The sequence below is a fragment of the Rhizobium sp. ZK1 genome (assembly GCF_047782645.1).
Taxonomy (GTDB): Bacteria; Pseudomonadota; Alphaproteobacteria; order Rhizobiales; family Rhizobiaceae; genus Rhizobium.
The window spans coordinates 3,165,096-3,221,075 of the sequence record NZ_CP180586.1; the positions used below are offsets into that span (position 1 = coordinate 3,165,096).

General features: G+C 61.0%; 56 protein-coding genes (2 of these 56 running past the window's edge). 25 read left to right on the top strand and 31 right to left on the bottom strand.

What is annotated here, in order from left to right:
• The 10 genes from ACK9YZ_RS16245 to ACK9YZ_RS16290 all read right to left on the bottom strand — a co-directional run.
• On the bottom strand, positions 1 to 790 hold the 5' portion of the coding sequence (locus ACK9YZ_RS16245; protein ID WP_216755660.1) for a mandelate racemase/muconate lactonizing enzyme family protein. 428 nt of this gene lie to the left of the window's left edge; only the first 790 of its 1,218 coding nucleotides appear in the window; the start codon lies at positions 788 to 790; the stop codon falls past the left edge of the window.
• An 11-nt stretch (positions 791 to 801) separates the two neighbouring features.
• Positions 802 to 2,220: an aldehyde dehydrogenase family protein gene (locus ACK9YZ_RS16250; protein WP_416064501.1), complete on the bottom strand. Its 1,419-nt coding sequence runs from the start codon at positions 2,218 to 2,220 to the stop codon at positions 802 to 804.
• Between the two features lie 96 nt (positions 2,221 to 2,316).
• Positions 2,317 to 3,906, bottom strand: coding sequence for a dipeptide ABC transporter ATP-binding protein (locus ACK9YZ_RS16255; RefSeq protein WP_416064502.1), 1,590 nt, complete (start codon positions 3,904 to 3,906; stop codon positions 2,317 to 2,319).
• Entirely contained in the window at positions 3,903 to 4,748 is an 846-nt protein-coding gene (locus ACK9YZ_RS16260; protein ID WP_216755663.1) for an ABC transporter permease, read from the bottom strand. Before ACK9YZ_RS16260 ends, ACK9YZ_RS16255 begins: the two co-directional genes overlap by 4 nt.
• 7 nt (positions 4,749 to 4,755) lie before the next feature.
• Entirely contained in the window at positions 4,756 to 5,715 is a 960-nt protein-coding gene (locus ACK9YZ_RS16265) for an ABC transporter permease (RefSeq protein ID WP_416064503.1), read from the bottom strand.
• A 50-nt stretch (positions 5,716 to 5,765) separates the two neighbouring features.
• Entirely contained in the window at positions 5,766 to 7,391 is a 1,626-nt protein-coding gene (locus tag ACK9YZ_RS16270) for an ABC transporter substrate-binding protein (protein WP_416064504.1), read from the bottom strand.
• A 37-nt stretch (positions 7,392 to 7,428) separates the two neighbouring features.
• Positions 7,429 to 8,424 carry a LysR family transcriptional regulator gene (locus ACK9YZ_RS16275; protein ID WP_416064505.1) on the bottom strand — a complete coding sequence of 332 codons (996 nt, stop codon included), beginning with the start codon at positions 8,422 to 8,424 and terminating at the stop codon, positions 7,429 to 7,431.
• Positions 8,424 to 9,869: an NAD-dependent succinate-semialdehyde dehydrogenase gene (locus tag ACK9YZ_RS16280; protein WP_416064506.1), complete on the bottom strand. Its 1,446-nt coding sequence runs from the start codon at positions 9,867 to 9,869 to the stop codon at positions 8,424 to 8,426. The genes ACK9YZ_RS16275 and ACK9YZ_RS16280 overlap by 1 nt, the downstream gene beginning before the upstream one ends.
• A gap of 1 nt (position 9,870) precedes the next feature.
• Positions 9,871 to 10,380, bottom strand: a complete 510-nt coding sequence (gene fae, locus ACK9YZ_RS16285; RefSeq protein WP_416064507.1) for a formaldehyde-activating enzyme — start codon at positions 10,378 to 10,380, stop codon at positions 9,871 to 9,873.
• 33 nt (positions 10,381 to 10,413) lie between these two features.
• Positions 10,414 to 11,409 carry an aldo/keto reductase gene (locus ACK9YZ_RS16290; protein WP_416064508.1) on the bottom strand — a complete coding sequence of 332 codons (996 nt, stop codon included), beginning with the start codon at positions 11,407 to 11,409 and terminating at the stop codon, positions 10,414 to 10,416.
• A 616-nt stretch (positions 11,410 to 12,025) separates the two neighbouring features.
• On the opposite strand from ACK9YZ_RS16290, the gene ACK9YZ_RS16295 reads away from it, so the two are divergent.
• The 4 genes from ACK9YZ_RS16295 (at position 12,026) to ACK9YZ_RS16310 (ending at position 15,065) form a co-directional block, all read left to right on the top strand.
• Positions 12,026 to 13,615 (top strand): ATP-binding protein, encoded by a 1,590-nt coding sequence (locus ACK9YZ_RS16295; protein WP_216755670.1) that lies wholly within the window; start codon positions 12,026 to 12,028, stop codon positions 13,613 to 13,615.
• Positions 13,602 to 14,249 carry a response regulator transcription factor gene (locus tag ACK9YZ_RS16300; protein ID WP_216755671.1) on the top strand — a complete coding sequence of 216 codons (648 nt, stop codon included), beginning with the start codon at positions 13,602 to 13,604 and terminating at the stop codon, positions 14,247 to 14,249. Before ACK9YZ_RS16295 ends, ACK9YZ_RS16300 begins: the two co-directional genes overlap by 14 nt.
• A 92-nt stretch (positions 14,250 to 14,341) precedes the next feature.
• A complete protein-coding gene (locus ACK9YZ_RS16305; protein WP_216755672.1) occupies positions 14,342 to 14,710 on the top strand; it encodes a response regulator transcription factor in 369 nt (122 codons plus the stop codon).
• Positions 14,711 to 14,858: 148 nt separating this feature from the next.
• The gene (locus ACK9YZ_RS16310; protein WP_216755673.1) at positions 14,859 to 15,065 is read left to right on the top strand and encodes a hypothetical protein; all 207 of its coding nucleotides are present in this window, start codon (positions 14,859 to 14,861) and stop codon (positions 15,063 to 15,065) included.
• A 135-nt stretch (positions 15,066 to 15,200) separates the two neighbouring features.
• On the opposite strand, the gene ACK9YZ_RS16315 is transcribed toward ACK9YZ_RS16310, so the two are convergent.
• From ACK9YZ_RS16315 to ACK9YZ_RS16325, 3 genes are read right to left on the bottom strand one after another with little or no spacing between them, the layout of a single operon-like run.
• Positions 15,201 to 15,653 carry a GFA family protein gene (locus ACK9YZ_RS16315; RefSeq protein WP_416064509.1) on the bottom strand — a complete coding sequence of 151 codons (453 nt, stop codon included), beginning with the start codon at positions 15,651 to 15,653 and terminating at the stop codon, positions 15,201 to 15,203.
• 18 nt (positions 15,654 to 15,671) lie between these two features.
• Positions 15,672 to 16,859 (bottom strand): mannonate dehydratase, encoded by a 1,188-nt coding sequence (uxuA, locus tag ACK9YZ_RS16320; RefSeq protein ID WP_416064510.1) that lies wholly within the window; start codon positions 16,857 to 16,859, stop codon positions 15,672 to 15,674.
• Positions 16,860 to 16,893: 34 nt separating this feature from the next.
• Positions 16,894 to 17,616, bottom strand: a complete 723-nt coding sequence (locus ACK9YZ_RS16325; protein ID WP_416064511.1) for a GntR family transcriptional regulator — start codon at positions 17,614 to 17,616, stop codon at positions 16,894 to 16,896.
• 238 nt (positions 17,617 to 17,854) lie between these two features.
• On the opposite strand from ACK9YZ_RS16325, the gene ACK9YZ_RS16330 reads away from it, so the two are divergent.
• From ACK9YZ_RS16330 to ACK9YZ_RS16345, 4 genes are all read left to right on the top strand, one after another.
• The gene (locus tag ACK9YZ_RS16330) at positions 17,855 to 19,030 is read left to right on the top strand and encodes an ABC transporter substrate-binding protein (protein ID WP_416064512.1); all 1,176 of its coding nucleotides are present in this window, start codon (positions 17,855 to 17,857) and stop codon (positions 19,028 to 19,030) included.
• A gap of 68 nt (positions 19,031 to 19,098) precedes the next feature.
• Entirely contained in the window at positions 19,099 to 20,205 is a 1,107-nt protein-coding gene (locus tag ACK9YZ_RS16335) for an ABC transporter ATP-binding protein (RefSeq protein ID WP_416064513.1), read from the top strand.
• On the top strand, positions 20,202 to 21,083 hold the full coding sequence (locus tag ACK9YZ_RS16340; RefSeq protein WP_216755679.1) for an ABC transporter permease: 882 nt from the start codon (positions 20,202 to 20,204) through the stop codon (positions 21,081 to 21,083). Before ACK9YZ_RS16335 ends, ACK9YZ_RS16340 begins: the two co-directional genes overlap by 4 nt.
• A 3-nt stretch (positions 21,084 to 21,086) precedes the next feature.
• Positions 21,087 to 21,929 (top strand): ABC transporter permease, encoded by an 843-nt coding sequence (locus tag ACK9YZ_RS16345; protein ID WP_216755680.1) that lies wholly within the window; start codon positions 21,087 to 21,089, stop codon positions 21,927 to 21,929.
• Between the two features lie 36 nt (positions 21,930 to 21,965).
• Here the strand turns inward: ACK9YZ_RS16345 and ppk2 are convergent, their stop codons facing one another.
• Positions 21,966 to 22,874 carry a polyphosphate kinase 2 gene (gene ppk2, locus ACK9YZ_RS16350; protein ID WP_216755681.1) on the bottom strand — a complete coding sequence of 303 codons (909 nt, stop codon included), beginning with the start codon at positions 22,872 to 22,874 and terminating at the stop codon, positions 21,966 to 21,968.
• 331 nt (positions 22,875 to 23,205) lie between these two features.
• Here ppk2 and ACK9YZ_RS16355 point away from each other — a divergent pair, with 331 nt between their 5' ends.
• Genes ACK9YZ_RS16355 through ACK9YZ_RS16375 form a run of 5 tightly spaced genes read left to right on the top strand, consistent with a single transcriptional unit; the run spans position 23,206 to position 27,768 of the window.
• Positions 23,206 to 24,381: an ABC transporter substrate-binding protein gene (locus ACK9YZ_RS16355; protein ID WP_416064514.1), complete on the top strand. Its 1,176-nt coding sequence runs from the start codon at positions 23,206 to 23,208 to the stop codon at positions 24,379 to 24,381.
• 54 nt (positions 24,382 to 24,435) lie between these two features.
• Positions 24,436 to 25,296: a branched-chain amino acid ABC transporter permease gene (locus ACK9YZ_RS16360; RefSeq protein WP_216755683.1), complete on the top strand. Its 861-nt coding sequence runs from the start codon at positions 24,436 to 24,438 to the stop codon at positions 25,294 to 25,296.
• On the top strand, positions 25,293 to 26,327 hold the full coding sequence (locus tag ACK9YZ_RS16365; protein WP_416064515.1) for a branched-chain amino acid ABC transporter permease: 1,035 nt from the start codon (positions 25,293 to 25,295) through the stop codon (positions 26,325 to 26,327). The genes ACK9YZ_RS16360 and ACK9YZ_RS16365 overlap by 4 nt, the downstream gene beginning before the upstream one ends.
• Positions 26,324 to 27,070 (top strand): ABC transporter ATP-binding protein, encoded by a 747-nt coding sequence (locus tag ACK9YZ_RS16370; RefSeq protein WP_416064516.1) that lies wholly within the window; start codon positions 26,324 to 26,326, stop codon positions 27,068 to 27,070. Before ACK9YZ_RS16365 ends, ACK9YZ_RS16370 begins: the two co-directional genes overlap by 4 nt.
• Positions 27,070 to 27,768, top strand: coding sequence for an ABC transporter ATP-binding protein (locus ACK9YZ_RS16375; RefSeq protein WP_416064517.1), 699 nt, complete (start codon positions 27,070 to 27,072; stop codon positions 27,766 to 27,768). The genes ACK9YZ_RS16370 and ACK9YZ_RS16375 overlap by 1 nt, the downstream gene beginning before the upstream one ends.
• A 3-nt stretch (positions 27,769 to 27,771) precedes the next feature.
• Here ACK9YZ_RS16375 and murA read toward each other — a convergent pair whose 3' ends face one another.
• From murA to ACK9YZ_RS16390, 3 genes are all read right to left on the bottom strand, one after another.
• Positions 27,772 to 29,085 (bottom strand): UDP-N-acetylglucosamine 1-carboxyvinyltransferase, encoded by a 1,314-nt coding sequence (gene murA / locus ACK9YZ_RS16380; RefSeq protein WP_253958246.1) that lies wholly within the window; start codon positions 29,083 to 29,085, stop codon positions 27,772 to 27,774.
• Positions 29,086 to 29,288: 203 nt separating this feature from the next.
• Positions 29,289 to 30,701 (bottom strand): vanillate/3-O-methylgallate O-demethylase, encoded by a 1,413-nt coding sequence (ligM, locus tag ACK9YZ_RS16385; protein WP_416064518.1) that lies wholly within the window; start codon positions 30,699 to 30,701, stop codon positions 29,289 to 29,291.
• Positions 30,702 to 30,856: 155 nt separating this feature from the next.
• Complete coding sequence (locus ACK9YZ_RS16390; protein ID WP_183732551.1) at positions 30,857 to 31,591, bottom strand: GntR family transcriptional regulator; 735 nt, start codon at positions 31,589 to 31,591, stop codon at positions 30,857 to 30,859.
• Positions 31,592 to 31,791: 200 nt separating this feature from the next.
• Here ACK9YZ_RS16390 and ACK9YZ_RS16395 point away from each other — a divergent pair, with 200 nt between their 5' ends.
• The 4 genes from ACK9YZ_RS16395 to ACK9YZ_RS16410 are packed head-to-tail and all read left to right on the top strand — an operon-like array spanning position 31,792 to position 34,009.
• On the top strand, positions 31,792 to 32,502 hold the full coding sequence (locus ACK9YZ_RS16395; RefSeq protein WP_416064519.1) for an alpha/beta fold hydrolase: 711 nt from the start codon (positions 31,792 to 31,794) through the stop codon (positions 32,500 to 32,502).
• Positions 32,495 to 32,848, top strand: coding sequence for an extradiol ring-cleavage dioxygenase (locus tag ACK9YZ_RS16400; protein WP_216755690.1), 354 nt, complete (start codon positions 32,495 to 32,497; stop codon positions 32,846 to 32,848). The genes ACK9YZ_RS16395 and ACK9YZ_RS16400 overlap by 8 nt, the downstream gene beginning before the upstream one ends.
• Positions 32,841 to 33,683 (top strand): class III extradiol dioxygenase family protein, encoded by an 843-nt coding sequence (locus ACK9YZ_RS16405; RefSeq protein WP_416064520.1) that lies wholly within the window; start codon positions 32,841 to 32,843, stop codon positions 33,681 to 33,683. The genes ACK9YZ_RS16400 and ACK9YZ_RS16405 overlap by 8 nt, the downstream gene beginning before the upstream one ends.
• A complete protein-coding gene (locus ACK9YZ_RS16410) occupies positions 33,683 to 34,009 on the top strand; it encodes a YciI family protein (protein WP_416064521.1) in 327 nt (108 codons plus the stop codon). Before ACK9YZ_RS16405 ends, ACK9YZ_RS16410 begins: the two co-directional genes overlap by 1 nt.
• A 148-nt stretch (positions 34,010 to 34,157) precedes the next feature.
• Here ACK9YZ_RS16410 and ACK9YZ_RS16415 read toward each other — a convergent pair whose 3' ends face one another.
• From ACK9YZ_RS16415 to ACK9YZ_RS16435, 5 genes are read right to left on the bottom strand one after another with little or no spacing between them, the layout of a single operon-like run.
• Complete coding sequence (locus tag ACK9YZ_RS16415) at positions 34,158 to 35,024, bottom strand: DUF1932 domain-containing protein (RefSeq protein ID WP_416064522.1); 867 nt, start codon at positions 35,022 to 35,024, stop codon at positions 34,158 to 34,160.
• A 48-nt stretch (positions 35,025 to 35,072) separates the two neighbouring features.
• Positions 35,073 to 36,119 (bottom strand): 4-oxalomesaconate tautomerase, encoded by a 1,047-nt coding sequence (locus ACK9YZ_RS16420; protein WP_416066754.1) that lies wholly within the window; start codon positions 36,117 to 36,119, stop codon positions 35,073 to 35,075.
• A gap of 4 nt (positions 36,120 to 36,123) precedes the next feature.
• Positions 36,124 to 36,795 carry a 4-carboxy-4-hydroxy-2-oxoadipate aldolase/oxaloacetate decarboxylase gene (locus tag ACK9YZ_RS16425; RefSeq protein ID WP_416064523.1) on the bottom strand — a complete coding sequence of 224 codons (672 nt, stop codon included), beginning with the start codon at positions 36,793 to 36,795 and terminating at the stop codon, positions 36,124 to 36,126.
• Positions 36,795 to 37,523, bottom strand: a complete 729-nt coding sequence (locus tag ACK9YZ_RS16430) for a PIG-L deacetylase family protein (protein ID WP_416064524.1) — start codon at positions 37,521 to 37,523, stop codon at positions 36,795 to 36,797. Before ACK9YZ_RS16430 ends, ACK9YZ_RS16425 begins: the two co-directional genes overlap by 1 nt.
• Before the next feature lie 3 nt (positions 37,524 to 37,526).
• Complete coding sequence (locus ACK9YZ_RS16435) at positions 37,527 to 38,486, bottom strand: VOC family protein (RefSeq protein ID WP_416064525.1); 960 nt, start codon at positions 38,484 to 38,486, stop codon at positions 37,527 to 37,529.
• A gap of 416 nt (positions 38,487 to 38,902) precedes the next feature.
• On the opposite strand from ACK9YZ_RS16435, the gene ACK9YZ_RS16440 reads away from it, so the two are divergent.
• The 3 genes from ACK9YZ_RS16440 (at position 38,903) to ACK9YZ_RS16450 (ending at position 42,108) form a co-directional block, all read left to right on the top strand.
• Entirely contained in the window at positions 38,903 to 39,823 is a 921-nt protein-coding gene (locus tag ACK9YZ_RS16440) for a methylenetetrahydrofolate reductase (protein WP_416064526.1), read from the top strand.
• 32 nt (positions 39,824 to 39,855) lie between these two features.
• On the top strand, positions 39,856 to 41,052 hold the full coding sequence (locus ACK9YZ_RS16445; RefSeq protein WP_416064527.1) for a LysR substrate-binding domain-containing protein: 1,197 nt from the start codon (positions 39,856 to 39,858) through the stop codon (positions 41,050 to 41,052).
• Positions 41,053 to 41,154: 102 nt separating this feature from the next.
• On the top strand, positions 41,155 to 42,108 hold the full coding sequence (locus ACK9YZ_RS16450; RefSeq protein ID WP_416064528.1) for an NAD(P)-dependent oxidoreductase: 954 nt from the start codon (positions 41,155 to 41,157) through the stop codon (positions 42,106 to 42,108).
• A gap of 41 nt (positions 42,109 to 42,149) precedes the next feature.
• Here the strand turns inward: ACK9YZ_RS16450 and ACK9YZ_RS16455 are convergent, their stop codons facing one another.
• The 3 genes from ACK9YZ_RS16455 to ACK9YZ_RS16465 are packed head-to-tail and all read right to left on the bottom strand — an operon-like array spanning position 42,150 to position 44,566.
• Positions 42,150 to 43,076, bottom strand: a complete 927-nt coding sequence (locus ACK9YZ_RS16455; protein ID WP_416064529.1) for a dihydrodipicolinate synthase family protein — start codon at positions 43,074 to 43,076, stop codon at positions 42,150 to 42,152.
• Complete coding sequence (locus ACK9YZ_RS16460; protein WP_416066755.1) at positions 43,073 to 43,777, bottom strand: ribonuclease activity regulator RraA; 705 nt, start codon at positions 43,775 to 43,777, stop codon at positions 43,073 to 43,075. Before ACK9YZ_RS16460 ends, ACK9YZ_RS16455 begins: the two co-directional genes overlap by 4 nt.
• Positions 43,778 to 43,786: 9 nt before the next feature.
• Positions 43,787 to 44,566, bottom strand: a complete 780-nt coding sequence (locus ACK9YZ_RS16465) for an SDR family oxidoreductase (RefSeq protein ID WP_416066756.1) — start codon at positions 44,564 to 44,566, stop codon at positions 43,787 to 43,789.
• 99 nt (positions 44,567 to 44,665) lie between these two features.
• Between ACK9YZ_RS16465 and ACK9YZ_RS16470 the strand changes: the two genes are divergently transcribed.
• Positions 44,666 to 45,547 carry a LysR family transcriptional regulator gene (locus ACK9YZ_RS16470; protein ID WP_416064530.1) on the top strand — a complete coding sequence of 294 codons (882 nt, stop codon included), beginning with the start codon at positions 44,666 to 44,668 and terminating at the stop codon, positions 45,545 to 45,547.
• Here ACK9YZ_RS16470 and ACK9YZ_RS16475 read toward each other — a convergent pair.
• From ACK9YZ_RS16475 to ACK9YZ_RS16495, 5 genes are all read right to left on the bottom strand, one after another.
• Complete coding sequence (locus tag ACK9YZ_RS16475) at positions 45,544 to 46,374, bottom strand: glycoside hydrolase family 16 protein (RefSeq protein ID WP_416064531.1); 831 nt, start codon at positions 46,372 to 46,374, stop codon at positions 45,544 to 45,546. The two genes, ACK9YZ_RS16470 and ACK9YZ_RS16475, sit on opposite strands and share 4 nt — an antisense overlap.
• A gap of 50 nt (positions 46,375 to 46,424) precedes the next feature.
• On the bottom strand, positions 46,425 to 47,906 hold the full coding sequence (locus ACK9YZ_RS16480; RefSeq protein WP_416064532.1) for a lipopolysaccharide biosynthesis protein: 1,482 nt from the start codon (positions 47,904 to 47,906) through the stop codon (positions 46,425 to 46,427).
• 77 nt (positions 47,907 to 47,983) lie between these two features.
• Entirely contained in the window at positions 47,984 to 49,192 is a 1,209-nt protein-coding gene (locus tag ACK9YZ_RS16485) for a glycosyltransferase family 4 protein (protein WP_416066757.1), read from the bottom strand.
• Between the two features lie 32 nt (positions 49,193 to 49,224).
• The gene (locus ACK9YZ_RS16490; protein WP_416064533.1) at positions 49,225 to 50,616 is read right to left on the bottom strand and encodes a glycosyltransferase family 4 protein; all 1,392 of its coding nucleotides are present in this window, start codon (positions 50,614 to 50,616) and stop codon (positions 49,225 to 49,227) included.
• A gap of 121 nt (positions 50,617 to 50,737) precedes the next feature.
• Positions 50,738 to 51,475 carry a Crp/Fnr family transcriptional regulator gene (locus ACK9YZ_RS16495; RefSeq protein ID WP_416066758.1) on the bottom strand — a complete coding sequence of 246 codons (738 nt, stop codon included), beginning with the start codon at positions 51,473 to 51,475 and terminating at the stop codon, positions 50,738 to 50,740.
• A gap of 468 nt (positions 51,476 to 51,943) precedes the next feature.
• Between ACK9YZ_RS16495 and ACK9YZ_RS16500 the strand changes: the two genes are divergently transcribed.
• Entirely contained in the window at positions 51,944 to 52,657 is a 714-nt protein-coding gene (locus ACK9YZ_RS16500) for a sugar transferase (RefSeq protein WP_216755706.1), read from the top strand.
• A 98-nt stretch (positions 52,658 to 52,755) separates the two neighbouring features.
• Here ACK9YZ_RS16500 and ACK9YZ_RS16505 read toward each other — a convergent pair whose 3' ends face one another.
• Positions 52,756 to 52,878 (bottom strand): hypothetical protein, encoded by a 123-nt coding sequence (locus ACK9YZ_RS16505; protein WP_416064534.1) that lies wholly within the window; start codon positions 52,876 to 52,878, stop codon positions 52,756 to 52,758.
• Here ACK9YZ_RS16505 and ACK9YZ_RS16510 point away from each other — a divergent pair.
• The 3 genes in view from ACK9YZ_RS16510 to ACK9YZ_RS16520 are tightly spaced (at most 4 nt apart) and all read left to right on the top strand, a layout consistent with a single transcriptional unit that may run on beyond the window.
• On the top strand, positions 52,868 to 54,496 hold the full coding sequence (locus tag ACK9YZ_RS16510) for a Wzz/FepE/Etk N-terminal domain-containing protein (RefSeq protein WP_416064535.1): 1,629 nt from the start codon (positions 52,868 to 52,870) through the stop codon (positions 54,494 to 54,496). The genes ACK9YZ_RS16505 and ACK9YZ_RS16510 overlap by 11 nt on opposite strands.
• Positions 54,493 to 55,443: a glycosyltransferase family 2 protein gene (locus ACK9YZ_RS16515; RefSeq protein WP_416064536.1), complete on the top strand. Its 951-nt coding sequence runs from the start codon at positions 54,493 to 54,495 to the stop codon at positions 55,441 to 55,443. The genes ACK9YZ_RS16510 and ACK9YZ_RS16515 overlap by 4 nt, the downstream gene beginning before the upstream one ends.
• Before the next feature lie 4 nt (positions 55,444 to 55,447).
• Positions 55,448 to 55,980, top strand: partial view of a polysaccharide biosynthesis/export family protein gene (locus ACK9YZ_RS16520; protein WP_416064537.1) — the start only. It continues 826 nt past the right edge of the window; the window shows 533 of its 1,359 coding nt (coding positions 1–533); it begins with the start codon at positions 55,448 to 55,450; its stop codon lies off the right edge, out of view.

A 55,980-nucleotide genomic window follows, 5' to 3' on the forward strand; every position in this document is an offset into this window, starting at 1 on the left:
TCGTCGTCAGCCGTTCACCTGTTGAAATGGGGATCGAGGTCTTGCGGGCGACTTCCGCCATCGCCTCCTCCTGGCCGGGAGGCACAGGCTCCTCGAACCACAGCGGATCGTATTTCTCCAGCCGCCGCGCTAGCCGGATCGCCGAAGACGGCACCATCTGGCCATGCGCGCCGAACAGCAGATCGGCACTGTTGCCGATAGCCGCGCGGATTTTGGCGCAAAACTCTTCGCAGCGGTCCATCACCCCGAGCGACACCTGATGGCCGGAATAGGCCGTATAGGGGCCTGCCGGATCGAACTTGACGGCGGTAAAGCCCATCTCGACCATCTTCACCGCGCATTCGGCAGCAAGGTCCGGATCGTTATAGTCGTATTCGCCGGCGGCATTCTTCGGATAGAGATAGGTATAGCCGCGCAGCTTCTCATGCACGCGCCCGCCGATCAGTTTATGGACCGGCTTGCCGGCAGCCTTGCCGATAATGTCCCAGCAGGCGATCTCCAGGCCGGAGACGATACCCATCATCGTCGGGTCCGGGCGCTGGGTAAAACCGCTCGAATAGGCAAGCCGCCAGAAGCGCTCGATATCATGCGGATCATGGCCGAGCAGATAGCGCTGGAAGACGTCTTCGATCAGCGGCACGAGCGCCTGCGGATGGAAGGCGGTCGAATAGATCTCCCCGACGCCCTCGATGCCGTCAGCGGTCGTCAGTCGTACGAAGATCCAGTACATGCCGCCGATATGCGGCGGCGGGACGGCGATGACATGGGTGGAAAGCGATGCGATCTGCATGGCCGTAATCCTCAATGCTTGAGTATGACGAGGCGCGTCTGGGTGAATTCGAGCATGCCGTGCTTGCCATCGTCACCGCCGAGACCCGAGCGTTTCCAGCCGGCGTGATAGCCCTGATAGGGATCGGCCGGGAAACGGTTGACGTAGAATTCGCCGGCCTCGATCGCGTCGGAAAAGCGCATGATCGTGCGATGATTGTTGGTGAAGAGCACCGAGCTCAGACCGAACTGGTGGTCATTGGCAAGCGACAGCGCTTCCTCGGCCGTGTCGTAGGCAACAACAGGCAGCACAGGCCCGAAGACCTCTTGGGCGATGATCTCCATGTCCTGACGGCAATTGGATAGCAGCGTTGGTGGATAGAAGAAGCCCGGACCTTCAGGCAGGATGCCGCCGGCCTCGACACGCGCCCCATCCTCTACCGCCTTCAAAACAGCCTTGTGCACATTCGTCTGTGCAGACTTCGTGGCGAGCGGCCCGACGCGTGATGCATCAACCGAGCGGTCCCCGAAGGCGCGTGCGGCAAAGCCGGCCTTCAGCTTGGCAAGCAACGCGTCATGGATGGAGCGATGCACATAGACACGCTCCGGCGCGGTGCAGAGCTGTCCGCAATGATTGGTCTTGGCGGCAACGAGCTGTGCGGCAACGGCATCGAGGTCCGCATCCGGCTCGATGATGACGGGCGTCTTGCCGCCGAGTTCCAGCGACGGCTTGGCAATGTTCGCCTTGCAATAGTCAAGTACCACGTGGCCAGCCTGCAGGCTACCGGTCAGGGTAATCATCCCGACCTTGGGATGGGTGCAGAGCGTCGCCGCGACTTCATGCGACATTGTGAGGATATTGATGAGCCCGGCAGGCAGTCCTGCCTCAGCCACGGCTTCGCCAATCTCGAAAGCCGATGTCGGTGTCGAATTGCTCGGACGCACGACGACTGCATTGCCGGCGATGAGCGCCGGCGCGATCTTGCGCACCAGCGTGTACACCGGGAAATTGAAGGGTATCAGGCAGGCGACGACGCCGATCGCCTCGCGCTTCAGAAGCAGCGTCTCATTGGCATTGTCGCTCGGGATGATTTCGCCCTCGATGCGGCGCGCCCATTCGGCGTGATAGCGCATCAGTTCGGCTCCATAGATGGCCTCGCCCGTCGCGTCGGCAAGGCTCTTGCCGGATTCCAGCGCTAGCGCTGCACCGATCTTCTCCGCCCGCCGCTCAATGACAACCGCGAGCTTGCGCAGTGCGTCGCCACGCGCGATGGCCGGCAGCGCCCGCCATTCCTTCTGCGCCCTCGCCGCTGCCTCGACGGCCTCGACTGCCTCTCCGACACTCGCGGACGGCACCCTGGCGAATTGGGCTTCCGTTGCCGGATTGAGCACCGGCACCAGCGTGCCGGAAGACCGGAATTCTCCGTCGATAAAATTGCGATAATCCGTCATGACGACATCCTCAGGACAATAGCTAACTCCACGCATGCCGGCTCAAGCCGGCCACGCGTTGAAACGGAACAGAGTGCCGACGCCCGAAGGTGGCGGCTAAAACGCGCTGCGGCCCGGCGCCGCATCGAGAAGCGTTTTCGTATAGGGATGCGTCGGCGCCTGCAGTATTTGGGCCGCACTGCCGCGCTCGACGATTTCACCCTTCTGCATCACCACGATCTCATCGCTGATCTGGGCGGCGACACGCAGGTCATGGGTGATGAAGACGATGGCGAGCTGAAGCTTCTCCTGCAGCTCGCGAAGCAATTTCAGAACCTGCGCCTGCACGGAGACGTCGAGCGCCGAAACGCTCTCATCCGCGATCAACACATCCGGCCGCATCGCAAGCGCCCGGGCAATACCGATGCGCTGGCGCTGACCGCCTGAGAAAGCAGACGGCTTGCGCCAATAGGCGCTCTTCTGCAGCCCAACGAGATCAAGCAGCTCTTCCGCACGGCGGCGCGCTTCGCCAGCCTCGACACCGGCAAGCATGGCGGAACGGGCGATCACCGGCCCGACGCGGCGGCGCGGATTGAGCGAGCCGAACGGATCCTGGAAGATCATCTGGATCGACCGGCGCCGCACCCGCAGCGGCGCTGACGAAAGACCGAGAAGATCGGCACCCGCGACTTCCACACGGCCGCTCTTCGGCTCGATCAGGCGGATCATCGCCTTGGCAAGCGTTGACTTGCCGCAACCGGATTCGCCGACGATGGAGACCACACGGCCCGGCAACAGGCTGAGCTCCACGTGCTTCAAGACCTGAACGCTGCCGTAGGAATGCTGCAGATCGTGCACTGCAAGCACTGGCTCCTCCCCCGTCTGCGCCGCCGGACGGCCATGCGGCGTCAGGCTCGGGACGGCAGCGATAAGCTCCTTGGTATAGGGATGATTTGGAGCCGTCAGCACCTGCTTCGCATCACCGATCTCGACGATCTCGCCATGGCGCATGACCGCCACGCGGTCGGCAATATCGGCGACCACACCGAAGTCGTGGGTGATGAAGACGATGCCGTGGCCATGCACGTCGCGCAACTCGCGCACCAGCTTCAGCACCTGTGCCTGGGTCGTCACGTCGAGCGCCGTCGTCGGCTCATCGGCAATCAGCACGCGCGGGTTCATGGCAAGCGCCATGGCGATGACAACGCGCTGGCACTGGCCACCGGAAAGCTCATGCGGATAGGCCTGCAGGATGCGATCAGGGTTCGGCAGATGCATCGACTCGATCAGCGCGCGGGCACGCCTCTTGCGCTCGGCGGCATCGAAATCCGAATGCAGTTCGAAGACTTCCTCGACCTGCGCGGAAACCGTCATCGCCGGATTGAGCGAGGCGATCGGCTCCTGGAAGATCATCGCGATATCGCTGCCTCTGATGGCGCGGAAAGCCCGCTCGGAGATGCCGACGAGATTGGTATCGCCGAGCACCACCTTGCCGTCAACAATCTTCAGCCCCTCGGGCACCGCACCCATCAGCGCACCCGACAGCACCGACTTGCCCGAACCGGACTCGCCGACGATGCAGAGGATTTCACTCGGCCTGAGGTCAAAGCTTGCGGCTTTCACCGCGAAGGGCCGGTCGGCGCCCTTCGGCAGGGCGACGCTCAGATTTTCGACCCGGAGGATCGGCTGTGTTTCGTTGCTGCTCATGCGCGTCTCCCCTGCGCTTCCGAGACTTCCCGCAATCCGTCCGCCAGCAGGCTCAAGCCCAGCATCAGCGACGAGATCGCAAGGCATGGAAAGATAACGAGATGGGGGAAGGCGATCGCCATGGCGCGGCCTTCATTCACCATCGTGCCCCAATCAGGCGTCGGTGGCGGCAGGCCGAGGCCGAGGAAGCCGAGCGTGCCGATGGTGATCGCCGTGTAGCCGAGGCGCAGGCAGAAATCGACTGCGAGCGGCCCGCTCGCATTGGGCAAGATATCGAAGAGCATGATGCGCCAAGTGCTTTCGCCCTGCGTTACTGCTGCCGCCACATAATCGCGGCTGGCGACGTCGATGGTGATCCCGCGCACGATACGGAAGATCGCCGGCGCACTGCCGAAAGTCACAGCAAGCACGATGTTGAAAGGCGAAGAGCCGACCACGACGATGATGACGATATAGAGCACCAGCACCGGGAAGGAGAGCACCACATTGGCGATGTAGGAGAGCACCGCATCGCCCCAGCCGCGCCAGTAGCCGGCGACAAGACCGAGTACCACGCCGACCACATAGGCGGTCACCGTCGCGAGCGTCGAGAAGATCACGACGGTGCGCGCGCCATAGATCAGACGCGAGAGGATATCGCGACCGAGCTTGTCGGTGCCGAGCCAGAACACGCCACCCGTTGGAGCCGCTGTACCCGGCTTTACAAGCGGCAGCAGCGTGCGGATCGGATCGAAAGGCGCGAGCAGCGGCGCGAAGATCGCCACCAGCAGCCAGCCGATCGTCAGGAAACCGCCGATCAGGATGATTGGATTGGAGACGTAGGATCTGACAACTTTCACCATGGCGCCCTCACTTCCGACCATTGGCTGCATCGAGCAGCGAGACGCGGGGGTTCAGCCAACCATAGGCGAGATCGGAAAGGATCTGGGTGGCGACGACGACGACAACGCTTACCATCGCGCAGGCTTCGACGAGGCGGATATCGCTGTTGAGTGCGGCGTCATAGAGAAGCGTGCCAAAGCCCTTATAGGCATAGAAGACCTCCACGACGATGACGCCGGACAGCAGCCACGGAAATTGCAGCATGATGACGGTGACGGGCGTAATCAGCGCATTGCGCAGCGCGTGCCGCCAGACGATGCGCGCGGTGCTCGCCCCCTTCAGCCGCGCCGTGCGGACATAATGCGTGCCCATGACTTCGATCATCGAGGCGCGGGTGACGCGCGCCAGATAGCCGGTCGAATAGAAGCCGAGCACCAGAACCGGCAGAATGATCTGCTGCAACGAGAAGCCGCTAAGCATGGTGCTGGCACCGGGCAACCAATGCAGCCAGAATACGAAGACGGCAGAAAAGAAGACTGCGGACGCGAAATCGGGGATCGACGTCGTGGCGATCGCAACCAAGGAAATGACGCGATCGAGCAACGAACCCGGGCGCATACCGGCAATGACGCCTGCAAACAAACCGACCGGAACGATGATGAGCAGCGCACCACCGGCAAGAATGCCGGAGGCCGCAAGCCGATCGGGGATCAATTGGGCAACCGGCGCACGATAATAGGTGGACATGCCCCAGTCGCCGGTCACGAAGGACCAGAGCCATCGGCCGTACCGGATGATGAAAGGATCGTCGTAACCATTGGCGGTCAGCCACTGGGCGCGCTGTACCGGCGTCGAGAACTGGCCGAGGACTTTGACGGCGACATCGCCGACATTGACCTCCAGTGCCAGGTAAACGAGCAGCGACACGGTGAACATCACCGCGAGCGCGCTTGCCAGTTTACGGAGAATGAAAAGGAAAACGGTCACGAACCACCTCTTTACCGGGTCGGGGCCGCGCCTGGCGGCCCCGCCGAAGATCAAGCCTTGGCGAGCCAGACGCCATCCATGCGGAAATAATCCGCCGGATGGAGCACGAAACCGCGAACGGTGGTGGCTGCGGCGCTGAAGCGGTTCGGCCAGTAGGGTTGAACGATGACGGCGGAATCCTGCAGGATCTGCTGGACATCCTTCATGGCCTCAGGGCGCTTGGCCGGATCGACGACGGCCATCGCCTTATCGAGCGCGGCGTCGAATTCCTTGCTTGCGAAATGGCTCTCGTTCCAGGCGCCGCCGGAGCGGTAGGCGAGATCGAGCGTCATGGCGCCGAGCGGACGGTGTGCCCAGTAGGTGAGACCGAAAGGAACCTTGTCCCAGATCGGCCAGTATTGAGAGGCCGGCAGCACATTGAGCTTCAGCCGGATGCCGGCTTCGGCCAGATTCTGCTGCAGCACCTGCGCGGTATCCTGTTCCCAGGTACCCTGTGTATTGCCGAGCGTCAGCTCAAGGTCCAAACCGTCCTTGTAGCCGGCTTCTGCGAGCAGGGCCTTGGCCTTCTCGACATCGCGGGGCACAGCTGGCAGCGCGTAGTAATCGGGCTGAACCGGGGAGACGTGGAAGTTGGCGCCGACTTCACCTTCACCGCGATAGGCGACGTCGAGCATCTGCTTGTTGTCGGCGGCAAGCTGCACGGCCTTGCGGACGCGAATGTCGTCGAACGGCTTCTGGTCGGACTGCATGCGCATGACGAGCGTGTGCGCCGCCTTGCCAGTCAGGATCTGGATGTTCGGCAGCGACTTCATGAGATCGTATTCGGCGATCGTCGCACGGTAGATGATATCGATCTGGCCGCTCGAAAGTGCCGCCAGATGCGTGGTGATATCGGTACCGAGGTCGATATACTGGATGCCATCGAGATGAACAGGCGTACCCCAGTAATCGGCGCGCTTGGAGAAGACTGCCTGGCGGCCGACTTCATAAGCGTCCAGCTTGAAGGGGCCGGTACCGATTGGGTTGGCCGGCCAGTTGGCGCCACCCTTGACGAAGTCACGATGCAGCATCGGGCAGGTATAGGAATAGAGCTGTTCAGGCAGCGAGGAAACCGCGCGCGACAGCGTGATGCGAACCGCATGGTCGCCGGTCTTCTCGACCTTCTCGACTGCCGAGAAGGCTGTCTTGTTGGAAGACTGCGAGTCAGGCGCGATCCACCGCTGGATGTTGAAGATCACGTCCTCAGGCGTGAAGGCATCGCCGTTCGACCACTTGGCGCGCTCGTCGAGCTCGAAATCCCAGGTCTTGAGATCGGCAGACGGCGTCCAGCTCTTGGCGAGATAGGGATGCGTAACATTGTCGGCATCGACATAGGTCAGGAATTCGAGGCTGTTGCGATAGAGGTTCGAAGCCTCGATCCAGCTCGTCATCATCGGATCGGTCAGTTCCTGGATCTGGCAGCCGAAACGCAGCGTGCCACCGTCCGTGGGCGTTTCCTCAGCGAGTGCCGGCTTGCTTTCGCCAAGGAAGGCACTGGCGGAAGCCGCCGTCACACCGAGCCAGGCGACTGCGCGCAGGAAGCCGCGGCGGTCGATCTTGCCGGCGCGGACCTGTTCGCACAGTTCCGGCACCGAGGGATGCAGCGGTTTGCCGCTATTGGTCTTCAATTCAGTCATGATCTGCCTCCTCCTTGAATGGGCAGTATGGTCGCTATCAGGCACCCTCTGTGCCAGACACGATGCGCAGGGCGGGCTTTTCACTGTCGTTCATCATACGATTGCTGAAGCGGCTGATGATCCAGGATCGAAACCCTGTAATCAGTGGATCCACCAGCCCTTCCGCATCGGTCTTCAGGTAATAGCCGAAGCCTTCGTAATAATGTGCGGTGACCGGGGCAACCAGGCGGCCGCTTTCTATTTCCTCCCGAAACAGTGCCGGATCTGCCAGCACCAAACCCTGCCCCGACAAGGCGTACTGAACCCCGAGGCTGGCGCTGTCGAATGTCACGCCGCGCGCCACGGAAACCCCGCCAAGGCCGTTCTGAACGAGGAAGCGCTGCCAGGTGAGGTAGGGCTCCATGTCGACGATCTTGATGTGGATGATTTCGTTTGCGGCGATGAAAGCCGCGATATCCGAAACCCCTCCCCTGACCAGATCGGGATGGCAAAGGATCGTCGGCCGCTCCTCCCAGAGCAGGTCGGTGATCCATTCATCGACGGCCGGACGCGTGTAGACGACCGCCACATCGAATTCGCTGTCCGGCACCCCGTACGGTGTGGAAATCTCCAGCAGCACATCCGGGAAGCTGCGCCGGAAATCGGTCAACAGCGGTACGGTGAGCTTCATCGCAAAGCTCGGCGGCAGATTGATGCGCAGCTTGCGCTGGCGCTGTTCGTCCGGCGCGCAGACCTCCTTCAGCGCCTGCTCGATACGGTCGAAACCCTTGCCGATACCGGCGGCGAGCGAGCGTCCGTCATCCGTCAGCGTGGTGGCCTTATGGCCGCGTTCGAACAGCTTGCGCCCGATGCTCTCTTCCAGACCGATGACATGCCGCGAAAGCGCGCTTTGCGAAATATTGAGCGCGGCGGCAGCTGCCGTGAAGCTGCCGTGATGCGCCACGGCCTCGAAGGCCCGCAGCGCATTCAGCGGCAACCGGCGGCGATCGACCACCGGCTCCTTCTTCGTCTGAGGAGAGCGATCCTCCGTCATTATCCCGCAAGCCCGCCGAACAGGACATACTTGCTCTCGAGATATTCATCGAGCCCTTCGCTGGCACCTTCGCGGCCGAGACCGGATTGCTTGACGCCGCCGAAGGGCGCGACTTCCGTCGAGATCACGCCTTCGTTGATGCCAACCATGCCCGCTTCCAGCGCTTCGGCAACACGCCAGGCGCGGCCGAGATTCTGCGTGAAGAAATAGGCCGAGAGGCCGGTCTCCGTGTCATTGGCAAGCGCGATCGCCTCTTCCTCGCCCTTGAAGCGGAAAAGCCCGGCGACCGGGCCGAAGGTCTCTTCGGTCGCGAGCGCCATCTCGGTCGTCATGCCGGTCAGCACCGTCGGCTCGTAGAACAGGCCGCCGCGCTCGTGAGGCCTGCCGCCGGTCAAGATCTTGGCGCCCTTTTCGACTGCATCGATCACATGCCGCTCGACCTTGGCCAGCGCCGGCGCATTGATGAGCGGCCCCTGCAACGCGCCATCCTCGACGCCGGGCGCCACCTTCATGGCCGCAACCGCCTTGGCAAGCGCCTCCGCATAACGGTCATAGACGCCGTCCTCGACGAGGATGCGGTTGGCGCAGACGCAGGTCTGCCCGGTATTGCGAAACTTGGAGGCGATCGTACCGCGCACGGCCTGATCGATATCGGCATCGTCGAAAACGATGAGCGGTGCATTACCGCCAAGCTCGAGGCTGATGCGCTTCACCGTATCCGCACTCTGGCGCATGAGCAGCTTGCCGGTTGCCGTCGATCCCGTAAATGAGAGCTTACGAACAACGGGGCTCTTCATCCAGACGCCGACGACATCGGCCGGCGACTTCGTCGTCACCACGCTGACGACACCGGCGGGAACGCCGGCCTGTTCGCCAAGGCGGGCAAGCGCCAGTGCCGAAAGCGGCGTGTCTTCAGCCGGTTTGATGATGATGGTGCAGCCTGCAGCAAGTGCCGGTCCGACCTTGCGGGTAATCATCGCCAGCGGGAAGTTCCATGGCGTGACCGCTGCGACAACACCAACCGGCTCCTTCATGACGACGATGCGGGCATCGGCTTTGTGGGACGGCACGACGCCGCCGTGGGCACGGCGGCCCTCTTCGGCAAACCAGGTCAGGAAACCCGCCGCATAAGCAACCTCGCCGCGCGCCTCCGCAAGGGGCTTGCCCTGCTCGGCCGTCAGAAGCCGCGCAAGGTCTTCCTGATTGGCAAGCATTAGCTCCGCCCAGCGACGCAGCACTGCAGAGCGCTCGGCGGCTATCGTCTTGCGCCAGGTCTTGAAGGCCTTCGCAGCGGCATCGACCGCCTGCTGGGCCTCAGTCGCGCCGCAATCCGGCACGGTCGCAAGCTCGCTGCCGTCGGCTGGGTTGAGCACGGCGAAGCGCCTGCTGTCAGCAGCACTACCCCAGCCTCCGCCGATCAGCGCATTGTCTTCGATGAGTTTCATGTCAGGCGACCTTAGGCGTGAAAAATGGATTGCCGACCGTTGCTACGCCTTCGGCAAGCTCGGCACGCGACGGCCAACCTTTCATCAGTGCACGCTTGGCTGCAAGATGCGTCGCAGCCTTGTTGTTATGATATACTTCTTCGGCATCGTTTGCCGATGGATTGACCCAGACCGCGGCGATCGCCACCCAGTCGTCCTCGGCCTCGGCCGGCAGCGAATCGTCGAGCAGTGCGGCGGTGATGCCGGCAGCGACACCGGCCTGCGCAGGCCCCCAGGTCATCAGCTCATGCGACGAACCGGATTCCATCACTGCCTTTGCGATGAAGAGCGTCACGGGTTTCGCCGGCAGGTTCGGTTTTAACACCGCCTGGAACGGCAGGTGGCCGGGGCCGGGGCTTGCGGCCGCACCGGCGAGCGCTCCAGAGATCGGGCCATTCTTCGGGCCGAGATAGAGATTGATGTGGGCAGCGTTCGGGCCGGAACCCTCGAAGCCTTCACCGATGTAAAGCATTTAAATCTCCAATAGCGATGCGAGTCGAGGCCATTATGCCTTCGAAAGAGCGCGGGGGCGACGGATCGGATTATAGTCGTTGATCATGTCGCGCGGGCGGTAGGGCTCTTCAAGGAAGGTGCGTTCTTCTGCCGTGAGCTCGATCGCAGCAGCTTCGATCGCGGCAACGACATGCTCGGGGCTCTCCGTGCCGACGATCGGAACCGTGCTGTTGCCGGAACCGATGACCCAGGCCTGGGCGATCTGGCTCGCCGTCTTGCCGCGCTTGGCAGCGACTTCGTTGACGCGCTTGGCAATCTCCTGGTCGATCTCGTCGCCGAACCAGTCGAGATAGAGGTCATGGGCGATACGCGGCGCAGAACCGCCACCGGCAAGATAACCGCGGGCGAGCGGCGAGAAGGTGGTAACCGCGATGCCCTCGTCCCTGCAGTAAGGCATCATTTCGCGCTCCTCCTCGCGGTAGAGCAGCGAATACTGGCACTGCATGTTGACGAACCGCGTCCAGCCGTTCTTGTCGGCGACATGATTCATCTTGGCGAACTGCCAGGAATACATGGTGGAGGCGCCGATATAACGTGCCTTGCCTGACTTCACGATATCGTGGAGCGCGCTCATCGTCTCTTCAACACGCGTTTCCGGGTCAAAGGCGTGGATGATGTAGAGATCGACATAGTCAGTCCCCATCTGCTTCAGCGACTTGTCGATCGACGCCATCAGATGCTTGCGCGACAGGCCTTTGTCGTTCGGATCGTCGCTCATCGGGTAGAAGGCCTTGCTGGAGAGCACCAGCCTTTCGCGGTCCGTCAGCGATAAAAGCGTGCGCGCAACGACCTGCTCATTGACGCCGGTCGAATACCAGTCCGCCATGTCGAAGAAATTGATGCCGACATCGAGCGCCTTCTTGAGGATCGGCACCGACTTCTCCTCATCGAGCACCCAACCCTTCCACTTGGATGTGCCGATACCCATGGTACCAAGGCAAAGCGACGAAACCTTCAGGCCGGTCTGGCCAAAGCGCACATATTCCACAGCAATGTCCTAAAAGTGTTTCTCCCTGTTAGGACTATGGCGTGGCGACACTATTGTGACAAATAGGTTTATTCGATGCGATTATCTCAAAATGAGATAATCGCGCCACAGATGCCTGCGCCATGGGCTTCCCTTGCTGCGACGCCTCGGCACGCCATGGAAGTCGTGACAAGGTCCGATGGATTCTCATCCGTTTGCGTGCCATCTGCAGCGTTATTGTTGCGGAAGTCATCAGGACAAGTTTCGAAGCCATTTACACAGAAACGGACCTGCCGCTTCGTATGGCCGGACCAAAACCTAAGTATAGTTATGCGGACAAGCTCTTCGATCTATCTTCAAGTCGTAGCTCGGAACCGACCTGACCATTCACGGTTTCAAGCTGGTGGCATCGCCCCTTGCCACCTCTAGGGCAGGCGTTCCCCTCCGCCAAAGCCCCGCGGATCCTCCCATCCGCCATAGACCGTCCCGCCGCCCGGGACGGTCTTTCCTTTTGGTTCACCGGCCTTATTCGCCCTTTACTTCCAACACTTTTGTATAGCTTTGCGCGGCCAAACACCGCATTAAGCTACGCAGAGTTAACCGGTGTGAATAAAGACCGGAGCCACAGCGAGGGGGCATGGGACCATCTGTATTGCTGAAACTGATCAACCGGCGAGGAAAACCTTCGCATGAAATCACGCTTGGCCTGATCGCACTGGTTCTTGGCGCCGCCGTATTCTACGTCGATACCTTCACCGAGATCCAAAGCGCCATCGCGGTTCTCTATGTGATCGTGCTGCTGCTGGCCGCAGAAATGCTGACGAGGATCGGAACAGCGCTGCTTGCGGTGATCTGCGCCGCTCTAACACTTTTTGCCTATCTCTATTCGCACGGCTTGGTGGAAGATGTTCCGGCGCAGTTGCGCTTTGCGGTTTCTCTGGCCGCGATTACCATCACCTGTGCCCTCATTCTCCGGAACGAAACCGCGCGCGCCGGGCTTATCGAGGCCAACCTGCATCTTCGCGACAGCGAGACCCGCTTCCGCTATATTTTCGAGCATAGCCGCATTGCGCTCTGGGAGCGCGATTATTCCGGAGTGCGCGCCTTCCTGATGTCCTTGAAGGCGGAAGGTGTGAGCGACCTCAAGGACTACTATCGAACGAATCCCGGTATCATCGCCACCTGCACGGGCCTCATCCGCACCATCGCCTTCAACGATGCGGCCCTGGAGCTGCTCGGCCATGTCGCCGACGGCCTGCCATCGCGCACGATGCGCCGTTACATCGCCCCTGACGACGATACTTTTCTGGAGCTGATGAATGCCATCTTTCGCGGAGAGCGGCATTTCGAGGGCAAGGGCAACCTGGTCACTGAAAACGGCGAGACCCGGCTCGTCATCATGAGCATGAGCTTTCCCGAGGATCCCGCCGCCTTCAACCGCGTGGTGGTCGGCATGGTGGATATCACCCAGCGGGAAATGATGCAGAAGGCCCTGCGTGAAGCACAGGACGAGCTTGCCCGCGCTTCACGCGCAGCAACCGTCGGTACGCTTTCCGCCTCCCTCGCCCATGAACTCAACCAGCCGCTTGGCGCCATTGTCGTCAATGCACAGACGCTGCTTCGCTGGTTGAACCGCGAACCGCCAGATCTTGCCGCCGTGCGCCGCTCGGCCGAGCGCATTATCCGCGACAGCCAGCGCGCAAGCGAAATCATCCACAACACCCGCTCCATGCTGTCCCATACCGACCGCACGCCTGAATATGTCGATCTCGAAGCGCTGATCGAGGAAACCCGCGCCTTGATGGAGCACGACTTCCAGCGAGACATGGTGAGCTTCGAGCTCGACCCGGCCGAAAAGCCGCCCGCGGTGAAAGCGATCCGGATCGAGCTGCAGCAGGTGCTGATCAATCTCGTTACCAACGCCATACAGGCCATGCAGGAAACAGCAATCGACCAGCGCAAGATTCTGATCTCGCTCGCCAGGAAGGATGATATATTCGTGACGCTCTCCGTCAGGGATTTCGGCCCCGGCATCAGCGAGGAGGCCATGGCGAAGCTCTTCACCCCCTTCTTCACGACCAAGCCCGCCGGGATGGGCATGGGGCTCTCCATCTGCCGCAGCACGCTGGAAGCCAGAGGCGGCCAGCTCACCGCCGGTAACCATCCTGAGGGCGGCGCCATCTTCGAAATGATCATACCGATTGAGGACGACCATGACCGACACTAATGCCGCATCGAAGGCAGCCGCTCAGTCCGCATTGCCGATCGTCTATGTCGTCGATGATGACGAATCTATCCGCGAGTCGCTGGTCGATCTCTTTCGGTCGATCCAGATGGAAGCCTCCTCCTTCGCCACGACGACAGCTTTTCTCGACAAGGCCGATCTGCACCGGCCCGGTTGTATCCTTCTCGATGTGCGCCTGCCCGGTCTCAGCGGCCTGGATTTTCAGCTTCATCTCGAACGGATCGGCAGCAGGATGCCGATCGTCTTCATGACCGGCTTCGGCGATATTCCGATGAGCGTGCGCGCCATGAAGGCCGGCGCCGTCGACTTCCTGACCAAACCCTTCCGCGATCAGGATATTCTCGACGCCGTTGGCGTCGCGATCGAAAAGGACATGGCTCGCCGGCGAGAGATGGCCGCGAGCGACGCCGTTGCCTCGCTGGTCGATACGCTGACCCCTCGCGAGCGGGAAGTGATGGCTGCCGTCGTCAAGGGCTTGATGAACAAGCAGATCGCTTACGATCTCGGCATCAGCGAGATCACCGTAAAGCTGCATCGCGGCAATGTGATGCGCAAGATGCAGGTCCGCTCAGTAGCCGACCTGGTGCGCAAGTCCGAGATGCTGGAAGGCAGATAGCGGAACCTAGACCCTTGTATGATACCGCGAGACAATCCCGAGCCCCATAATGAAACCCAGGTAATACAAGAATAAGCAAGGCTACCAATCTCGTGTCACATACATCCACAATCGCGGTCGTTGACGACGACCAGGCCATTCGGGAGGCGCTCGATGATCTGATCCACTCCTGCGGCTACCAGAGCAAGCTTTTTGCCTCTGCGGAAGAATTTCTGGCCTTTGACGACAGAGCGGCGATCGACTGCATGCTGGTCGACGTCAAGATGCCGGGCCTCAGCGGCATCGAACTGCAGGAAATCCTCAACGGCGAACCTGAAAAGCCGCCGATGATCTTCATGACATCCTATCGCGACGAACGAACCCGAACGGCCGCCATGGAAGGCGGTGCCCTGGCCTTTCTGGGCAAGCCGGTTGAGTTCGATTCCCTCATCAATTACCTGGAAATGGCTTTGAAGCCGTAAGGCTCCACTGCGTCTCATGCCGGAGTATTATTTCCGTGTCTAGGTTATTTCAAATTATACACCTATGTATAATTCAATGCTAAAATAAAAAAAGTAATATATACCTTGTTAGGTCCAGTTCACTGGATAGAAAAACGAGGTGAACGCCATGATAAAGCTCAAGCGTCCGATATTTATCAGCGTCGGGAAGAACATCCTGATGGATGTGATCTTCTCCAACATCATGACCGGTGCGAATTACAAGTTCCATTGTGCGCTTCTGCGTCTGGAACCGGAAAATCCGATCTATGAATACCTGCCGGTCCGCATTGCCGCGCATCGCCGCCCGGAAGACATAAGCGGGGCGCATTTCTGATCCCCCTCTGGCGCTGACAGCTTTCCGCAAGCCGACAAGCTTGGCTTGCGCACCGACATCATCGCCGGTAACTGGCCGCAGGAACTGATCGACCGCTATGATGAATCCGACCTTTTCCGACGAAGCGGGTAGACGTCATGCGGGTGAAACAGGCATCACCTCGATTAGGACCCATTTGTCACGATTTTCGTCGTATACCGTCTGAGACGGCTCCAATCCCTGTTTGTCGTCGAAGCAACCGAGTGCCACCGTTGTGAGCCCAGGCCGGAATTCGGGTTTCCAGAAAACCGTGGTGCCGCAAGCCGGACAAAAGTAAAATTCCAGCGATCTGCCACTGTCTCCGATCCGGCGATAGACGGCGGCCTTGCCAGTTTCTTCGGTTGCCTCAGCGGCAAAAAAGACCGCGACTCCGAAGCTCGATCCGGTCCGGCGCTGACATGCGTTGCAATGACAGACCGATACCTTTCGAGGGCGGCCATGTGCTATGAGTGCGAGGGCGCCGCATGAACATGAGGCTTTTCTCTTCATCGACGGGGTCTCCTCTTTTTCGCAAGGTCCAGCAAAACTGTACAGCCGTTTTGCTGGCATTGCATAAAAGCAGAGAAATCAGGTCGGCGGCGCGTCAAGCGCATGCAGAATGCCGCGCAGTTCGGCGAGACCGCGAAGACGGCCGATTGCCGGATAGCCGGGTGTGACATTCTTCTGCAGGTCGTCGAGCATGCGGTGGCCATGATCTGAGCGGAACACGATCGACTGATCGGCGCTGCGGCGGCGGTCCTCGGCAACCAGTTCCTTCAGCACGGCAACCATGTTCACATCACCTTCGAGATGCGCGCTTTCATGGAAGGTGCGGCCATCGCCCTCGCGGGTCGTGGCGCGCAGATGGGCGAAATAGATACGCGAGGCAAAGCGACGGGCAATTGCCGGCAGGTCGTTGTCGGCGCGCACGCCGAGACTGCCGGTGCAGTAGCACATGCCGTTGGCCGCAGCCGGCACGGCATCGAAAAGCGCTGCATAATCCTCAGCCGTCGAAGCGATGCGCGGCAGGCCGAACAGCGAGCGCGGCGGATCGTCAGGGTGCAGCGTCAGCTTTACGCCGCGCGCTTCCGCAGCCGGCACGACAGCTTCCAGGAACTCGATGAGATGCTGGCGAAGCTTCTTCGCATCGATGCCCTGGTAGGCGACGAGCTTCTCGCGGAACGCCGGGATGGTCAACGGCTCGGTCGTCGAGCCGGGCAGAGCAGAGGTGATGATGCGGGTGATCTCGGCGATTTCCGCTTCGGTCATGCTTTCATAGACGGTCTTGGCTCGCGCCTTGTCTTCGTCGGAATATTCCTCGGCTGCACCCGGACGCTGGAGGACGAACAACTCGAAGGCGGCAAAGCGCTCATGATCGAAGCGCATGGCGGTTGCGCCGGTCGGCGTGACATAGTCGAGGTCGGTGCGCGTCCAGTCGACCACTGGCATGAAGTTGTAGCAGACGATCGGGATGCCGCAGGCAGCGACAGCTTCGAGGCTGGCGACCCAGGCTTCGATTTCAGCCTTGGCCTGCCCGCCCTTGCGCTTGACGGCATCGGGGATCGGGATGCTTTCGACGACGCTCCAGGTCAGTTGCGAGCGGCCGGCAGGCGTCGTTTCGATCAGCGACTGGCGCTCGCGCACCTCCGCCTCGGTCCATACGCGACCGATCGGCACCTGATGCAACGACGAAACGATATTCGTCGCACCGGTTTGGCGCACCTCGTCCAGCGTGACCGGCGCCTCCGGCCCGAACCATCTCCAACCTTGCCGCATTTCGTTTCTCTCCCTTGGTCTATCGTTCGTTTTCTCAGCAGAAATAGTCGGGGAACTGCGATCGCAGTTCCGCCACGTCGGGTATAACGGCGCTCAAGTGATGAATCATGGCTTCCCGCGCCGCTGCGATATCATGCGCCGCGATGGCGTCGCGGATCTCCATGTGTTCGCGCACGACGTTGTCCATGCGGCCAAGCACTGGCAGCGTCAGGCGCCGCGCTCGGTCGATCTGCACCTTCACCGTCTTCAGAATTGTCCAGATACCAGGATAACCGGCAATCTGCGTGATCGCCTCGTGGAAGGCTTCGTCCTCTTCGTGGAAGCTTGAGGCATTGCCAAGTGCGGCATGGGTCTTCTGCCGGGCGATAATCACATCGAGGCGCGCAATGTCAGCCTCCGTCGCGATACCTGCGGCTGCCTCTACGGTCGCTCCCTCAAGCGCCTTGCGCACGACGACGGCTTCCGGAATGGCCGAAACCGGCACCCGCGAAACCACCGTGCCCGATTGCGGATAGATATCGACGAGGCCGCCTTCGGAGAGCCTCAGCAGCGCTTCACGCACAGGCGTACGGCTGACGCCGAAATCCTCGGCGATGCGCTTTTCCTGCAGCACCGTGCCAGGTGGAATCCTCAGCGACACGATATCGGCATGCAGCCGCTCGTGGATTGCCGCCGCCGTCGTCACGCGCCGAATCTTTCCGCCGACATCGCGCGGTGCCGGGAAGGCGAGGAGTTCAGGGTCGGAAGCCTGCCGCATGCATGATCTCAGGACGTTGACACTTTCGTGCATACTAGTATATCAATTGAATTCTGTTGCCAAGACATGCCGCGGAGGAGAACGCCGGCATGGCATTGCACCCGGAGGAAAAGCTTCGAGCTGCGAACATTTGATGCCGCCGGAAAACCAGCGCATCGAGGCATGGGACGTGCATTGCGATGCAAACGGGCGGCGCTCGGGGTCAAAGGCCGGCACCGCCGTAAAGGAGGAGGATAGGATGAAGATCACACGCAGAACATTCGTCGGCGGAGCTGCCGGCGTCGCCGCGGCCGGGATGTTGCCGTTTCGGACTTTCGCTCAGGCGAAGGCGCCTGCAAGCCCGGTGACCATCACCATCGTCGATGTCGCCGGCAACCTGGCGCTGACGCAGGGCATGTTCGAAAACTACGCCAAAGCGAAGCCGGAATTCGTCTCTAGCTTCTCCTTCACCAAGGCCCCGGCCCCGGAACTGCCGGCCAAGATCCAGGCCCAGCAGGCCGCCGGCAAGGTCGATATCGACCTCGTCCTGACCGGCACGGATGCACTTTCGGCAGGCGTTGACCAGGGCCTCTGGGTCGACCTGTCCAGCCACAAGTCGGCACTTCCCAACCTTGAAAGCATCCTGCTGCCGCAGGCATTCAAGATGCAGGCGCTGGCTAAGGATCAGGGCGTCGTCATCACCTATTACCCGTCCGGCCCGTTGATCGAATACATGCCTGACAAGGTGGCGACCCCGCCGAAGACGGCACAGGAGCTGCTCGACTGGACGAAGCAGAACAAGAACAAGTTCCTCTATGCCCGCCCTGCAAATTCCGGCCCCGGCCGCACGCTGCTGATGGGCCTGCCCTATCTGCTCGGCGACAGCAACCCGCGCGACCCGGTCAATGGCTGGGCCAAGACCTGGGAATATCTGGCTGCGCTCGGCGAGAACATCGAATACTACCCGACCGGCACCACAATCGTTTTCAAGGAACTCGGCGAAGGCACACGCGACATCGTCGCTACGACGACCGGATGGGATATCAACCCGCGCGCACTCGGCATCGTCCCAGAGGAAGCCAAGGTAGGCAAGCTCGAAGGTTTCCACTGGGTCACCGACGCGCACTATGCGGCGATTCCGAAGGGCGTTTCCGACGAGAAGATCGGCGTTCTGCTCGACGTCCTCAACCACATCTACCAGCCACAGCAGCAGGCGATCGCCTATGACGCCGGCTACTTTTATCCCGGCCCGGCGGTCAAGGACGTCACCCTCGAAATGGCCCCCTCAGAAAGCCAGGAAATCATCAAGGAATTCGGCCGGCCGGAATATGCCGACTGGATCGCCGGCAGCCCGCTGGAAGTGCCGCTCGAGCCCAAGCAGCTCGTGCAGGCCTTCCGCATCTGGGACGAAAAGATCGGCGCCAAGAAGGGCTGAGCCCTGATAATCGAATGAGCCGGCGCCGGTTTCCGGCGCCGGATTTCTAGCGGCATGACCGCCGATAAATGGAGATCGCATTGACTTTGCCGGTTCAAAACGCAGCAGCGCTGTCATCGCGGAAGAATGCGCGCCTTGAGCTTGATGGCATCAGGCGATCCTTCGGCGCCTATAACGCCCTCGACGGGATCGACCTCGCGATTGAACCCGGCGAATTTATCGCGCTTCTCGGCCCCTCCGGTTGCGGCAAATCCACGGCGCTGAATTGCATAGCCGGCCTGCTTGGCCTTTCCGGCGGTGAAATCCGCCTCGGCGGCAACCGCATCGACCAACTGGAGCCGGAAAAGCGTGGCTTCGGCATGGTCTTCCAGAGCTACGCCCTCTTCCCGCATATGAGCGTACGCAAGAATGTCGGTTTCGGCCTTGCGATGCAGGGTATTCGCGGCGAGGAAGCTGACAAACGCGTCATCGATGCACTGGCCCTCGTGCGCCTCGAAAACCAGGCGGACAAGCTGCCCGGCCAGCTCTCCGGCGGCCAGCAGCAGCGCGTCGCCATTGCCCGCGCTATCGTCATCCGCCCGCCGATCGTGCTGATGGACGAACCACTCTCCAACCTCGACGCCAAGCTCCGCCTGGAAATGCGCGCCGAAATCCGCGGCATCCACGACCAGATCGGCTCGACCACCATCTATGTCACCCACGACCAGGACGAGGCGCTGTCGCTTGCCGATCGTATCGTCGTCATGAGCCAGGGCCATATACAGCAGATCGGCACACCGCAGGATCTCTACCAGCGCCCGGTCAATATCAATGTCGCCGATTTCATGGGCTTCCGCACCCGCATCCCCGGCCGCGTCGTCTCTGTCTCCGGCAATGAGGCAGAAATCGAAGCCGCCGGCGCGCGGCTGGCCGGCACCATGCGCGATACGCTCAAGGTCGGCGATGCCGCCGTTCTCTCCGTACGTCCGGAAGACCTCGTCGCGACCACCGACGGCACGGGCATCCCCGTCACCGTTGCCAGCACCGAATATCGCGGCCGCGCCTTTTTCGGCATGGCCCGCTCGAAGGATGGATCGGAACTCTATTTCCGCGCCGATGATGCTTTGCCGCGCGGTGCTGCTGCCTCGCTTCAGCCAGTCGCAGGCCGCTCGCTCGTCTTCAAGGGGGCAGCATGAGCGGCCCGTCGCTGAAAACCAGGCTTGCCGCACAAGGCCTCGACGGCACAACGCTGCTTGTGCTGCCAGGCCTCATATTCATGATCGCCCTCTTCATCTATCCTTTCGTCTATGGCGTGGCAGATTCGCTGATGCCGAAGGATGGCGGGAGCTGGTACGAGAACTACGCGAAGTTCTTCTCCGATCAGTTCCAGTACGGCACGATCGCCAATACCATGTGGCTCGCCTTGCCTGTTACCATCGTCAACCTGGCTTTCGCAGTCCCTGTTGCGTTTCGCGTCCGGCTGATGCGCCGCCAGCGTCTGCTGACGACGATCCTCGTGCTGCCGATCACGCTCGGCACCGTCTTCGTCGCTGATGGCCTGCTGACCTTTCTCGGCCCGCGAGGCTGGTTCAACGAGACGTTGATCCTGTTCGGCATCCTGGATTCGCCAGTCAAGCTCACCAACAACTACTGGGGCGTCTTTGCCTCGCTGCTGATTACCGGTTTTCCCTTCGCCTTCCTGCTGACGCTGTCCTACATCACCGGCATCGACCCAGCGATCGAGCAGGCTGCCGCCACGCTCGGCGCCAATGCACGGCGGCGCTTCATGCGCGTTTTCCTGCCGCTCCTGGTGCCCGGCCTTGCCGTGACCTTCTGCCTCTCTTTCGTGCAGGCCTTCGCCGTTTTCCCGTCCGCCGTCCTGCTCGGCGCTCCGGCCGGGCCGACGCGGGTCATCTCGATCGCCGCCTATCAGGCCGCTTTCGAGCAGTATGACCATTCCTACGGCACGGCGATCGCCCTCATCATGGGTGGCGTCGAGCTCATCGTTGTCGTCGCCATTCTCGGCGCACGTTCGTTCTTCTACCGCGGCCCTGCCGGCGGCACGAAAGGCTGAGCCATGATCCGTGACCAGGGTCTTACTTCGAAGATCTGGCGCATCGCCGTCTGGGCGCTCGCCACCCTCTTCGTCCTCAATTTGCTTGCAGTCATCGCAGCCGTGATCGTCAATTCCTTCGCCACACGCTGGCTCGGCACATGGCTGCCACGCGGCTGGACGGATCGCTGGTACTTCAGCGCCTGGAAAGAGTTCCAGCTTTCCAGCGTCGTCATCGTCACCTTCGAGATGGCCTTCGTCGTCGTCCTCATCTCCGGCATTCTCGGCGTGATGACCGCCTATTCACTGGCGCGGCGCGACTTTCCGGGCAAGCGCGCCATCATCCTGCTCTTCCTGCTGCCGCTGCTGATTCCACCGCTGACCTATGGTATTCCGCTGGCCACAGTCCTTTACCAGCTGGGTCTCGGCGGCACGTTCTGGGGCGTAGTACTGATCAATCTCGTGCCGTCTTTCCCCTTCGTCGTGCTCGTCATGATCCCCTTCATCGAGCAGATCGATCCGCGCATCGAAGCGGCCGCCCGCGTCTTCGGTGCGGGCACCACCAGCCTCTTCATCCGTATCCTGCTGCCGCTCTTGCTGCCCGGCATGCTGGCAGCACTTCTACTCGTTCTGGTACGCACGCTGGCGATGTTCGAGCTGACCTTCCTCATCGCCGGACCGCAGACCCAGACGCTCGTCGTCTCTCTTTATTACGCGGTCTTCGCATCCGGCGTACGCGCCAGCCAGTCGATCGATGCGATGGCGGTGGTCTATATGGTGACGACGCTCTTCTGGCTCATCATCGCCCTGCAATTCGTCAATCCGACGCAGATCGTCGCCCGAGCCAAGCAGCAATCGGCGCATTGAGATGTTGCTGCCGGAGACCAGCAGCAACCTTTGCAATCAATAGACTTCGGGAACGTACATTTCCTGAGGAACGGCGCTGCGTTGATAATCGTCGTGGCGCACGCGCTCAGGAAGCACGATCTCCTGCTTCGGCACGTCCTCATAAGGGATCTGGCCCAGCAGATGCGCGATGCAGTTCAAGCGTGCTCGCTTCTTGTCCACCGCCTGGACGATCCACCACGGCGCTTCGTCGATATGCGTGCGGTCCAGCATCTCTTCCTTGGCCTTGGTATATTCCTCCCAGTGAACACGGCTCTGCAGGTCCATCGGCGAAAGCTTCCACTGTTTCAGCGGATCGTGGATACGCATGTTGAAGCGGAATTCCTGCTCCTCATCGGTGATCGAGAACCAATACTTGATGAGGATGATGCCGGAACGCACCAGCATGCGCTCGAATTCCGGCACCGAACGGAAGAACTCTTCCAGCTCATCCTTCGTGCAGAAGCCCATCACACGCTCGACACCGGCGCGATTGTACCAGCTGCGGTCGAAGAGCACCATTTCGCCCGCTGACGGCAGATGCGGAACATAGCGCTGGAAATACCACTGGTTCCGTTCGCGCTCGGTCGGTGCCGGAAGGGCGACCACGCGGCAGACACGCGGGTTGAGGCGCTGGGTCACGCGCTTGATCGCGCCGCCCTTGCCGGCGGAGTCGCGGCCTTCGAAAAGCACGACGACCTTGAGCTTCTTGTACTGGACCCAGTCCTGAAGACGAACGAGCTCATGCTGCAGGCGGAAGAGCTCGCGGAAATAGAGCTTGCGGTCGAGCGTCTGCTCGGCCGGGCCTGACATGCCTTCAGCAACCAGCTCGTCGAGCCGGTCCTCCTCCATCTGCATTTCCAGCTCCTCGTCGAAGCTGTCGGCGATTTCGTTCTTGATACGGTCGAGCTGAGTGTTTTCGATCATGGCACGCTCCCTATTCAATCCGCTCGATAAAGCACGTTCTCGCCATAGCTATATGACAGAGTTGCGACGATCGAAAATTTGCTTTGGCAAAACGCAAAATCAGGAGCGCGAACACCGTCGGCCGAAGCTTTCATGGCCGTTTTGCCAAGCCCAATTGGGGGGTCTGACTGATGGCGGCAGCTTGTGCCATGTCGAGTTTTATGTATACATTGATGTTGCTGAGCAATTTCGCGACATCAGCTTTTTCCTCTGGAGGAGAGAGGGAAAACGTTCAGGTCGCGGGCATATCTCCCGGAGAGAGATATGGTGCGCAACAATGGGAGGAGTATACATGATTTCGTTTTCGAGAAGACTATTGATAGCCGGCGCGGCGCTCGCCACGCTTGCCGGCTTGCCTGCATTTGCACAGGAAACGGTCAAGATCGGCGTGATCCTGCCGATGACGGGTCCTTTCGCCTCAACCGGACGCCAGGTCGAGGCTGGCGCTCGCGCATACATGGCAATCAATGGCGACACGGTTGCAGGCAAGAAGATCGAACTTGTCCTGCGTGACGATGCCGGCACCGCCGATCAGACCCGTCGCATCGCCCAGGAACTCGTCGTCAATGATGGCGTCAAGATGCTCGTCGGCTTCGGCCTGACGCCACTTGCCATGGGTGTCGCCCCGGTTCTGAACCAAGCCAAGGTCCCGGCCATCATCACTTCGGCCACGACCTCAGCCATCATGAAACAGTCGCCCTATTTCGTGCGCACCTCGATGGCCGGCCCGCAATCCGCCGTTCCGGTCGCCACTTGGGCCGTCCAGAACAATCTGAAGCGGGTCGTCACGCTGGTGACCGATTACGGTCCAGGCATCGACATCGAAAAGGGCTTTACCGACCAGTTCAAGAAGGAAGGCGGCACGGTCGTCGAAGCGCTCCGTGTTCCCTTGCAGAACCCGGATTTCGCCCCCTTCCTTCAGCGCGTGCGCGATGCCAAGCCTGATGCCCTCTTTGTCTTCGTCCCCTCGGGCGTCGGCGCAATCTTCATGAAGCAGTTCATCGATCGTGGCCTTGCCGATGCAGGCATCAAGCTGATCGCCACCGGCGACGTGACCGATGACGACCTCCTGAACGGCATGGGACCGGCTGCCAAGGGCGTGATTACCGGGCATTTCTATTCGACCGATCACGACAGCCCGGAAAACAAGGCCTTCGTCGCCGAAGTTCGCAAGACCAACAAGAACATGCGCCCGAACTTCATGTCGGTCGGCGGTTATGACGCCATGCATGTCGCCTATGCCGCACTCGAAAAGACAGGCGGCGATACGGACGGAACCAAGCTCATCGACGCCATGAAGGGCATGGAATTCGTCAGCCCGCGCGGCCCTGTTACCATCGATCCTGATACCCGCGACATCGTACAGGACATCTACATGCGCGAGGTCAAAGAGAAGAATGGCGAGCTCTACAATGTCGAGTTCGCGACTTACCCGAAGATCCACGATCCGAATACGGCTGCCAAGTAAGCCTGTGAAGCAGGCGGCGGAAGTAATTCCGCCGCCTGGATGCAGTGAGGTCTCATGCTGACAATCCTGTTCGACGGCATCGCCTACGGCATGCTTCTCTTTGTTCTCGCCTGCGGATTGTCGGTCACGCTGGGCCTGATGAATTTCGTCAATCTGGCGCACGGCGCCTTCGCCATGGCCGGCGGCTATATCACCGTCATCATGATGAACCGCTACGGCATTTCCTTCTATTGGTGCCTGCCGGCCGCCTTCATCCTTACGGCGTTTATCGGCGTGGTGCTCGAACGTCTGCTCTACCGTCGCCTCTATTCGGCGTCGCATCTCGATCAGGTGCTGTTTTCTATCGGCCTTGTCTTCATGTCGATTGCCGCGATTGACTATTTCATGGGCGGCCAGCAGCAGTTGATCAATCTGCCGCCCGAACTCAGCGGCCGCTTCGGCTTCATGGGTGTCGATATTGGCCGCTATCGGCTCTTCATCATTGTCATCTGCGCGGTGCTGACGGCAGCACTCCAACTGGCGCTCACCCGCACCCGCTTCGGCAGCCAGCTTCGCGCCGCCGTCGATGATGGACGTGTCGCGCGCGGCTTAGGCATCAATGTCTCCGTCATCTTCGCGCTGACCTTCGCGCTCGGCTCCGGCCTCGCCGGTCTCGGCGGCGCGCTCGGCACCGAACTGCTTGGCCTCGACCCGAACTTTCCGCTGAAATACCTCATCTATTTCATGATCGTCGTCACCGTTGGCGGTACCTCGTCCATCACCGGCCCCTTCATCGCAGCACTTCTGCTCGGTATCGCCGATGTCGCCGGCAAATATTACGTGCCGCAGCTCGGCGCCTTTATCATCTATGCCGTCATGATCCTTGTGCTGATCCTCCGGCCCCATGGCCTCTTTTCCCGGGAGGGCGGCCGATGAGCGGCGAACACAACAACGCCTCTATGGAGGCCATAAAGCTCTTGAAGCGCGCCGGCCGCTGGCAGATCTGGGAATTTGCTCTCTGGCTGGTCGCTATCACCGCGATCTTCGTCCTGCCGTCACAAATGCTGATCCTGACGGAGATCGCCATCCTGGCACTCTTTGCCATCTCGCTGGATCTGATCCTCGGTTATGCCGGCATAGTCTCGCTCGGCCATACCGCCTTTTTTGGCCTCGGCGCCTATGCGGCCGGTCTCTTCGCCGTGCATGTCTCCGGCGAGCCAATCGTCGGCCTGCTGGCAGCCGCTGTCGTCAGCGGCCTCTTCGGCTTCCTGACGAGTTTCCTCGTGTTGCGAGGCTCCGATCTGACGCGCCTGATGACCACCTTCGGCGTCGCCATGCTGCTCGCCGAAGTCGTCAATCAGGCAGTCTGGCTCACCGGCGGCGCCGACGGTCTGAGCGGTGTGATGCTGAATCCGATCCTCGGCTATTTCGAATTCGATCTCTGGGGCCGCACCGGCTATATCTACTGTCTGATCGTGCTGGTCGTTCTGACCTACGTCGCCCGCCGCATCGTCAATTCGCCCTTCGGTCTGTCACTGAAGGCGATCAAGCGCAACCAGCGCCGTGCCTCCATGCTCGGCGTCTCGCCCGCCCGCCGTATCGTTGCGATCTACACGATCTCGGCCGCGTACGCCGGCATTGCAGGCGCCCTGCTGACGCAGACGACGAGCTTCGTCTCGCCCGACGTGCTCGCCTTCCACCGATCGGCCGAGGTACTGCTGGTGCTGGTCATCGGCGGCGTCGGTTATCTCTATGGCGGCGTCTTCGGCGCGGTCCTCTTCTCCATCCTGCGCAACTGGCTCTCAGTCATCACCCCGCAATACTGGATGTTCTGGATCGGCCTCGTGCTCATCATCATCGTTCTGGTCGGACGCGAGCGTCTCACAAGCTGGCAGACCCTCCTGCCGGGCACGGCACGTAAACGCGAGACGCAGGTGCCGCACACCGTCGCGGAGGAAAGCAAATGACGCTTGCGCTGGAAACCCGCCATCTCGTCAAACGCTTCGGTGGCTTCGTCGCCACCAACGACGTCTCGCTGCAGATCCGCCAGGGCGCCCGCCATGCGCTGATCGGACCGAACGGAGCCGGCAAGACCACGATCATCAACCTGCTGACCGGCGTCCTGACACCGAACAGCGGCGAGATCCTGCTCGCTGGCGAGGACATTACCGGCCTGTCCTCCTATCGACGCGTCGGCAAGGGTCTTTCCCGCACCTTCCAGATCAACCAGCTCTTCGGCGATTTCACGCCTCTCGACTCCGTCATGCTGGCAATCAGCGAACGCAAAGGCCATGGCCGTTTCGCCTGGCGGCCGCTTTCGGCAGACCGCGAGGTGGCCGATGAAGCAGCCAACCTGCTGGAGCGCTTCCGTCTCGTCGATGCCATGGGCACGCCGACAACACTCCTGCCCTATGGCAAGCAGCGTCTGCTGGAAATCGCGCTGGCGATTGCCATGCAGCCGAAGGTCCTGCTGCTTGACGAGCCTGCCGCCGGCGTTCCCGAAGAGGAACGCCACGAGGTTCTCGGCATCGTCCGCGACCTGCCGGCCAATGTCACGGTTGTGCTGATCGAACACGACATGGATCTCGTCTTTTCCTTTGCAGACCGCATCTCGGTGCTCGCCGCCGGTGCGCTCTTCGCCGAGGGGACTGTCGCCGAAATCTCTGGGGATTCGCAGGTCAAAGCCATCTATCTCGGGGAGGACCCCTGATGGTCGAACTGTTGCGGATCGAGCGTCTCATCGCCGGTTATGGCGAAGCGCATGTGCTGGCCAAGGTGGATTTTACGCTGGAGGAAGGCCGCTCGCTGGCATTGCTCGGCCGCAACGGTGCCGGCAAGACCACCCTGCTCAACACGATCATTGGTGTTACCACCCACCATGCCGGCTCCATCCACTTGCAGCAACGCGACATCACCCGGCTGCGCGCAGAGAAGCGCGCGCCGCTTGGCATCGGTTGGGTGCCGCAGGAGCGCAACATCTTTCGTTCGCTGACGGTAGAGGAGAACCTGATGGCCAGCGCCCGCCCCGGCGCCTGGAATGTCGGGCGCGTCTACCAGATGTTTCCGCGCCTTAGGGAGCGCCGCCGCAACCTCGGCAACCAGCTCTCCGGCGGAGAGCAGCAGATGCTCGCCATTGCCCGCGCGCTGATGCTCAATCCTAAGGTTCTGCTGCTCGACGAACCGCTGGAAGGCCTCGCCCCGATCATTGTCGACGAGCTTCTGGCCGCACTTCGCCGCATCGTCACCGGCGAAGGCATGTCGGCGATCATCGTCGAGCAGAAGGCCCGCAAGGTACTGCCGCTGACCGACGAGGTCATCGTTCTCGAACGAGGCGCGGTCACCTACCGCAACACGTCCGAAGCGCTTCTCGCCTCACCCGAAACTCTGGACGCTCACCTGGGCGTTTGAGGATTAAGCTTCGCGCGGTGGCACGCGGGTGATGCTCGCACCGAGCGCGTTCAGGCGTTCCTCGATCCGCTCATAGCCGCGTTCGATCTGCTGGGCATTGTTGATGACGCTGGTGCCCTCGGCGCACATAGCGGCGATCAGCATCGCCATGCCGGCGCGGATGTCCGGGCTCTCCACCTGCGCGGCCCGCAGCTTGGAAGGACCGGCGACGATCGCGCGATGCGGATCGCAGAGCACGATGCGCGCGCCCATGGCGATCAGCTTGTCGACGAAGAACATCCGGCTTTCGAACATCTTCTCGAACATCAGCACCACGCCTTCGCATTGTGAGGCAGTGACGATGGCAATCGACATCGTATCGGCAGGGAAAGCCGGCCAAGGCTGGTCTTCGATCTTCGGAATATGGCCGCCGAAATCCGGCTGGATCTTCATCTCCTGCCCCGCCGACACCACGAGATCGTCGCCCTCGATGCGGCAGCGGATGCCAAGACGCTCGAAGGTCATCAGCGTCGAGCGCAGATGCTCAACACCCGCCCGGCGGATGGTGATTTCAGAACCGGTGACAGCAGCAAGGCCGATCAGCGAGCCGATCTCGTTATGGTCGGGACCGATCCGGTGCGATGCACCACCGAGCGGTTGGCCGCCATGAATGGTCATTGTATTGGTGCCGATACCCTCGATCTTCGCGCCCATGGCGATGAGGAAATGCGCGAGATCCTGAACATGCGGCTCGGACGCGCAATTGCGCAGGATCGTCTTACCCTCGGCGGCAACAGCCGCACAGAGCGCGTTTTCCGTCGCGGTGACCGACGGTTCGTCGAGGAAGACGTCGGCGCCGCGCAACTGCTTCGCGCGGAAGCTGTAGGAGCCGTTGACGCCGATTTCGGCGCCAAGCTGTTCCAGAGCCAGGAAATGCGTATCGACGCGGCGGCGACCGATGACATCGCCGCCCGGCGGCGGCAACGTGATCTCGCCACAGCGCGCCAGCATCGGACCGGCAAGCAGGATGGACGCGCGGATACGAGCGCAGAGGCCGGGATCGAGATCGGCCGGCTTGAGATCGCTCGCTTCGATTTCCAACTCGTTGCGGCCGAGCCAGCGTGCCCTAGCACCGACGGACTGGATCAGTTCGACCAGCGCTTCGACATCGCGAATACGCGGCACATTGGTCAGATACACCAGCTTGTCGGTCAGCAGCGAGGCGGCAATGATCGGCAAGGCGGCATTCTTATTGCCGCTCGGCTGGATCTCGCCGGCAAGGCGATGGCCGCCCTCGACGATGTACTGAATTCGCTCATGCGGCTGGGCCTGTGCCACTGCTGTCATCCTTGTTCGATTCGATTTTTCAGAGGGCATATCTGCTTTGTCATTGTGACATCGGAGTGATCGCCCATTGGGAAGTGTGGCTGTTTTAGCGCCCCCGCGCGTGGACGGCTAGAGGCAGGGCGACCGGAGGGATCCATAAAAAACGGCGCCCTCCCGAGCGCCGTCGTGAACACCGTGGATGGTGGTGTCGAACCTCAGCTCTTCTTGCTACGCCAGCTGTCGGCGTAATTCTCGCGAGCTTCACGGGAATAGGGCGTGGGCGACACGCGTACACGGATTTCCGCCTGCTTGTGCGGTTCGACCGAGGTCTTCCCTGACCCACCATCGGGTTCGCCCCAGACGAGGGTCAGCACGTCGCCGACCTCGACATCAGCATCGACGATGCCGAGCGAAAGCATGCAGCGTTCGTTGTAGCTGTAGCCGTTGAACATCGACATGCCGACCATCTTGCCGTCGCGCAGGATCTTGTCGGCGCTGGTCGAGGCATAGTTCGGCTGCGGGAAGTCGATCCATTTGAAATGATCCTCGCCCGGACGGAAGGCCGAAGCGATGACGTTGACGACATCTTCGGCATTCCACTCGAAGGTCACCTTCTTGCGACTCGTCTGGCCCTTCATCTTCTCGAGCGCGGACTTGCCGATGAAATCGTCCTTCTTCCAGCCGATGTAGAAGTCGTAGCCGAGTTCGAACGGAGTGACGTAATAGTCCTCGATATTGCTGGAAACGAAACTGCCGCCGATCGCGCCCGTTGCTTCGTAGCTGTCGGCGCCGAGCCAGTCGCGATAGGCCGCCAGCATGCCATCACCCGTGTAGATGCCCGGCAGCGGCGACGGGATCCAACCGGATTCCAGCGTGTTGGTAGAGTAGGCACGGCTGCCGCAACGCACGAGATCGACGCCAGCCGCCTTTGCCGATTCCAGGATCACCGACTGGATATAGGCCTTGTCTTCGTAAGGACCCCAGATTTCCAGGCCCGGCGCACCGGACATGCCGTGGCGCAGCGCATTCACCGTCTTCGAGCCGACCTTGATCTTGTCGACATGGAAGAACTTGATGTCAGGGATCGGCCCACCATTCATCTTCTCAAATATCTTGGGAGCATCCGGTCCCTGGATCTGGTAGCGGTAATGCGTACGTAGCACACGTTCGCCTTCCGGTCGCGAAGGCGAGCGCGGATCATATTTCAGGCGCACATTCCACTTGCCGTATGCTGCACAGAACATCAGCCAGTTGGAAGTCGGCGAGCGGCCGACGAGGATGAACTTGTCCTCGCGTTCGCGGAAGATGATCTGGTCGCCAATCACATGACCGGCCGGCGTGACCGGCACGAAATGCTTGGCACGGTTCGTATCGAAATTCGAGAAGGAGTTGACGCCGTGATAGGCGAGGAACGTCTCCGCATCCGGACCCTCGACGGTCAATTCGTCCATATGGTGCGACTGATCGAAGAGGACGGCGGAGTTGCGCCATGCAGCCTGCTCCGAACGCCAGTTGGAAAACTCGGCCGCTACGACCGGGTATACATACATGCCGACCTTGGAATTGCGCAGCAGCTCCACAATATTGCCGGCCGACTTCAAAACTTCGGATAGGTTCGATCTCGCCACCTGATGTCCTCCCATTGGCACGCGATAATGTATACATGAAATGCCCAATACGATCAGATTGCAAGCCTATTTTCTTCCGGCAGCACGGTATTCGATGCGGCAGAAATGCAAGAGGGCGGCCTCAGGCCGCCCTCTCGAAGCCGGATTTAGCCGAATTACCGGTGAATCAGCGCAAGCCCTCTGATCTGCTCGATCAGGGTTGGATCTTCCGCCAGAATGTATTCAAGATTACGTCGCGCCGTGCGTGCATGCTCCCTGGCGATCGCTTCCGCGCGACTGCCTTCGCGTGCTTCGATCGCGCTGACGAGCGCCCTGTGCTGGTCCTGTGCGGATCGGAGCGAACGGCGGAAGGTGGCAATGTCAGCCTTGTCGGGCAAGAAGGCGGAGGGTGAGGCAAAGGGCAACGAGCTCGCCCGTTCCACCTCGCGGCGGATGATCTCGCTGCCGGCGAGCGCCGCAAGCTGGTGATGAAATTTCTCATTCAGGTCGGAATAGGCGTCGAAATCGACATCATCGAGTTGCTCGCCGAAACAGGCGTCGAGCTTGATCACCGTATGCTTGATCTCATCAAGCGCTTCGGGCGCGGCACCGCGCTCTGCAGCGAGCCTTGCCGCCATGCCCTCCATGACGCCGCGCACCTCGATGGAATCGACCACGTCGGCAAAGCCGAAACGGCGAACCACGAAGCCACCATTCGGCAGGCGATCCAGAAGCCCCTCCTCCGTCAGCCGCGACATCGCCTCGCGCACCGGCGTGCGCGAAATATCCAGTGCCTCCGCCAATGGCACTTCGAACAGCCGCGTGCCCCCCTGCAATTCGCCGCTCAAAATCTTTTCCCGCAACTCGATAACGGCGCGACGGCCATGCGTTGCGGCTTCACTCTGCTTCATCGGCGCCTCCAATCCCGGCTAAAATGTATATAACAGCGCGAACGCATACAAAACCCCATCCCGATGCCATTACCTTAGCATGGATCTGTATGCATAATAGCGCTGCCTTCCCACAAAAGACGCCAATCATCGAACTAAGCTCGCCAATCTCTTGACATAATGTATACATTTGTGGTGTCTGATTTGCGGGAGGAAAATCGATGACAACGCTCGCGCTCATTCCAGGGCTCGTGTCCGACAGCATCGTCTGGGCACCGCTTGCCGACGTTGTCACGCGCCGTATGCCTGTGCATGCGGCCGATGTCTCCCACAGTTCTTCGATATCAGGCATGGCGGAGAGCGTTCTCGCCGCCACCGAAGGTGACCTTATTGTTGCCGGCCATTCCATGGGCGGGCGCGTCGCCATGGAAATGGCGCGCATCGCACCGGATCGCATCCGCGGACTGGTGCTCGCCAATACCGGCCACCACCCGAAACGCGATGGCGAGGAAATCAGGCGCCAACAGATGATCGATCTCGGTCATCGCAGCATGGAAGAACTGGCTGACCAGTGGCTGCCACCCATGCTCAATCCCGCCCGGCTTACGGACGCGGAACTGCTCGGCAATCTGCGCGCCATGGTGCTACGTGCCGGCCCCGATGTGCATGAGCGGCAGATCCGTGCGCTGATCAACCGGCCGAATGCCAGCGCCTATATGGCCGGGCTCGGCTGTCCCATCCTGCTTGTCGCCGCGCGCCACGATGGCTGGAGTCCGATCGTCCAGCACCAGGAAATCGCCGATGCGGCGCCGGATGCGGAACTCGTCGTCATCGAAGATGCCGGCCATTTCGCCCCTGTGGAGCGTCCGGCCGAAGTGACTGCCGCGATCATCGATTGGCTGATGCGCAGATTTGGAGGAATTGATGCCTGAGAAGACAGCGACCATTCCCGATACGCCGCTCTTCGACCGGGTCGGCTCGATCCGCGGCTACCGGCTCAATAAGATGGCGATGGCGCTCGGCCAGCCGGTGAACCGCGAAGCCTTCAAGGCGGATGAAGACACCTATCTCGCTCGGTTCGGCCTGAGCGATGAGGAGAAGGCTGCAGTCAAGAGCCGTGACTGGCACGAGATGGTGCGCCTCGGCGGCAACCTGTTCTTCATCCTGAAAATTGCTGCTGTCGACCCGACGCCGATCACTGAGATCGGTGCCGCGCAGGCCGGCATGTCGCATGAGAATTTTCTCTACGAAAGACTGGGGAAGAAGAAAAATGGCTAAGATCATCGGCGGCCTCGGAACGAGCCACGTCCCTTCGATCGGCGCAGCCCTCGACAAGGGCCTGCGCGACACGCCGGACTGGAAGTCTTTCTTCGATGGCTACGAAGCCGGCAAGCAGTGGATGCGTGAGGCGCGGCCCGACATCGCCGTCGTCGTCTTCAACGATCATGGCAACAGCTTCTTCCTCGACCGCGTGCCGACCTTCGCCGTCGGCGTGGCGGAAACTTATCAGCCGGTCGATGAAGGCTGGGGACCGAGGCCCATTCCAGCCTTCGAAGGCGCCGCCGATTTCTCCTGGCACTTCGTCGACAGACTGGTAGAGCGTCACTTCGATCCGCTGGTCTGCCGCGAGATCGAGGTCGATCACGGCCTGCAGGTGCCGATGGAGCTGTTCTTCGGCCGGCCTGAACGCTGGCCGGTCAAGGTTCTGCCGATCTGGGTGAATACGATCCAGTATCCCATCCCCACACCGCAGCGCTGCTGGGAAATGGGCAAGGTCTTGCGCGAGGCGATTGAAAGCTGGCCAGGGAACGAGCGCGTCGTCATCCTCGGCACCGGCGGCCTGTCTCATCAGTTGCAGGGCGCCCGCGCCGGCTTCATCAACCAGACAGCCGATCGCGCCTGGCTGGATGGCATTGCCGCAAATCCGGAGCCCTACCGTGCCATGAGCCGTGAGGATTATGTGGAGCAGTTTGGCTCTGAAGGCGCCGAACTCATCATGTGGCTTGTCATGCGCGCCGCGATGAACGAGCGGGTGAACCTCATCCACAAGCACTACCATGCCCCGGCCTCCATGACCGGCGCCGGCATGGTCGTTCTGGAAAACGCCGCCTGATGCCCGCCTTCTTCCTCATGCGCTGCCTGCATCATGCCGGGCAGGAGGCTGCCCGCGATCTGCACCGCCCGGCCCATCGCGCCTGGGTGCAGTCGGGCGGCGAGGGCCTTGCGACGGTGCTGATCGGCTCTGCGCTGCAGGACGAGAGCGGAGCCTCGATCGGCAATTTCGGTATATTGGAAACGACCGGTATCACTGCGGCGAAAGCGTTTGCGGAAGGAGACCCTTTCAACAAGGCAGGCATCGTGGCAAAGATCGAGCTGACGCCACTGCCTGCGGCGTTCCAGGCTGGACGCATCAGCGATCCAATAACACCACGGACATAGATTTCGGTTCCGCCACCAGCGGGAAGAGTGCCCCGGAGAGGGGCGATGAGGGGACCGGCGAAGCAAGAGAGGGAACGACCGGAACGAGAGGGACGGTCGCTTGCAAGCCACGGCCCCCTCATCCAGGCCGCGACGGATCCTTGCTTGCTCAACTCTTCTGCGGTTTCAGCCGTATCTCCAGCACGCGTCCGACTGTTTCTTCCAATCCATTTGCCTGCTCAACGCCACAGGCGCCCATGCGCTCCTGCACCTCGGCGATCTCCGCTGCCAAGCCGCCGCGAAGCCCGAGCGCATCCAGCGTTGCGGCACTCTCCCGCATCTCGGCCGCCCGTCGCCGGCCGTGCCGCGTCGTGCGCTCCATCTGGTATTCGGCAAATTGCGGCCAGTTGAGGCCGGGGAAAGAACCCGAAAGCGAAGAGAGGATTTCCTCATAGCAGCCGGACGCCTTTGCCGCGAGCAAGGCCTCGACGGTGATTGCCTCCAGCCCCTTCACGAAAAGGGAGCGCACCATCTTGATCGCCGTCGCGGCACCGGGCGCCATACCCGCAATCTCGGCAGAAAAACCGAGGCGAAGAAGTTCCGGCAATAACCTTTCGGCCGGCGCACCGGCAAGCAGCACCGGCGTCCGATGCTTGCGCGGATGAACCGGCGCCATGACGGCCATATCGAGATAATTGCCGCCAGCCGCTTCCACGGCGGCAGCCGTCTCCCGCTTTCTGCCGGGAGAGACCGAATTGATATCGATCACCACCTGCCCCTGGCGCAGACGCGGCAGGAGCGGTTCGATAGCCAGCAGGCTTTGATCGGCGGTGACGGCGCTGAACACCCAGTCAACCTCCGAAAGCCCGGCAATAGTCTCCGAAATCTCGGCGCCGCGCGTCCGCATCGCATCCCGCACGGCCTCTCCATTCGAGGCAAGCAGGATATCATAGGCGATGAAACTCAGGCCCGGCCGACTGAGCCCTTCGTGAAATGCCCGCGCCGCTTCGCCGTACCCAAGAAACCCGATCTTCATGTCAGTCTCCACCTGCAGGGCCACGTCGCGCTCGAAGCACTGCTGCGCCTATGCAAAGACATATCCATCAAAAAGCTTGCGGGCAGTGCGCAGCACGGCCGCATCGGTCACCACACCGTCCCGGACGGTTGCGATCACGCTCATCTCACCGGTCGGATGCTCGACCGAAATCAGCTTCTCGTTGCCATCCGGCACGACAGCCAGCGTTGCCGCCGGCCCTTCAGGCAGCAAACAGGCCGTCGCCACGCTGACGGCACCGAGCACGCCGATCGCATCGTGGCAGCGATGCGGAATGAAGGTGCGCGTCGAAATCGCGCCACCGGCTCTTGGCCGCGAAACCATCGTCATCTTCGGCACCGATTTCTTCGAGACATCACCGAGATTCATCATCGGCCCGGCCATCAGTCGGATTGCCTCCAGCTTTGCCCGCAGCTCCTTGTTGGCTTCAAGCTCATCAGGCGTTTCCAGGCCCTCAATGCCGAGATCACTGGCCAGCATGACGACACAGGGCATGCCGTTGTCGATCAGCGTGCATGCGACGCCCTCAATGACATCGACCGCGTGCCCCGTCGGCAGAAGCGCACCGCAGTTCGAACCCGCGGTATCCGCGAAAGTGATCGGCACCGCAGCTGCCGTGCCCGGCACGCCGTCGATACGGGCATCCCCTACGTAGGTGACGCGACGATCCGGCGTTGATATCTTCGCGGTGGCGATCTGCCCGGTATTTTCCATGAAGATGCGCACGTCCGTCTGCCCGTCCTCGGCCTCGATCAGGCCGCGCTCGATGGCAAAAGGCCCGACACCGGCAAGGATATTGCCACAGTTCTGCGCATCGGTGACGATTAGCTCATCGACGAAGACCTGCAGGAAGAGATAGTCGATATCGGCACCAGGCCGCTGCGACCGCTTTACCACGGCCACCTTGGAGGTCAGCGGGTCCGCAGCTCCCATGCCATCGATCTGTCGCGGATCGGGCGACCCCATGACTCGAAGCAGAAAGCCATCGCGATCTTCGGGCAAGTCTTCCGCCAGGAAATAGCCGCCCTTGGACGTGCCGCCGCGCATCCACATGCAGCGTACGCCCTGCTGCGGAATGACGTCAGACATATTTCAGCCCCTTCTCCGCGAGCCGCTCGCGCATCTTGTAGATGTCGAGCCCGAGTTCCCCTGCAGCAAGCCGCCGGCGCTTGTCTTCCTCCGCCGCAACGCGCTGTTCGGCCTTGCCGGCGACCTCGGTCGCCTCTTCCCGGCGCACGACGCAGACCCCATCGTCATCGGCGACAATAACGTCGCCGGGGTTGACCAGCGCACCGGCGCAGACAACGGGAATATTGATGGAACCCAGTGTCTCCTTGACCGTGCCCTGCGCAAAGATCGCCTTGGACCAGACCGGAAAATTCATCGCCTTGAGATCGGCGACGTCGCGCACGCCGGCATCGATGACGAGCCCGCGGCAGCCCCGCGCCATGGCAGACGTCGCCAGTAGGTCACCAAAATAACCGTCCTCGCAGGGACTGGTTGGCGCAAGCAGCAGGATATCGCCCGCCTTGATCTGCTCGATCGCCACATGAAGCATCCAGTTGTCGCCGGGAGGCGCGGAAACGGTCACCGCGCTCGCCGCAATCCTCGCGCCCGGATAGATCGGCCGCATGTAGCTCGCAAGCAGACCCTTGCGGCCTTGCGCCTCATGCACGGTCGCCACTCCGCAGGCAGCGAGGCGATCGATGACGGACTGCTCCGCCCGTGCGATGTTTTGAACGACGATGCCCATCAGAGTTCGTCCACGGTGCGCGGGAAGACGGACTGGAAACCCTCCGCATGCGTCGACTTGCGGCCCCCGGACTGCCCGCCGGAATTGCGCATGAAGTGGTTGCCGCGATTTTCGGCGACGTTCTTGTAATAATGCCAGAGGTGCTCCTGCCCCTCCATGCACTGGATTGCCGCCCACTTCTTCTCCCAGACGGGCGAGATATCGAGGAAGACGTCGGGCTTCCATTCCATCTGTTCGGTCTGGTGCGGCTCGAAGAGATAGAGCTGTGGTGCACCGAGGACCTTCTCGCCCGGATTATGGCCCCATGCCTGCGCGATCATGCGCGCCTCGAGCGCCACCTGCGTCGCATACATATGGTCGGTATTATAGGGATCCCATTTGGAATGGCTGAGCATGAATTCCGGCTGCACGGCGCGGATCACATCGACCAGCCGGAACTTGGCTTCCTGATCGACGACCAGCGGATAATCGCCGAGATCGAAGAACTGGATGTCGTGCGCTCCAAGTGCCTTGGCAGCATTCTCGGCCTCGACGCGCCGCGCGGCCTTCACCTTCTCCAGCGTCATCCCGACATTCTTCCAGAGCTTGGCGCTTTCGCCGCGCTCGCCATAGGAGAGACAGAGAACGGTGACCTCGTGACCCTTTTCCTGATGCAGCGCGATCGCACCGCCGCAGCGCCAGACGAAATCTGCCGAATGGGCGCTGATGACCAAGGCTGTCTTTGCCATGAACTAGTCCTTCCGCGCCACGGGGGGCGTGCCATGCGTGTGAAATGTCTCGATCGTCTTCAGGCCCCAGGCCTGGCCCTTCTTCCGCTCCGTCTCCGTCCAGGTGACGGTCGGCCAATCGGGCCTCAGGATCAGCCGCGCCCCGGCATTGGCGAGCTCGACGCGATTGCCCGAGGGTTCCCAGACATAGAGGAAGAAGGTGCCCTGGATCGCGTGCTTGTGCGGCCCGGTTTCGATATGGACGCCGTTTTCGAGGAAGATATCGGCGGCGCGCAGAATATCCTCGCGCTGGTCGACGGCATAGGTGACGTGGTGGAAGCGCCCCTTCGCGCCGGTATGGTCCTCGGAATAGGCGATATCGTAGGTCTTGTTGTTGACAGTGAACCAGCAACCGCCAAGCCTTCCGTTGTCGAGCAGGATCTGCTCCGTTACCCGGCTGCCGAGCGCCCTGATCATGAAATCACGGATCGCCCTGACATCGCTCGCAAGCAGGTTCAGATGGTCTAGCCGGCGCGGGCTGGCGCCGCGTCCATGATATCGTTGGGCAATATTCTTCAGCGCCGGGCGCTCACCTTCAGGCGCCTCGTAGACATGCGTGTCGTAATAGAGTTCGAAAATATGGCCGTCCGGATCGGTGAAGCGATAGGCATGGCCATGTCCCGCATCGCCTTCCACCCAGCCGATACCGCGGCCCATCTCCTCGATCACCTTTACCCGGCGCTCCAGGGCTTCCGGAGACGAAGTGCGATAGCCGACATGCCCGACACCAGTCGTATGGTGACGCACCAGCTTCAACGTATGGAATTCGTAATCGTCGAAGGCACGCAGATAGGCGACGCCATCTTCGATCAGGCTGGGTGTAAGCCCATAGACCCGCGTGAAGAAATCAAGGCTTTGCTCGAAACGGTCGCTATAGAGCTCCACATGACCGAGATGGGCGACGTCAAAGCACGGCTCTGTCATGCAGCAATCCCCCGGCAGTGGCCTCGCCAGCCCTCAAAAATCTCATGATGATCCTCCTCGCAGGCGAGCGCCTCCACGTTCGCTTGCCGTCGAAAACACTAGAAAGGTCGCCGGCAGCAGGCAATTTCGTTCTGCTGACGGGTCATAAGCTGAGGTTACAGATAGCCATAGAAGCGGGCGGAAAGGACGGCCGCCAAAACTCCCTCCGGCGACCGCCCACCTCGGCCAGAAACTGTCGCGGGCAGGCTGCCTTCAGGCAGTTCAGCTCCTCTTTCCGCAGCCGGAATGCATACTGACTTCTCAAGAAACCCACTGGATTTCAGCATTTAACACGGAAATCGACTCATAATGATTGAATTTGGCTTTATAATGTATACATTTTGAAGATGCGGAGGAGCATCGAAGGGAGCGATGAAATGGCCTTACTGAATTTCGCCGGCAAGTCGAGAGGGCACGCTCCGGAGCCGGAATTCGCGGACATGATCGACGGTTGGTCGATCGAGGTCATGCCGCGCACGGCCGCTAAGATCGATGATTTCCGCGCACTTCTGCCGATCGGGACGCGTGTCTATATCGCCCACCTCGACGGCACCCCGATCGAGGATATGGTTGCAACAGCAAGACGGCTGAACGCACAGGGTTTTCCAGTCACGCCGCACATCCCGGCTCGCAGCATTCCTGATATCAGCACATTGGCAGACTGGCTCGAACGCTACCGCAGTGAAGCCGACGTCCGCCAGGCGCTGCTGCTCGGTGGCGGCAGGACTACGCCCATAGGCGATTTTCACAGCTCGATGCAATTGATCGAGACGGGCCTTTTCGATCATCACGGCTTCACGCATCTGCATTTTGCCGGGCATCCGGAAGGCAGCCGCGATGTCGATCCGGATGGATCGACAGCACTTGCCGATCGGGCACTGCTCTGGAAGCAGGATTTCGCTTCGCGCACCGAAGCGAAGCTCGCCCTCACCACCCAGTTTACCTTCGACCCGCAACCCCTGATCGATTGGGCGGAGCGCATTCAGGAGGCCGGCGTCACCATGCCTATCCATGTCGGCATTGCAGGCCCGGCAAAGCTGCAAACGTTGATAAAATACGCGATCTCCTGCGGCATCGGTCCATCCATGAAGGTGCTGCAAAAGCGCGCCATGGACATAACCAAGCTGCTGCTCCCCTATGAGCCAACGGAACTCGTCGCTGCCCTTGCCGATCACAAGGCAAGAAGGCCTGAAAGCCTCATCAGCCGGTTACACATCTTCCCGCTCGGCGGCATTCAGGTGGCAACAGACTGGATGAACAAGCACCGTTCCGTCGAAACACCTATTGCGCTACCCTGATGCGGCCCGGCAGCGGGCTTTCAGGAAGAGCCATGCCGACGCCACTCCACCCAAATCTGCGCCATATCAGGCTATTCGTCGCCTGCGCCGAGACCGGCTCGCTGACCTCGGCCGCAATCACCCTCGGCATCACCCAGCCGGCAGCCTCGCAGGCACTTCGGCGACTGGAGGAGTTGCTGAACGCAACTCTTATCGAACGTGATACCATGGCGTTGACGACGAAAGGGAAAGTCGTCCTGAAGCGGTTCGGCCGCCTCTGTGATCTCATCCGTCAAGCCTGCGCGCCCATGGCAAAAGCGGCAATCGACACTATCGAGACGCGTCTGACGTGGCCGCACCTTCATGCCATCAAGGGTTTTGCCGAGCATGGCAGCTTCAGCGCCGCAGCCCGAATGCTCTCACTATCAGAACCAGCCATACAGCGCGCCGCCCGCGAAGCCGAAGCCATGATGGGCATTTCCCTCTTCGAAAATTCCGGCAGGAATGTTCGTCTGACCATCATGGGTCTTTCCGCCGCCCGCTGGTTCGGCCTGGCACTTTCCGAATTCGAAAGCCTGCGTGACGAACTCCTGGAGGCTCACAACCACTATGCCGGTCGTATTTCGATCGGTACCCTCCCGCTGACGCGCACGTTCCTCGTGCCCGACGTGATCGCCGTTCTCGCCAGCCGCTATCCGCATGCGCGCTTCGAAATCATGGAAGGCAGCTATGAAGTCCTGGTCGACGATCTCGAGCGTGGCCGTATCGATATCCTCGTCGGTGCACTGCGCAGGAATCCTGTCTCCAAGACCCTGTATCAGGAGCCGCTCTTCGATTTCGAACTCAGCATCGTCGGACGCGCCAACCATCCGCTGAAGCGGCGTCGAGAGATCACCCCGGACGACCTCGCAGACTATCCCTGGATCGTCGCCCGGCGGGACACGCCTTCGCGTGAGACCTTCAACGCCATGGCTGCAACCTTTCCCGCAGGCAAACCTGCACGCCAGAGCGTCGAAACCGGCTCGCTCAATGCGATCAGGGGCGTGCTCCTGAAATCCGATCACCTCGCCCTGCTCTCTCGCCATCAGATCCGCTATGAGTTGGAGGCAGGCTTCCTCTCGGCGATCGATTATCCGCTGCCGGATTCCCGTCGCCCCGTCGGCGTCACATTGCGCCGCCACTGGCTGCCGACAGCCCTTCAGGCTGAATTTCTGGCCCTGCTGAGGGAGCATTCGATAGGGCTGGATTGATATTAGCGTCACCCTTCGAAGCCCCTTTCCATACTTTCCGGGCTTCCGGCAAGCAACGCAACACAATATGCTCGCGGCATCTGACTCTCAGGGAACCTGCATATGAGCCAAGAAAAATACCGCGTGCTCGTAACGAGTAACGCGCTGGCGAAGCCTGCTTGCGAAAGATTGGAACAATCTGGCATCTCACTCGAATTCACCGATGCGGCGCCGGACGAGCAGGCTCTGCTCGAAGCCGTCAGCAAGGGACCAATCCACGCAATCCTGCTGCGCGGCAACCCGCCGATCACGCGCCGGCTCATCGAAGCGGCGACGTCTCTGAAGATCATCGCCAAGCACGGCGCCGGCATCGACAGCGTCGACCTGCAAGCCGCCCGCGATGCCGGTGTCGCCGTTACGACCGCCGGGGAGGCCGGCGCCGGTGCGGTCGCGGAACTGGCTCTCTCGATGATCATGGCTCTGGGCCGCGACTTACCCCGGCTGACGGATCGGATGCGGAGCGGCGATTGGGATCGCAGCGGATATCAGGGCCGCGAACTTGCGAGCAGAACACTCGGCATCATTGGCCTCGGCCTTATCGGCGGACGGCTTGCGACAATGGCCCATGCGCTGGGCATGAAGGTGATCGCCGCAAGGCCGGGCGGCACACCGCGAACGGAAGGGTTCCCCGTCACTGCTGTTGCCTTCGAGGAGTTCCTGCAAACGGCCGATATCGTCAGTCTCCATTGCCCCGCAACGCCGGAGACATCGGGCCTCATCGACGCAACAGCGATCGGCCGGATGAAAGCCGGCGCGCTGCTTATCAATACTGCCCGCGGCGCATTGGTGGATGAGGCAGCCGTTGCCGCAGCACTGCATTCCGGCAAACTTGCGGGGGCTGCTTTCGACACTTTCTCGGAAGAGCCGATCAATCCGGAAAATCCGCTGCTGAAAGCGCCCAACGTCATCCTGACGCCGCACATCGCTTCACAGACGGCTGCGGCTGTCGAGCGGACAGGGCTTCAGACGGCAGATAACATCATTGCCGCACTGCTTGGAACGGAAACCACATTCTGAACACGAATGGCTTCCCGCTCGACCGCGAGGAGCCGTGTTCGTCAGATGGGTGCACGCGGATCATGCCGCGCGAGACGGCGCAGCAGATAATCGACCTCGGCGCGCGCCGTGGTGCTGAGCGCGCTTCCTGGCTTGCGCTGCGCGTCCGAGGTGATGACACCCCGGCGCATGAGAACATGCTTGCGGACGGCGAGACCGACGCCGAGCTGCTGCTCATAGCGGATCAGCGGCAGATGCGCGTCGAAGAGATCATGCGCTTCGTCTCGTTTGCCGGCAGCGAAAAGGCCGACCAGCTCGACCAGCATGTCGGGGAAGCCGTACCCGGTCATGGCGCCATCTGCACCGCGCTCCGGTTCGAAATCGAGGAACATGCCGCCATTGCCGCAAAGGATCGAGAAGGAACGCAAATCGCCGGCTTTCTGCATGGCGCGCAGCTTTGAAATCTTCTCCAGCCCCGGCCAGTCCTCATGCTTTAGCATGACGCAGGAAGGATGATCGGAGATGATCTTGGCAATGACGCTGGCCGACATGACGACCGTCAGCGTCAGCGGATAATCCTGCAGCACGAAGGGAACATCCGTGCCGACTGCCTCGACTGCCTGCGCGAAATACTGGATGATCTGCTCGTCGGTGCGCAGCGCCGGTGTCGGCGCGATCATGACGCCGGCAGCCCCCATATCCATCGCATCGCGGGCGAGCGAGCGCATTGCCGCAAAGCCCGGCGCCGAGACGCCGACGACAACGGGCACCCTTGAGCGACCGACGACCTGGCGGATGATCGCCCGCGATTCCGCAGGCTCCAGCTTCGGCGCTTCGCCCATGATGCCGAGGATCGTCATGCCGGTGACGCCGCTTTCCTGATAGAAATCGGTCAGCCGGTCGATCGATAGCGTGTCCAAGGTACCATCGGGCAGGAACGGCGTGGTTGCGATTGCATAGACGCCCTTCGCGTCAGTTCCGAAGCTCATTGTGCATCCTTCCACGCCTGATAGCGCGCCTTCGTTTCCGCGTTCATGGGATAGAGACCGGGAAGCGGCACGCCCCGGTCGATTTCGGTCATGATCCAGCCTTCCATGCGCTCCTGCTCCGGCGCTTCGGCAAGCACGGCATCGACCAGGGCCGCCGGGATCAGGACCGCGCCGTCCCTGTCGGCGACGACGATATCGCCGGGGAAAACCGCGACACCGCCGCAGGCGATCGGCTGCTGCCAGCCGACGAAGGTCAGCCCGGCGACGGAAGGCGGCGCCGCCATGCCGTCGCACCATACAGGCAAGCCGCTACCAAGCACGCCTTCGAGATCGCGCACGACACCATCACTGACCAAGGCGGCCACCTTACGCCTCATCATCCGGGCACAGAGGATATCGCCGAATATACCGGCATCCTGCACGCCCATGGCATCGACAACGGCAATACAGCCCTCCGGCATGTCCTCGATTGCCGCGCGCGTGGATATCGGCGAAGCCCAGCTTTCGGGCGTTGCCAGATCCTCACGCGCCGGCACGAAACGCAGCGTGAAGGCGGGACCGACCACTCGTTCCTGACCAGGCTTCAACGGCTTGGTGCCGCGCATCCAGACATTCCTGAGCCCCTTTTTCAGAAGCACGGTCGTCAACGTCGCGGTTGAGACGCCCTTCAGGATTTCGATGGCGGCTGGATCGAGAGACATCATTGCACCTCATATGCTCTGGATGAGGCCGCCGTCGATGCGAATGACGGAGCCGGTAATATAGGATGCGCGTGGGCTGGCGAGAAAAGCAACTGTGTCGCCATATTCCTCAGGACGGCCGTAGCGCCCAACCGGGATAGAGGCCGTACTTTCCGCCGTAACCTCCTCTACGGGCCGGTTCTCGCGCTTGGCCTTCTGTTCATCGAGGAAGGTAATCCGCCCGGTTGCGATGCGGCCTGGCAGCACGATGTTGGCGGTGATTCCGTCGCGGCCGACTTCGCGAGCAAGCGTCTTTGACCAGCCGACCAGCGCCAGGCGCAGGCTGTTGGAGATGCCGAGATTGGGGATCGGCGCTACGACGCCTGAAGATGTTGACGTGACGATGCGGCCCCAGCCGCTCGCCTTCATGCCCGGCAAGACGGCATCCGTTACGGCAATCACCGAACGCACCATCATGTCGAAATATTTGGACCAGGTCTCCGCCGCCTGGCCGGAAGCCGGCGTCGGCGGCGGTCCGCCTGTATTGTTGACGAGGATATCGACCGGTCCGAAGGTCCCGGCGATCGAAGCCAGCCTCGTCTCGATGACGGCGAGATCGGCGATATCCCAGCCGATGGCGAGCGCCTTGCCCCCTGCGGAAACGATAGCTTCCGCCGTCTTCGAGGCAGCGGCTTCGTCGATATCGGCAACGGCGACGCGAGCGCCTTCCGCAGCCAGCGAGCGGGCAATCGCCCCACCCAGTCCGCCACCCGCGCCGAACACCAGCGCGGTCTTTCCATTCAATTGCATGTCCAAGGCAGATACTCCGGTTTCGCTCCCATTATGGCGATCCCAAGAAGAAGAAAAATCTCGCTTTTTATGATTTCAGAAGATAGAAAAACTATTCCTATGGAAACTCGCTTTCTCGATACTTTCCTGCTGGTTGCCGAGCTCGGATCGCTGGCCGAGGCCTCCCGCCGCCTCGGCATCACGCCTGCCGCGGTCGCCCAGCGCATGCAGGCGCTGGAAGACGATGTCGGCGTGCCGTTGCTGACCCGCGTCGGCCGTCGTGTCCGTCCAACCGATACCGGCCATGCCATCATCGAAAAGAGCCGCAAGATCCTCGCCGAGGTCCGCGACCTGAAGAGTCTCGCCAATGCCGAACTGCCCTCCGGCGAACTTCGCCTCGGTGCTATCACGACAGCGCTGACCGGACTGCTGCCATCAGCCCTTCATGAGGTCTTCGCCAGCATGCCGCTTGTTGAGGTCTTCCTGCTGCCTGGCCCCTCCACCGATCTCTATCAGCGGCTGATGGACAGGCATATCGACGCGGCAATCCTCGTAAAGCCGCCCTTTTCGATACCGAAGACATTGGAGTGGGAGCTCTTGCGGGCCGAACGCCTAGTTCTTCTTGCCCCCGCCGATTGCCGGGGCGAGAACCCGCATAATCTCCTGAAGACCCGTCCCTTCATCCGCTACGATCGGAACAACTGGGGCGGACGCCTTGCCGACGAATATCTTCAAAAACAGGGCTTGAAGCCCGCCGAGCGTCTGGAACTTGATTCCCTTGAAGCGATCTCGGTCATGGTCGCCAACGGGCTCGGCGTCTCGCTGGTGCCGGATTGGGCACGACCCTGGCCGGAGGGCCCGAACATCGCCATCCTCGAACTGCCGGTGCCCTTCCCCCCACGCGAGGTCGGTTTACTCTGGCCGCGCAGTTCGCCATCGCGCCGGCTGACCGGCATCGTGCTCGATGCACTGAAACGCTCGCAAGCCGCTGGTAAGCCTTAATCGTTACTCGCCGACATCAAGCTCTTGCGCTGATAGACGTGGATATAATCAACCAGGAGGTAAGACGGGTTCGGCGTTTCATCGATCGGCCAGCCCGATCCGAGTGCAAGATTGACCAGCGGATAGAAAGGCATTTGGAATTCCGGCGGTGTATCGAAACTCCACAGCGGCTTGCGGTCCAGATAGAAGGTCGATTTCTGCGGGCCGATATCCACACCGAACGTATGGTAGTCGCTGCTGAGCGAACCTTCGGGCACATTCGTCAGATGGCCGTCCGTCGTGTGCTGGTTGCTCGGACGCCAGACGTGATACCCCATGCTGAACTCGCCGGGCGCACGGCCGTAATATTCGATCACGTCGATTTCCGAAGTGAATTTGGATCGGTCGAGGCCAATCAGCCAGAAGGCCGGCCAAACGCCCTTGCCGGGCGGCAGCTTCATGCGTGCTTCAAAGTAGCCGAATTTCTGGGAGAAGCCCTCCCCTTTCGGATTGGTCGAGGCGAGCAGCCCGGAGCGCCACTGACCGTCAGCTTCCTTCCGTGCCTCAATCCGCAGAATGCCGTTATCGACCGTAAAGGGGAAACCGTCCATGGGGTCGGTAAAGCGCGCATCGCCGAAATCTCCGTTCCACGGCGTATGAGCAATCCAGCGCGATTTGGTCTCGCCCCATGCCGAAACGTCGAGCGTGTCGAAGTCTTCGGCAAAGGTCATCTGGAAATCGTCGAGGTTGAGCGGCTCTTCCGCTTCGCTGGGCCGGGGGCCCGGCGGGCCGAAAAGGCTGATGACGATCAGAAGCGCAAATCTTCCGGCGAATTTCGCGTGACGCATTTTTCTCCCTCCCGGAGGTTTCGACCCCGTCGCGGGGTTTTGCGAGTCGATCATGAAACGACGACCCCGTTTCGCCGGGGTGTGATCTTCCTGATAACGATGGCTTCCAGGCCGTCGGGCCGCCCGACGGCCTGCCACAAGAGCAGGGAGAAAACCCAGAAGATCGCAAGCGCGGCACCGCTGCAGAGGCCGACGCCGATGACGAGTTCGATGCCCAGAGGCATGGCGATCAAAACGGGCTGAACCCAGAGCAGGAAACCGATCATCGGCAGGCAGGCCGAAAGCGGCCGGATGAACGCGTAAAGCTGCGCGCCGATCGAGGCACCGATCAACCGTTGCGTGATGACAAGGCAGACAAGATAGGAAACGACAGCGGCGATGACACGTGCCGCCAGCGCACCGTCAAGCCCGAACATCATCACGCCGAGCACCGTAACCGGCGCCCTCACTGCAAATTCAGCAAACATCCGCAACGCCACATAACGGGTCTTGTCGAGAACCATCACAAGCGGCGGCATGATGGTCGTCGGCAGGCCGATCAGGCTGACGATGCAGAGCCACTGCAGGATCGGCGCCGCAAAGGCCCATTTCTCGCCGACGACGATGCGCAGGATCGGTTCGGCCAGGAAAATGATGACGAGCAGGATAGGTGACGCCACGACCATGATTGCGTTGGTCGCCTTCAGATAGGCGGCGATCTGCTTGCCCCGGTCACTGACATTGGAAAAGGCGGCCATCAGCGGGCGCATCAGCGGACCGACGAATGTCTGATAGGGAATGCCTGCGAGATTGTCCGCCACGCTGAAGGCGCCATAGGTGGAAAGGCTTGCAAAACGCGGCAGCAGCAGCCGGTCCATCTGCCAGTTGAGCGAGTTGAGAACCTGCGAAATCGTGTTCCAGCCGATCATGTCCTGGAAGTGCTTCCATTCCGAGAGGCTGAGCCTCGGTCGCATCGGCGCGAAGATATAGGAGACGATGGTCGCCGCCGTCGGTCCGGCGACGGCGCCGATCGCCAGCCCCCAGTAGCTGTTGGTCGCAAGCGCGACGCCGACGCCGAAGATCAGCGTCGATCCCTTGGCAATGAGATCGAGGGCGAATTCGCGCCGGAAATCGAACCGCTGCATGAAAAGCACCATTCGTGGGCTGATCACGCTGCGCATCGCGGGCGCGATCGAAACCACGGCAACCAGCGAAAAAAGCCGCGCATCGTTGTAAATGAGAGCCATCGGCCAGGCGATGATGATCATCAGCAGGCTGATCGCCGTGCCTCTGATGAGGCTCAATGTAAAGGCTGTGGCAAACATCCGCTCGGACGGCGAGGAAACGCGCACAAGTGCCTGGGTGAGCGGCAGGTCAAGGATCGCCTCGACGATGACGAGAACCGATGTGGCAATGGCGACGATCCCGAAATCTGCCGGGCTCAAAAGTCTTGCGAGAATGAGCAGGCTCACGAAATCGAGCAGTCGTGCCAGGAACTTTCCGCTGATTGTCCAGATGCTTGCTGCCGCAGTTCTATGCGATACGCTTGACACGATTTATTCCTTGGCCATGAGCAACGAACCTCTTCTGGGGAGCGCCAGGTGCCGCCGCTCCGGGTTTTTTGTGCGTGTCAGCTTACCTTCCTCCTGACGGGGCCTGCGGCCTGATGGCCATGGTTGACGAGTTGCTCGTCGATGAGGGCGCCGAGGCGATCGCGGAACACCGCTGCGGAGAATCTCAGGGCATGGTTGCGGATCGCCGCCGGATCGAGCGTATCCTCGACCGCTTCGAAGGCTGCCATCGTTTCCATCAGCGCTTCCGCAGTCTGCTCCGCAAAGCGGAAGCCGACATGCGGTGCGCAGACCGTCTCGCGTGCGCCGCCCGCATCGAAAGCCAGAACCGGCCGGCCCGACGCCATTGCTTCCACCGGCAGAATGCCGAAGTCTTCGATGCCGGGAAACAGCAGCGCGCGGCAGCGCGACAGATGATCGCGCAGAACCGGGAACGGCTGATGGCCAAGGAACTGCACCGTCGGTCCGGCGATTGATCTCAGATAGGCTTCCTGCTCGCCCTCACCGATCACAACCAGATTGCGGCCCATTTCCGTGCAGGCCTTCACAGCAATATCCGGCCGCTTATAGGCGGTGAGCTGGCCCGCATAGAGATAGAACTCGCCCTTGCCTTGCCCGATGGCGAAATCATCGGTCGCAACCGGCGGATAGATGACGACGGCGTCGCGATCATAGAAGCGGCGGATACGGCCCGCGACATAGCTGGAATTCGCCACGAACGTATCGACGCGCGAGGCGGTCGTCACGTCCCAGGCGCGCAGAATCGGAGCCGTGATCGACATCATTGCCTTGCCGATCCAGGAAACACCGCGCCGGTATAAGTGGAACTGATCCCAGATGTATCGCATCGGTGAATGGCAGTAGCAGATATGAAGTGCATCCGCCCGCGTAATGATGCCCTTGGCGGGGCCGGATTCGCTTGAAATGACAAGATCATAGTTCTGAAGGTCGAAGTGCTCGAGCGCGAAGGGCATGAGCGGCAGCATCTTCGTGTAGTGGCGCGTCGAACGCGGAATCTTCTGCAGGAAGGACGTATGGATGTTGCGGCTGTTCAGGAAATCGCTGGTACGATCAGGATTATACACCAGCGTGAAGATGTCTGCCTGCGGGAACATCCGGCAGAGCTCTTCCACCACCTTTTCGCCACCACGCATCGATACCAACCAGTAATGGACGATAGCGACGCGAAGCGGCTTCGCATCGGCCCTGCTGCCGGCCTCGACGGTACGGCTTCTTGCCACGACGGGCGCATCGCCCCGGAATGCCATTGTTTCGGGGAGAGAGCTTGCTGCTTTGACAATCACCTGAACGCTCCTTGTACGATCGCCCCACCCCTCGGCTCGGGCACCACCTGTGTCGAAATCAGACTGCGGTATTGCGCGAGAAGGGCATCGCGCCATTCTTCATGCGTCGTTGCCAGACTGGGCGACAGCCGGAAGGCGCGTTCGCTCATGAGGCGGACATCCTCCCTCGGCATGTTGCGGAAGGCCGTCAGCGTTGCGGCGAAGGCTTCCTCGTCGGTCGTGTCGCAGGAGATCGCCATTCCGGCCCGCTCCATTTCCTCGGCAAGGAAGGCGCCCTTGGTCATGATGACGGGAAGGCCGCTGCGAGCCGCCTCGATCGCCACGAGGCCGAACGGCTCCGGATAGCGGGACGGCATGATGAGCGCGCTTGCCGTGCGGATGATTTGGCCGATCTCGGCATGCGACCGCCAGCCCATGGCCCTGACATGATCGCCGGCCGCCTTAATCTTGGAGATAAGCGGCCCGTCGCCGATCACGCAAAGCTTGACACCGGCCCTGGCCGTGGCGGCAAGCGCATCCTCAATACCCTTTTCCTCATCCAGCCGGCCGATGAAGACGAACTCGTCATTGTTCTCGGCCTCGACACGCTCGGCCGTCAGCGGCGCGATCGGATTGCGGATGGTGACGAGCCGTTCCGGCTGGTAGCCGGAGCCCACAAGGAACTCGGCCATCTTCTCATGGAGCAGGATGATCCTGCCGAAGGCGGGGCGGCTTCTGAGCGCGCGAAAGAGATTGGCGCCGCGGACCGTCCGCCAAAGCTTTTGCGCATAGCTGCGCTTGTCGCAGGAGGTAGTAATGCAGCCTGTCCCCAGCGGGCGCCGCTTGCAGATCTCCTGCGCCTGATAATCGAAAAAGGCCCCATTGGGACAGCCGGTGAAGAAATCGTGTGCGTGAACGACGCATCGGGCGGCAACGGGCGCGAGCGCGTCGAAGACGGCCGGCGACAGGATCTGATGCCAGCCATGGACATGATAGGCAGTCTTCGGCGTATCGTTGGCGCGCACCCATGCAGAGATCATATTGCCGGCAGCGGGATTATGAATGCCGGTCGCAAAAGCCTTGGCACGGCTGGAATTCAAGAGGTCACGGCTGTTCAGCTTGACGATTGAGACGCCGAAAGATGCCAGCTCCTCGTTCGCTCCATCGTCGCCGCAGATATAGGTCACGGCAATGCCGAGTCCGCAGAAGAGCTTCGCCGAAAGGACCGCAAGCGCGGTCGCCCCCCCCCTCGCCGTGGAATAGTCATCGATGATGACTACACGGTCGAGCACCGGGCGCACAGCGATGCCGTCCCTCCATAGTTTTGCATAGCGCCCGGAAGCCGGCCACCGTACCGTCGAAACGGCAGATCCATTCTCATCAGGACGCAATTGGCCGATGTCGTTCATAGAAGCTCTCCGACGACAGACACAATGGATGCTTTTTGACGGCTAGGCCCCGACGCCGTCCATGCGGGGTGGAGTGGTCACGGACCGGCTGCGGGTGGCAGCCGGATCGTGACGAAGCGCATTATTTTGCCGACACTGCACCGTCGGCATAGGCTTCCAGCGCCTTGCGGTTGAGGATACGGATCCTGCCCTGGGCTCCTTCGATCACCTTGCATTCACGCAGGCGTCGCAAGCACTGGTTGACTTTTTCACGGGACGCCGGAAGCGTCGCCGCCAGATCGTTCTGGGAGATTACCAGCACGTCCCGGTTGGCCGGCGTGTCCCTTCCGTAGACCGAAGATAGCCGCAGAAGCATTCCCGCCAGCCGCGATTGCAGGCTCGATCCGGCGTTCGAAATGATGCGGCGTTCCAGCTCGGAGACGCGCGCAAGCGTTCTCGAAAAGACCTTCTCCTGAAACTGCGGATCGGTTGCGTACCTTTCCCGTAACAGACGGCCCTCGAAGAAGTATAGCTCGCAATCCGAACTGGCTCTATACTCCAGATTCAGCATTTGCTTGCGCAATACTTCAAGCTCGCCGATCAAACCTCCCCTCGGAATGATCTCGACGATGAACTCCCTGCCGTCCGGCAACATCGTGCTGGCACTGACCAGCCCGCGCTGCACGCGAGCGAACATGTCCACAAAGACTCCAGCGCCTGCAATAAGTTCGCCGCGACGGAAGTTGCGTACAGTCGCGCGGCAGAACGGGAAGTCGTCGTCACCCGAGATGCGATTGTTCAAAGACGTATCCGGAACAACGCTAATAGCCGCTTTGCCCACTGCGACTCTATAATCTCTCGTTTGTGTAGCTCCGTCCATGCGCATAACTCCCCAACAAAAAACAGATTGGTCGTAGCTGATGCTGCGCTGCATCATTTATATTGTCCTAACTTGAGAGTCAAATAACAATCGAAGATGACAAGAGCATCTCAAATAATAGCAACAATACCACTAGTTATATAGATTATATTTTTTCTAGTATCCGTCGAATTCAGGAGGAGTACTACGCCAAACTGCCCATTTTTGGGGCTATCAGGATTAAAATCGTTCAAAAAAATAGCTGCAACGCCCGGCTTCACCTACTCAAGCCGTGCGCGCAAGACGTCATCTAAGTTAAATTTTCGAATAAATTAGGATGCAGAAGCCCCCTGCCGCCGAATTCGTAGAGAATTCCGTAGCGTTACTGTGTTAGCATAAAGAATTTGCTAACCATTATGACCGCGGTCACAGACAAGCACATTGCGCTGCACCAAACTTCATGAGGTTCTAAACTTTTGGAGTCGGTCGATGACTTGGGAAGCACAGAGTATTGAAGTTCGTGAGCCCTGGCCGAATGTTGACCAGTCCGAGCCGAATAACGATCGTCGCATAGTATCGCGGCCTCACGTGGTCGGCAGGGCATCCAAGCGGGCGGTTGATATCGTGATGGCAACCACCGCTCTGGTTCTGCTGTTGCCTCTAATGCTGATCGTGGCACTCATCGTAAAGTTGAGCGACAAGGGCCCGGTCTTCTATTCGCATACGCGCATTGGATATGGAGGCGCCGCCTTCGGCTGTCTCAAGTTCCGCACCATGAAGACCGATGCCGCCGCTCAGCTCGCCGAGTTGCTGCGCGCCAATCCCTCAGCGCGAACCGAGTGGGAAACAACGCGGAAGCTGAAGAACGACCCGCGCATCACCGCTGTCGGCGATATCCTGAGGAAGTCCAGCATCGATGAGCTCCCGCAGCTCATCAATATCCTGCGCGGCGAAATGAGCGTCGTGGGGCCGCGGCCGGTGACGGCCGAAGAACTCGCGCGTTACGGCGAACATGTCACGAGCTACATGGCCGCGAGGCCAGGCCTGACCGGACAGTGGCAGACCAGCGGCCGGAACGATGTCAGCTACGAATATCGAGTAGCGCTCGATGTCGAGTATGTCCGCGACTGGTCGCTCACACGCGATTTCATCATCATCGCGAAGACCGTTCCCGCCCTGTTCTCGCAGCGCGGCTGCTACTAGTCCAAGAACGACGTATGGCCCGCCTCGGCCATACGCACCTGCTTGATATCTACGAAGAAGACCCTCTCGCCCTTGGATCAGGACACTATGAACTCAAATCACGTCTTCAGCAGCGTCTCCCCGCTATCTTTGCCGGCCACCGCCAGCGGTAGTTCGTCGCTGACGCTGCGGGACATGTCCTTTTTCGTCAGGATGCGCTGGCCTTGGATCGTGTTTACCACCCTGGTCTTCCTCGCACTCGCCGCTGCCTATCTCTTCATTGCCAAGCCGACTTATGTGGCCAGTACCCAACTCATGGTCTTCCCGCAGGTGAACGGCTCGGATGCTCAAAGGGCGTTCGCCGAAGACGCCTTCATCGATGCCCAGCTCGAAATAGCAAAGTCCAGCGACGTCCTTGGCGGCGCCGCCAGCGCGCTGAATCTCGCCAACGATGCGGCCTTCTCCGATCAGGCCCTTTCCCTGCAAGACAAGGTCAAGGATTGGCTGACGGGCAACCCGGCGGCTACCGCACAGTCCGAAACGGCACCTGGGGACGCGGCCTTGGGCGATGCCCAGCCCGCCGCGGCGAACCGGGAAGCGCCGCGGACCGACCGGGCGATCGCGCGGCTGCGCAATATTGTCGCAATGCGCCGCATCGGCCAGTCGACGATCCTCGAAATATCTGCCTCCGCCTCCAACCCGCAGAAAGCGGTCGAGATCGCCGATGCGATTGCCCAGCAGTATATCCGCAAGAATGTCCAGATGAAGGCTGCTGCGGCCCAGCAGTACAGCGAATGGCTGGAACAGTTCGTCAATGAGCAACAGCGCGGGCTTGCCGAGGCCGCGAGTGCGCTTGCCACCTTCAAGGCAAATCCGCGCGACCAGTTCAAGCTTGCCGAACTGCAGAGCGCGACCGACGCCCGCCGCACCCTCTTCGAAAACACCCTTACGCAATACACCGAGGCCAAGCAGCGCATTTCCTATCCGGTTTCCGACGCCACCATCGTTTCGCAGGCAACCTCACCGCTCTCCAAGGCGCGGCCGAACAATTCGCTGATCCTCGCCTTCGCGCTGGTCGTTGGCGCTGGTTCCGGCCTCGGCCTTGCCATGATCCGCCACGTCAGCGACAGGCGCATCATGCGCACACAGCAACTCTCACAGGCGGCTGGCCTGTCCTTCGTCACACCTCTGGGACGCGCAAAGAGAACCAGCCGCGCCGCGGCGCTGCCTGCTGCCGACGACAGCGGCACCGTCGCCTATCCGCTGATCCCCGGAATGGCAGCACTTGGTGCGACTGTCACCGGCTTCCGCCGCAGACGGCGCGTGGTGATAGGCATCGTTGCCGTCAACCCGGGCGGCGGGGCATCCACCATCGCCTGCGAGCTCGCCGTGCTCTCGGCGATATCAGGCGCGCGTACCCTGCTGATTGATGCTGCGGCGACAAAACCCTCGCTCAGCAGATCCATTGCGCCGAACAGTTCAGCCGGCCTGATCGACGTGCTCGACAATATCGAGGCGATCCGCACCGCCACCCTCTCGCTGACGCCGACGCTGAAGTTCCTGCCGCTTGGCAGGGTCCGCGCCGTGACACCCGCCATCCGCCTGAGTTCGCGCCGCACCCAGCTCAACTTCAACGATCTGAAGAAGGAATTCGACGCCATATTCGTCGATATTTCCGCCTTCACCTCGTCGCCGGACGCCAATGCGCTCGCTCCGGAGCTGGACGGTGTTCTCGTCGTAACCTCCTACGGCCGCACTTCGATTGACGAGACCGTTCGCGTTATCGACAGCATGCGCAATGTCGGCGCAGAAATCCTCGGCGCGATCATCAACAACACACCGTCGAGTGTTCAGGCATGACGGCTCCGATCTCACAGGCACCGAAGCTGAAGGTCGCCGTCGGCATTGCCTCCGCGGGCCGGCCGGCGACGCTTCTGGAGACGGTAACCTATATCGGCAACCTTGAGCCTCAGCCGGAGCGTATCATCGTCTGCGTCCCCAACCTGGATGATGCTGCCGGGCTCGCCGACCGCAAAAACGTGGAATTGATGGTCGGCCCTCGCGGACTGACCTGCCAGCGCAACCGGATCATTGAGGCTGCAGGCGCGGACATGGATGTGCTGATCTTCCTCGACGACGATTTCATTCCCGCGCCCGGCTTCATTCCACGCATGACAGCCGTTTTCGCCGACAATCCGGACGTGGTCATCGCGACCGGCGACGTTCTTGCCGACGGCATTCTCGGCGAGGGACTGACCCAATCCGAAGCCATAGGTGTCATCAAGAACGCAGGCGAAAGAGGCGAGCAGGTGACCGAAGTCTACAACGCCTACGGATGCAACATGGCGGTTCGACTGGCGCCAATCGTCGGCCACGGGCTCGCCTTCGATGAAGAACTGCCGCTTTACGGCTGGCTGGAAGACGTCGATTTCAGCCGGTCCATCGCCCGCTACGGACGGTCGGTACGTATTTCGGGCGCCTGCGGCGTGCATCTCGGCGTCAAGTCCGGGCGCCAGCCCGGCAAGAGGCTGGGCTATTCGCAAGTCGCAAATCCCGCGCATCTGATGCGCAAGGGCACCATGTCCTGGACCCGCGCCCTGGCGCAGATCGGCCGCAATATCTTGGCGAACACCCGTGGCGCCCTGCTTAATGATAGCGCAGTCGACCGTCGTGGCCGGCTGAACGGGAATTTCCTGGCTTTGTCCGATCTTCTGATGGGACGTGCGTCTCCCATGCGCATCCTCGAACTCAGCCAGTCCTCAAATCGCGAGATGTCTTCGCCATCCATCGCGGCAAAACGGAGGTAGCCCAATGTCTTTCCTTGATCGTCTTCCGTTCGTTGGCCTTGCCGCCGTCTTTACCTGCGCGATGGGATGGAATGCTGCTCATGCCGACAGCTACACGCTCGTCCCCGAGGACAAGATAAAGCTGCGGGTCGTGGAATGGCGTTCCACCGATTCCAAATATGCGAGTTGGGAAGCGCTCGATGGAACCTATAGTGTCGATGACGCAGGCAATCTTTCGATCCCGATCGCCGGCCAGATCAGGGCCTCCGGTCAGACGACCGAGCAACTGTCGGATGCCATTTCAGACGCGTTGGCCGCAAAAGCCGATCTTCCGGTAAGGCCTTTTATCGCCGTCGAAATTGACCAGCACGCGCCGATCTTCGTCAATGGCAGTATCGAGCGGCCGGGACGCTATCCCTTCGAGGCCAATATGACCGTCATCAAAGCCGTCAGCATCGCAGGCGGCTACATGCGGGCGCGTGACGACAGCAGCTACTACAACCGAGACCGCATTCAGGCGGCCGGTGACTATCGCACAGCCGTCCTGAACCGGCGCGA

Coding starts and splice junctions, on each gene's coding strand:
- ACK9YZ_RS16455 (WP_416064529.1), bottom strand. CDS start 43,076: ATGAGCTTCGGAACTGACGCGAAGGGCGTCTATGCAATCGCAACCACG.
- ACK9YZ_RS16410 (WP_416064521.1), top strand. CDS start 33,683: ATGCCCGCCTTCTTCCTCATGCGCTGCCTGCATCATGCCGGGCAGGAG.
- ACK9YZ_RS16340 (WP_216755679.1), top strand. CDS start 20,202: ATGAGCGGCCCGTCGCTGAAAACCAGGCTTGCCGCACAAGGCCTCGAC.
- ACK9YZ_RS16300 (WP_216755671.1), top strand. CDS start 13,602: ATGACCGACACTAATGCCGCATCGAAGGCAGCCGCTCAGTCCGCATTG.
- ACK9YZ_RS16465 (WP_416066756.1), bottom strand. CDS start 44,566: ATGCAATTGAATGGAAAGACCGCGCTGGTGTTCGGCGCGGGTGGCGGA.
- ACK9YZ_RS16415 (WP_416064522.1), bottom strand. CDS start 35,024: ATGAAGATCGGGTTTCTTGGGTACGGCGAAGCGGCGCGGGCATTTCAC.
- ACK9YZ_RS16450 (WP_416064528.1), top strand. CDS start 41,155: ATGAGCCAAGAAAAATACCGCGTGCTCGTAACGAGTAACGCGCTGGCG.
- fae (WP_416064507.1), bottom strand. CDS start 10,380: ATGCTTTACATCGGTGAAGGCTTCGAGGGTTCCGGCCCGAACGCTGCC.
- ACK9YZ_RS16375 (WP_416064517.1), top strand. CDS start 27,070: ATGGTCGAACTGTTGCGGATCGAGCGTCTCATCGCCGGTTATGGCGAA.
- ACK9YZ_RS16335 (WP_416064513.1), top strand. CDS start 19,099: ATGGAGATCGCATTGACTTTGCCGGTTCAAAACGCAGCAGCGCTGTCA.
- ACK9YZ_RS16255 (WP_416064502.1), bottom strand. CDS start 3,906: ATGAGCAGCAACGAAACACAGCCGATCCTCCGGGTCGAAAATCTGAGC.
- ACK9YZ_RS16295 (WP_216755670.1), top strand. CDS start 12,026: ATGGGACCATCTGTATTGCTGAAACTGATCAACCGGCGAGGAAAACCT.
- ACK9YZ_RS16425 (WP_416064523.1), bottom strand. CDS start 36,795: ATGGGCATCGTCGTTCAAAACATCGCACGGGCGGAGCAGTCCGTCATC.
- ACK9YZ_RS16435 (WP_416064525.1), bottom strand. CDS start 38,486: ATGACAGAGCCGTGCTTTGACGTCGCCCATCTCGGTCATGTGGAGCTC.
- ACK9YZ_RS16345 (WP_216755680.1), top strand. CDS start 21,087: ATGATCCGTGACCAGGGTCTTACTTCGAAGATCTGGCGCATCGCCGTC.
- ACK9YZ_RS16370 (WP_416064516.1), top strand. CDS start 26,324: ATGACGCTTGCGCTGGAAACCCGCCATCTCGTCAAACGCTTCGGTGGC.
- ACK9YZ_RS16445 (WP_416064527.1), top strand. CDS start 39,856: ATGCCGACGCCACTCCACCCAAATCTGCGCCATATCAGGCTATTCGTC.
- ACK9YZ_RS16315 (WP_416064509.1), bottom strand. CDS start 15,653: ATGCCAGCAAAACGGCTGTACAGTTTTGCTGGACCTTGCGAAAAAGAG.
- ACK9YZ_RS16355 (WP_416064514.1), top strand. CDS start 23,206: ATGATTTCGTTTTCGAGAAGACTATTGATAGCCGGCGCGGCGCTCGCC.
- ACK9YZ_RS16400 (WP_216755690.1), top strand. CDS start 32,495: ATGCCTGAGAAGACAGCGACCATTCCCGATACGCCGCTCTTCGACCGG.
- ACK9YZ_RS16395 (WP_416064519.1), top strand. CDS start 31,792: ATGACAACGCTCGCGCTCATTCCAGGGCTCGTGTCCGACAGCATCGTC.
- ACK9YZ_RS16365 (WP_416064515.1), top strand. CDS start 25,293: ATGAGCGGCGAACACAACAACGCCTCTATGGAGGCCATAAAGCTCTTG.
- ACK9YZ_RS16360 (WP_216755683.1), top strand. CDS start 24,436: ATGCTGACAATCCTGTTCGACGGCATCGCCTACGGCATGCTTCTCTTT.
- ACK9YZ_RS16275 (WP_416064505.1), bottom strand. CDS start 8,424: ATGACGGAGGATCGCTCTCCTCAGACGAAGAAGGAGCCGGTGGTCGAT.
- ACK9YZ_RS16330 (WP_416064512.1), top strand. CDS start 17,855: ATGAAGATCACACGCAGAACATTCGTCGGCGGAGCTGCCGGCGTCGCC.
- ACK9YZ_RS16405 (WP_416064520.1), top strand. CDS start 32,841: ATGGCTAAGATCATCGGCGGCCTCGGAACGAGCCACGTCCCTTCGATC.
- uxuA (WP_416064510.1), bottom strand. CDS start 16,859: ATGCGGCAAGGTTGGAGATGGTTCGGGCCGGAGGCGCCGGTCACGCTG.
- ACK9YZ_RS16500 (WP_216755706.1), top strand. CDS start 51,944: ATGACTTGGGAAGCACAGAGTATTGAAGTTCGTGAGCCCTGGCCGAAT.
- ACK9YZ_RS16485 (WP_416066757.1), bottom strand. CDS start 49,192: ATGGCATTCCGGGGCGATGCGCCCGTCGTGGCAAGAAGCCGTACCGTC.
- ACK9YZ_RS16260 (WP_216755663.1), bottom strand. CDS start 4,748: ATGGTGAAAGTTGTCAGATCCTACGTCTCCAATCCAATCATCCTGATC.
- ACK9YZ_RS16280 (WP_416064506.1), bottom strand. CDS start 9,869: ATGAAACTCATCGAAGACAATGCGCTGATCGGCGGAGGCTGGGGTAGT.
- ACK9YZ_RS16440 (WP_416064526.1), top strand. CDS start 38,903: ATGGCCTTACTGAATTTCGCCGGCAAGTCGAGAGGGCACGCTCCGGAG.
- ACK9YZ_RS16430 (WP_416064524.1), bottom strand. CDS start 37,523: ATGGCAAAGACAGCCTTGGTCATCAGCGCCCATTCGGCAGATTTCGTC.
- ACK9YZ_RS16470 (WP_416064530.1), top strand. CDS start 44,666: ATGGAAACTCGCTTTCTCGATACTTTCCTGCTGGTTGCCGAGCTCGGA.
- ACK9YZ_RS16515 (WP_416064536.1), top strand. CDS start 54,493: ATGACGGCTCCGATCTCACAGGCACCGAAGCTGAAGGTCGCCGTCGGC.
- ACK9YZ_RS16490 (WP_416064533.1), bottom strand. CDS start 50,616: ATGAACGACATCGGCCAATTGCGTCCTGATGAGAATGGATCTGCCGTT.
- ACK9YZ_RS16390 (WP_183732551.1), bottom strand. CDS start 31,591: ATGAAGCAGAGTGAAGCCGCAACGCATGGCCGTCGCGCCGTTATCGAG.
- ppk2 (WP_216755681.1), bottom strand. CDS start 22,874: ATGATCGAAAACACTCAGCTCGACCGTATCAAGAACGAAATCGCCGAC.
- ACK9YZ_RS16250 (WP_416064501.1), bottom strand. CDS start 2,220: ATGACGGATTATCGCAATTTTATCGACGGAGAATTCCGGTCTTCCGGC.
- ACK9YZ_RS16495 (WP_416066758.1), bottom strand. CDS start 51,475: ATGGACGGAGCTACACAAACGAGAGATTATAGAGTCGCAGTGGGCAAA.
- ACK9YZ_RS16310 (WP_216755673.1), top strand. CDS start 14,859: ATGATAAAGCTCAAGCGTCCGATATTTATCAGCGTCGGGAAGAACATC.
- ACK9YZ_RS16325 (WP_416064511.1), bottom strand. CDS start 17,616: ATGCGGCAGGCTTCCGACCCTGAACTCCTCGCCTTCCCGGCACCGCGC.
- ACK9YZ_RS16270 (WP_416064504.1), bottom strand. CDS start 7,391: ATGACTGAATTGAAGACCAATAGCGGCAAACCGCTGCATCCCTCGGTG.
- ACK9YZ_RS16460 (WP_416066755.1), bottom strand. CDS start 43,777: ATGTCTCTCGATCCAGCCGCCATCGAAATCCTGAAGGGCGTCTCAACC.
- ACK9YZ_RS16475 (WP_416064531.1), bottom strand. CDS start 46,374: ATGCGTCACGCGAAATTCGCCGGAAGATTTGCGCTTCTGATCGTCATC.